This is a genomic window from Clostridium sp. D43t1_170807_H7 (genome assembly GCF_015555905.1).
Lineage (GTDB): Bacteria > Bacillota > Clostridia > Clostridiales > Clostridiaceae > Clostridium.
The window spans coordinates 57,672-115,342 of record NZ_JADNLK010000006.1; the positions used below are offsets into that span (position 1 = coordinate 57,672).

The 57,671-nt window shown below is 24.9% G+C and carries 44 protein-coding genes and 2 pseudogenes (1 of these 46 only partly in view); 45 read left to right on the forward strand and 1 reads right to left on the reverse strand.

Annotation, left to right across the window (positions count from 1 at the left end):
- From I2E98_RS05290 to I2E98_RS05510, 45 genes and pseudogenes are all read left to right on the forward strand, one after another.
- On the forward strand, positions 1-4,030 hold the 3' portion of the coding sequence (locus I2E98_RS05290) for a TIGR02680 family protein (protein WP_195467925.1). 44 nt of this gene lie to the left of the window's left edge; only the last 4,030 of its 4,074 coding nucleotides appear in the window; its start codon lies beyond the left edge, outside the window; its stop codon occupies positions 4,028-4,030.
- Between the two features lie 36 nt (positions 4,031-4,066).
- On the forward strand, positions 4,067-5,347 hold the full coding sequence (locus I2E98_RS05295) for a TIGR02679 domain-containing protein (RefSeq protein WP_195467926.1): 1,281 nt from the start codon (positions 4,067-4,069) through the stop codon (positions 5,345-5,347).
- A 127-nt stretch (positions 5,348-5,474) separates the two neighbouring features.
- The gene (locus I2E98_RS05300) at positions 5,475-7,028 is read left to right on the forward strand and encodes an AAA family ATPase (protein ID WP_195467927.1); all 1,554 of its coding nucleotides are present in this window, start codon (positions 5,475-5,477) and stop codon (positions 7,026-7,028) included.
- A 179-nt stretch (positions 7,029-7,207) separates the two neighbouring features.
- Positions 7,208-7,753: a hypothetical protein gene (locus tag I2E98_RS05305; protein ID WP_195467928.1), complete on the forward strand. Its 546-nt coding sequence runs from the start codon at positions 7,208-7,210 to the stop codon at positions 7,751-7,753.
- 273 nt (positions 7,754-8,026) lie between these two features.
- A complete protein-coding gene (locus I2E98_RS05310) occupies positions 8,027-8,683 on the forward strand; it encodes a hypothetical protein (protein WP_195467929.1) in 657 nt (218 codons plus the stop codon).
- 34 nt (positions 8,684-8,717) lie between these two features.
- Positions 8,718-9,251 (forward strand): hypothetical protein, encoded by a 534-nt coding sequence (locus I2E98_RS05315; RefSeq protein WP_195467930.1) that lies wholly within the window; start codon positions 8,718-8,720, stop codon positions 9,249-9,251.
- A 203-nt stretch (positions 9,252-9,454) separates the two neighbouring features.
- Entirely contained in the window at positions 9,455-10,240 is a 786-nt protein-coding gene (locus I2E98_RS05320) for a Fic family protein (protein WP_195467931.1), read from the forward strand.
- 224 nt (positions 10,241-10,464) lie between these two features.
- Positions 10,465-10,683, forward strand: a complete 219-nt coding sequence (locus tag I2E98_RS05325) for a DUF1659 domain-containing protein (RefSeq protein ID WP_195467932.1) — start codon at positions 10,465-10,467, stop codon at positions 10,681-10,683.
- A 21-nt stretch (positions 10,684-10,704) separates the two neighbouring features.
- Complete coding sequence (locus I2E98_RS05330) at positions 10,705-10,920, forward strand: DUF2922 domain-containing protein (RefSeq protein WP_195467933.1); 216 nt, start codon at positions 10,705-10,707, stop codon at positions 10,918-10,920.
- A 234-nt stretch (positions 10,921-11,154) separates the two neighbouring features.
- A complete protein-coding gene (locus tag I2E98_RS05335; protein ID WP_195467934.1) occupies positions 11,155-11,688 on the forward strand; it encodes a DUF2800 domain-containing protein in 534 nt (177 codons plus the stop codon).
- A 35-nt stretch (positions 11,689-11,723) separates the two neighbouring features.
- Complete coding sequence (locus tag I2E98_RS05340; protein ID WP_195467935.1) at positions 11,724-12,632, forward strand: hypothetical protein; 909 nt, start codon at positions 11,724-11,726, stop codon at positions 12,630-12,632.
- A 66-nt stretch (positions 12,633-12,698) separates the two neighbouring features.
- Positions 12,699-14,030, forward strand: coding sequence for a DnaB-like helicase C-terminal domain-containing protein (locus I2E98_RS05345; RefSeq protein WP_195467936.1), 1,332 nt, complete (start codon positions 12,699-12,701; stop codon positions 14,028-14,030).
- A gap of 128 nt (positions 14,031-14,158) precedes the next feature.
- Entirely contained in the window at positions 14,159-14,929 is a 771-nt protein-coding gene (locus I2E98_RS05350; RefSeq protein WP_195467937.1) for an EFR1 family ferrodoxin, read from the forward strand.
- 267 nt (positions 14,930-15,196) lie between these two features.
- Positions 15,197-16,786 (forward strand): MotA/TolQ/ExbB proton channel family protein, encoded by a 1,590-nt coding sequence (locus I2E98_RS05355; protein ID WP_195467938.1) that lies wholly within the window; start codon positions 15,197-15,199, stop codon positions 16,784-16,786.
- 2 nt (positions 16,787-16,788) lie between these two features.
- A complete protein-coding gene (locus I2E98_RS05360; RefSeq protein WP_195467939.1) occupies positions 16,789-17,526 on the forward strand; it encodes an OmpA family protein in 738 nt (245 codons plus the stop codon).
- A 2-nt stretch (positions 17,527-17,528) separates the two neighbouring features.
- Positions 17,529-18,362 carry an HNH endonuclease signature motif containing protein gene (locus I2E98_RS05365; protein ID WP_195467940.1) on the forward strand — a complete coding sequence of 278 codons (834 nt, stop codon included), beginning with the start codon at positions 17,529-17,531 and terminating at the stop codon, positions 18,360-18,362.
- A 282-nt stretch (positions 18,363-18,644) separates the two neighbouring features.
- Positions 18,645-19,643 (forward strand): hypothetical protein, encoded by a 999-nt coding sequence (locus I2E98_RS05370; RefSeq protein WP_195467941.1) that lies wholly within the window; start codon positions 18,645-18,647, stop codon positions 19,641-19,643.
- 17 nt (positions 19,644-19,660) lie between these two features.
- Positions 19,661-22,243 carry a 3'-5' exonuclease gene (locus I2E98_RS05375; RefSeq protein WP_195467942.1) on the forward strand — a complete coding sequence of 861 codons (2,583 nt, stop codon included), beginning with the start codon at positions 19,661-19,663 and terminating at the stop codon, positions 22,241-22,243.
- A gap of 164 nt (positions 22,244-22,407) precedes the next feature.
- Entirely contained in the window at positions 22,408-22,716 is a 309-nt protein-coding gene (locus I2E98_RS05380) for a hypothetical protein (RefSeq protein WP_195467943.1), read from the forward strand.
- Positions 22,716-23,414, forward strand: coding sequence for a hypothetical protein (locus I2E98_RS05385; RefSeq protein WP_195467944.1), 699 nt, complete (start codon positions 22,716-22,718; stop codon positions 23,412-23,414). The genes I2E98_RS05380 and I2E98_RS05385 overlap by 1 nt, the downstream gene beginning before the upstream one ends.
- 266 nt (positions 23,415-23,680) lie before the next feature.
- Positions 23,681-25,381: an AAA family ATPase gene (locus I2E98_RS05390; protein WP_195467945.1), complete on the forward strand. Its 1,701-nt coding sequence runs from the start codon at positions 23,681-23,683 to the stop codon at positions 25,379-25,381.
- Positions 25,356-27,713 (forward strand): restriction endonuclease-like protein, encoded by a 2,358-nt coding sequence (locus tag I2E98_RS05395; protein WP_195467946.1) that lies wholly within the window; start codon positions 25,356-25,358, stop codon positions 27,711-27,713. Before I2E98_RS05390 ends, I2E98_RS05395 begins: the two co-directional genes overlap by 26 nt.
- A 524-nt stretch (positions 27,714-28,237) precedes the next feature.
- Positions 28,238-29,977, forward strand: coding sequence for a phosphoadenosine phosphosulfate reductase family protein (locus I2E98_RS05400; RefSeq protein WP_195467947.1), 1,740 nt, complete (start codon positions 28,238-28,240; stop codon positions 29,975-29,977).
- Complete coding sequence (locus I2E98_RS05405; RefSeq protein WP_195467948.1) at positions 29,977-30,867, forward strand: DUF4007 family protein; 891 nt, start codon at positions 29,977-29,979, stop codon at positions 30,865-30,867. The genes I2E98_RS05400 and I2E98_RS05405 overlap by 1 nt, the downstream gene beginning before the upstream one ends.
- 14 nt (positions 30,868-30,881) lie before the next feature.
- Positions 30,882-34,448, forward strand: coding sequence for a hypothetical protein (locus I2E98_RS05410; protein ID WP_195467949.1), 3,567 nt, complete (start codon positions 30,882-30,884; stop codon positions 34,446-34,448).
- A 45-nt stretch (positions 34,449-34,493) separates the two neighbouring features.
- Positions 34,494-35,666: an aminotransferase class V-fold PLP-dependent enzyme gene (locus I2E98_RS05415; RefSeq protein WP_195467950.1), complete on the forward strand. Its 1,173-nt coding sequence runs from the start codon at positions 34,494-34,496 to the stop codon at positions 35,664-35,666.
- Between the two features lie 7 nt (positions 35,667-35,673).
- The gene (locus tag I2E98_RS05420) at positions 35,674-35,964 is read left to right on the forward strand and encodes a hypothetical protein (protein WP_195467951.1); all 291 of its coding nucleotides are present in this window, start codon (positions 35,674-35,676) and stop codon (positions 35,962-35,964) included.
- An 8-nt stretch (positions 35,965-35,972) separates the two neighbouring features.
- Positions 35,973-38,099: a DEAD/DEAH box helicase family protein gene (locus I2E98_RS05425; protein ID WP_195467952.1), complete on the forward strand. Its 2,127-nt coding sequence runs from the start codon at positions 35,973-35,975 to the stop codon at positions 38,097-38,099.
- Between the two features lie 10 nt (positions 38,100-38,109).
- Positions 38,110-38,265: a hypothetical protein gene (locus I2E98_RS05430; protein ID WP_195467953.1), complete on the forward strand. Its 156-nt coding sequence runs from the start codon at positions 38,110-38,112 to the stop codon at positions 38,263-38,265.
- Positions 38,255-40,204 carry an AAA family ATPase gene (locus I2E98_RS05435; protein WP_195467954.1) on the forward strand — a complete coding sequence of 650 codons (1,950 nt, stop codon included), beginning with the start codon at positions 38,255-38,257 and terminating at the stop codon, positions 40,202-40,204. Before I2E98_RS05430 ends, I2E98_RS05435 begins: the two co-directional genes overlap by 11 nt.
- Before the next feature lies 1 nt (position 40,205).
- Positions 40,206-40,724 (forward strand): hypothetical protein, encoded by a 519-nt coding sequence (locus I2E98_RS05440; protein WP_195467955.1) that lies wholly within the window; start codon positions 40,206-40,208, stop codon positions 40,722-40,724.
- A gap of 24 nt (positions 40,725-40,748) precedes the next feature.
- Positions 40,749-41,576 (forward strand): hypothetical protein, encoded by an 828-nt coding sequence (locus I2E98_RS05445; RefSeq protein WP_195467956.1) that lies wholly within the window; start codon positions 40,749-40,751, stop codon positions 41,574-41,576.
- A gap of 12 nt (positions 41,577-41,588) precedes the next feature.
- The gene (locus I2E98_RS05450) at positions 41,589-45,839 is read left to right on the forward strand and encodes a hypothetical protein (RefSeq protein WP_195467957.1); all 4,251 of its coding nucleotides are present in this window, start codon (positions 41,589-41,591) and stop codon (positions 45,837-45,839) included.
- Between the two features lie 58 nt (positions 45,840-45,897).
- Positions 45,898-48,408, forward strand: a complete 2,511-nt coding sequence (locus I2E98_RS05455; RefSeq protein WP_195467958.1) for a UvrD-helicase domain-containing protein — start codon at positions 45,898-45,900, stop codon at positions 48,406-48,408.
- Between the two features lie 369 nt (positions 48,409-48,777).
- On the forward strand, positions 48,778-49,830 hold the full coding sequence (locus I2E98_RS05460) for a hypothetical protein (RefSeq protein ID WP_195467959.1): 1,053 nt from the start codon (positions 48,778-48,780) through the stop codon (positions 49,828-49,830).
- Between the two features lie 79 nt (positions 49,831-49,909).
- The gene (locus I2E98_RS05465) at positions 49,910-50,854 is read left to right on the forward strand and encodes a WYL domain-containing transcriptional regulator (RefSeq protein WP_195467960.1); all 945 of its coding nucleotides are present in this window, start codon (positions 49,910-49,912) and stop codon (positions 50,852-50,854) included.
- Positions 50,855-50,993: 139 nt separating this feature from the next.
- Positions 50,994-51,170: a DpnD/PcfM family protein gene (locus I2E98_RS05470; RefSeq protein WP_195467961.1), complete on the forward strand. Its 177-nt coding sequence runs from the start codon at positions 50,994-50,996 to the stop codon at positions 51,168-51,170.
- 88 nt (positions 51,171-51,258) lie between these two features.
- Positions 51,259-51,747 (forward strand): hypothetical protein, encoded by a 489-nt coding sequence (locus I2E98_RS05475; RefSeq protein WP_195467962.1) that lies wholly within the window; start codon positions 51,259-51,261, stop codon positions 51,745-51,747.
- Positions 51,728-51,979: a hypothetical protein gene (locus I2E98_RS05480; protein WP_195467963.1), complete on the forward strand. Its 252-nt coding sequence runs from the start codon at positions 51,728-51,730 to the stop codon at positions 51,977-51,979. The genes I2E98_RS05475 and I2E98_RS05480 overlap by 20 nt, the downstream gene beginning before the upstream one ends.
- A gap of 238 nt (positions 51,980-52,217) precedes the next feature.
- Positions 52,218-52,628, forward strand: a complete 411-nt coding sequence (locus tag I2E98_RS05485) for a hypothetical protein (protein ID WP_195467964.1) — start codon at positions 52,218-52,220, stop codon at positions 52,626-52,628.
- Positions 52,629-52,676: 48 nt separating this feature from the next.
- On the forward strand, positions 52,677-53,120 hold the full coding sequence (locus I2E98_RS05490) for a hypothetical protein (RefSeq protein ID WP_195467965.1): 444 nt from the start codon (positions 52,677-52,679) through the stop codon (positions 53,118-53,120).
- Between the two features lie 44 nt (positions 53,121-53,164).
- Positions 53,165-53,758: a class I SAM-dependent methyltransferase gene (locus I2E98_RS05495; protein WP_195467966.1), complete on the forward strand. Its 594-nt coding sequence runs from the start codon at positions 53,165-53,167 to the stop codon at positions 53,756-53,758.
- A gap of 65 nt (positions 53,759-53,823) precedes the next feature.
- Positions 53,824-55,447, forward strand: a pseudogene (locus I2E98_RS05500) (AAA family ATPase).
- A gap of 143 nt (positions 55,448-55,590) precedes the next feature.
- Complete coding sequence (locus tag I2E98_RS05505) at positions 55,591-56,556, forward strand: hypothetical protein (protein WP_195467968.1); 966 nt, start codon at positions 55,591-55,593, stop codon at positions 56,554-56,556.
- 13 nt (positions 56,557-56,569) lie between these two features.
- Entirely contained in the window at positions 56,570-56,737 is a 168-nt protein-coding gene (locus I2E98_RS05510; protein WP_195467969.1) for a hypothetical protein, read from the forward strand.
- Positions 56,738-57,095: 358 nt separating this feature from the next.
- On the opposite strand, the pseudogene I2E98_RS05515 reads toward I2E98_RS05510, so the two are convergent.
- Positions 57,096-57,605 (reverse strand): annotated as a pseudogene (locus tag I2E98_RS05515) (manganese catalase family protein); the annotation flags it as partial.
- Positions 57,606-57,671 lie beyond the last annotated feature (66 nt).

A 57,671-nucleotide genomic window follows, 5' to 3' on the forward strand; every position in this document is an offset into this window, starting at 1 on the left:
TTGGTATTACGATGAAGAAGAGTTTGAGTTATCAAATGGAAAAATTATTTTTAGAGGAACTAATGGTAGTGGTAAATCAGTAACTACTCAAAGTTTTATTCCATTATTATTAGATGGAGATAAAAGACCAAGTAGATTAGATCCATTTGGATCAAGTGCTAGAAAAATAGAAAATTATTTACTATTAAATGAAGAGGAAAATGATAAGATAGCATATCTTTATATGGAATTTGTAAAACCATCTTCAAATACATACTTAACCATTGGAATAGGATTTAGAGCTAGACGGGGCAAAAAATTAGATTGTTGGCATTTCATATTAAAAGATGGAAGAAGAATTAATAAGGAGCTTAAACTTTATAAAAAAAGAGAAGGAAAGAAGTTTGCCTTAACAGATAAAGAGTTTAAGAATGCTTTAGGAGAAGGAAATATATATACAACAAGTCCTAAAGAATATATGGAAAAGGTTAATGAACATTTATTTGGGTATTCAGATATAGATAGTTATAAGGATTTATTAAATTTATTAATACAAGTAAGAAGTCCTAAATTATCTAAAGATTTTAAACCAACAGTTATATATGAAATATTAAAAAGTTCATTAAGTTTATTATCAGAAGATGATTTAAGAACTATGTCTGAAGCTATGGATAATATGGATAGTCTTAATAATAAGCTTGAAGAATTAAAAAAGAGCAGAGAATCAGCTATAAAAATAAGAGATTCTTTTAATAGATATAATTTAAGTGAGTTATATAATAAAAGTAGAAATTATTATAGTAAAAAAACTCAAGTTAAAAAATTAAATATAGATTTAGAAAATTTAAATTTAGAAAAAGAAGAAATATTAAAAGATATTGAAAAAAATAAAAGTGAGCTTGAGACATATATAAATAAATTAAATGCAGCAAAAATAAAAGAAGAAGTTTTAAAAAATAGTGAAGGATTTAATGCTAGAGATAAGCTATGTAAAGCTGAAGAAGAATTAAAAGAATTAGTAACTGCTCGTGATAAAAATCAAGAAAAATATAATAAGAAAAATGATGATAAAATAAAAAGAGATAAGGAAATAAAAAATTTAGACTTAGAAGTTAGTCATATAATAAATGAAGTAAAGATGTTATTAGATGATGAAGAATACTTTAGAGAAGAAAGTTATATTCAAGAAGATTTTGGTCTTAAAGGTATTTTAAATAATGATAATTTTATTTTTGAAGATATAAGAAGTAGTATTAATGAGTATGATAAATTAGTTAGAGATGCATATAGTTTAATTTTACAGTTTGATAACTCTAAAAAAGAATTTAACACAGTAGAAGAGCAAAGAGATTTCCAAAAGGGAGAAGTTGAATATGCAGAAAATAAGTTAAAGGAATCAATTGAATATTTAACAAATTTAAAAAGTGAATATATAGAAGAAGTTAATGAATATTTAAGAAAAGTTACAGAATTTAATATAGATGAAAAAGAATTAGTAAATTTATTTAAAGAAATTAATGATATTAAAGAAATAGCTAATTGTAGCAATATATTAAATACTATTAAAGAAATTAGTGAGCCTATTAGACATAATATTTTTGAAAATAAAATTACACTAGAAAATAAGAAAAAATCACTACAAGAAGATATTAATAATATAAATAATGAAATTTTATCAATAGAAACCTCTAAAGAATTAATAGAAGATACAGAAGAAATAGTCAATTGTAAAAAGATTTTAAGCAATAATAATATACCATTTGAAAATTTTTATAAATGTATAAACTTTAATGATGAAATATCAGAGGAAAGAAAAATTAATATAGAAGGCAGTTTATTTAATATGGGAATATTAAATAGTCTTATTATACCATTAGAATATAAAGAAAAATCATTAGAATGTTTAAAAGGGCATGAATATAAAATAATATTTGCTGAAAAATCAGAAGAAATATCTAATATTAAAGATGATTTAGTGTTAGAAAATAATCGTTTTGTTGAAAAATATAAAAGTCAAATAGAAGAAATATTAAAAAGTATATCAATAGATAATAACAATAAAAATAATACATTTATTAAAGATGATTTAAGTTTTGGAATAGGAATAATAAATGGTGGTTCTTATAAAAACTATGATTTAAAATATATAGGTTTAGAATCAAGAGAAAATTTTAGAAAACTGAAAATAGAGCAGTTAAATATTAAAAAAGAAGCTATAGAAAATGAGTTAAATAATATAGAAAAATTAATATTATTTACAGAAGAAAAGTTAAATAAACTTCAAGAAGAAATAGATAATTTCCCTAAAATAAATGACATTGAAGTTGGAATTAAAATTATAAATGAAATAAAAAATCAATTAGAAGTTTTAGAAAAAACTTTAAATTCATTAGAAGAAAAATTATTAAAAGTAAAAAGTGAATTAGATCAATTGAATATTAAGGTATTTAATGCAACTGAATATATAAAAATTCCTAAAAATAAGGAAAGCTATGATAATGCTATTAAGAATATTACAGAGTATAGCAAAGTTATAGGAGACTTATCAGAAAAAGTAACAAATTTAAGACATAAAAAATCAGATATAAAGAGAATTAATGAAATTATAGATGAATTAAATGAAGATATGGACTCGATTTATGGGGACTTATTAATAGTAAAAGATAAGATAGATTATAAGAATAATACTATAAATTCATTGCAGGAAACTTTATTAAAGTTAAATTTAGGTGAACTTGAAAAAGAATATGATGAAGTTACAAACATAATTAATTTATATCCAGATAAAATTTCTAATATAAAAGAAAATATTGTAAGATCAGATGAAAAAATAAAAAGCTTAGATAATAACTTTTCAGTTCTTGAAAAGAAAATTACAAGGGAAAATAATATATTAAATGTTTATACTACAGTTTTAGAAAATGAGTTAAATTTAAAATATATAAAAGAATTAGATAACCTTACAGTAGAAGAAGCAGTAGTATATATTATGAAGAATTACGAAAGTTTTAATATATCTCAAAAGGAAAATACATTATCAAAATTATTTGATGTTTATAATAAATTTAAAGGTGATTTAAGTGATTATTCCTTAACTTCAGGAGATATTTTTGATAATTATGATGAAAGTGAAGATGAAGAGATAAATGAGATATTATCAGAGGCAGTAAGAACAGATATAAAAGTTAGATTTAACAGAAAAGTAGTTAGTATATATTCTTTAGTTGAAGAATTAAATGATACTATAGAAGTGCAAAATTTATTAATTAGTGATAAAGAAAGAGAAGTATTTGAAGATACATTAATTAATACATTAAGCACTAAAATAAATGCTAAAATACATTTAGCAACTTCATGGGTTAATCAAATTAATAAGTTAATGGAAGATATGAACACATCAAATAAATTTAAGTTAAGTTTAAAGTGGATACCTAAGAAAGCAAGCAGTGAGGAAGAATTAGATATTAGAGAGCTTACTAAAATATTAGGAACACCAGATTTTATGAGTGATGAACAAAGAGAAAAGGTATCAAATCACTTTAAAGAAACCTTAAAGAAACAAAAAAGAATTGCAGAAGAAAATGGAACTATAAGAAGTTATCAAGGAATAATAAGTGATGTTTTAGATTATAGACAGTGGTTTGATTTTCAATTATGGTATTCAAAATCATCAGAACCTAAAAGGGAATTAACAGATAATGCATTCTTTAGATTATCAGGTGGGGAAAAGGCTATGGCAATGTATATTCCATTATTTGCAGCTGTTAATGCTAGATATAATGGAGCAGATAAGAAGGATTGTCCTAGAATAATAGCGCTAGATGAGGCTTTTGCAGGTGTAGATGATCAAAATATTGGATATATGTTTGAACTTATTGAAAGTCTAAAACTAGATTATGTACTTAACTCACAAGTTCTTTGGGGAACTTATGAAAGTGTTAAGAGTTTAGCTATTTATGAGCTTATTAGACAAGGGGAAGAAGTAGTACTTCCTATAAAATATCACTGGAATGGAAAAGTTAAATCAATGGAAACTAAGATAGAAGTATAATAAAGTTATTTAGATAAAAGAAATAGGAAGATTTATATGAAAGAATCATTAGATTTAATAAATAGTAATAATATTTATAAAAAAATATTTTCAGAAGTATATAGTAAATATAAAAAGTATGGAAAAATTACAGGCAGCTTTAATTTAAAAGCTGCCAATAATGAAGAAAGAAGAATACTATCTAATTTTGACTCAAAAGTATTGACAGAAGGAAAAGCTAAGATAAAGTGTAGTACAGTAAGAGAGTTATTTAATAGAAAATTAAAAGAGTATAGCTTTGAAGAGTTGTTAGTTAAAGTAGTTGGGAAAGAACTAAAGACTAATAAAGAAATTAAAGATGAAGAAAAGAATCAAGAAGAAAAATTTTATGATGATATATTAAAAGCTTGTGATAATGGTATTGGTAGACAATGGTTTCTTGAAGTTTTATATAAGAAAAAATATGGATATAACATTATTATAAGGAAATATAAAAGTGAAAAGGAAATAAATAAATTAGAGGAATTAAATAAAAGAATAATTTTAACAATTAATTCACTAAATAAACTTCCATATTTAAATAATGAATATGAAAATATAGCAGTATTTTCAGCAGTAAATACAAAGGATTCTCATTTTTTTGATATTGATAAATTTACAGGAAGATTATTTATAAAGGCTATATCATTTATTCTTAATAAAGATGAGCCTAAAGATATAAATGAAATTAATGAATTATATTATGAAGTTGGTATATTAAAAGATGAAATATCAAATCATACAACTATTTATGGATTAAATGCTTTTAATAGAGATAATAGTGAAGTTAAGGCAATTAATAGTTTTAATATATGGAAGGAACCATTACAAATATCTATAAGTAATTTATTGAAAATAGATTATTTAGAATCTATAAATAATACAGTTTTTATATTTGAAAATCCAGCAGTTTTTCATAAGATATTAAAGATGAGTGATGACAATATTTCATTAATTTGTACTAGTGGACAACTAAATTTATCTTCATATATAGTACTTAATAAAATTAGAAACTTAAAAAATATATATTATGCAGGAGATTTTGATCCAGAAGGTTTAATGATTGCATATAAGATTAAGAAAAGATATAAAGAGAAGGTTAAGTTTTTAAATTATACTAAGGAAAGTTATTTAAATACCATGTCTAATAATTTTATTGAAGAAAAGAGCATGAGTCAATTAAATAAAATTAATTGTAGTGAGTTAGATGAAGTGATTAATGAATTAAGAATAAATAAAAGGGCAGCGTATCAAGAATTATTGATAGATGAATATTTGGACTTAATAAAAAAGTATTGAATTGAAAATGGTAGAAAGCCTAGATTTACATTATGATTTTTTTATGTATATAAGTAAGGATAATATGTTTTATTAAAATAATAATTAGGGTATAATTATTATATATTAATTGTTTTAGGGGGAAAGTATGGCTATATATTTAAATACAAAGGCACCTTTTGAGAATTATAGTGAACTTGCTCGAGAATATTATTTTGTAGATAAATCAGAGATAATAAAATCCCTTAATAGTAAAGTTTCAACTAAGAGTAAGTATGTTTGTATAACAAGGCCAAGAAGATTTGGTAAATCATCAGTTGCAGATATGCTAGGAGCGTACTACTCAAAGGCAGTAGATTCACATAATATATTTGATAAGTTAAAAATAAGTAAAGATAAAAGTTACAAAGAACATTTAAATAAATATAATGTGCTAAGTATTTCATTTAATCAAGTATCCCATAAGGGTAATACATATGATGATTATATAGGAATGATTAAAGCAAATTTAATAAAGGATATAAGTGATAAGTATCCACAGATTGATCCAAGTGAGTATTTTACAATAAACCATATGTTAAATGCTACAAATGATAAATTTATTTTTATTTTTGATGAGTGGGATTATATTTTTACTAACAATCTTTTTGAAAATAATCAAAATGACTTTTTAGAATTTATAAGACAGTTGTTAAAGGATCAACCTTATGTTGCACTTGCATATATGACAGGAGTACTACCTATTAAGAAATATTCAAGTGGGTCAGCATTAAATATGTTTGATGAGTATACTTTTCTAAAAGATAGAATATATGATGAGTATTTTGGCTTTACAAATGAAGAAGTATTAGCTTTGTGTGAGAAAAATGATGAAATTAAGTTTTCAGAGTTAGAAAGTTGGTATAATGGGTATTTAACTACTAAAGGAAAAAAATTATATAATCCACGTTCAGTAATAAAAGCGCTTCAAAATGGATATTGTGAAAGTTACTGGACAAACACAGGAGCTATGGATGAAGTTACTGATTATTTAAAGTATAATACTTTAGAAATTAGAGAAGATGTTATTGAAATGGTATCAGGTGAAGAAGTAGATATATTTATAGATGAAGAATTTAGAGCAGGTCAGAGAGAACCAAGAACTAAAGAAGAAATTTACTCTGCAATGATTATTTTAGGTTTCTTATCTTACCATGATGGATATTTAAGGATTCCTAATAGAGAGCTAATGAAAGAATTTGAAAAAGCTCTTAAAGATGAATCTTTTGGAGAAGTATCAAGAATTATAGAAAACTCAAGGAAGATGTTAAAAGCTACTGTTAATGGAGATATAAAAACAGTAGAAAAAATACTTCACGACATTCATAATTCAGAGATTCCAATATTGCAATATAATGATGAAAATTCCTTATCGTGTGTATTAACGTTAGCATATCTTTCAGCAAGAGATACTTATCGTGTAGAAAGGGAAGAAAAGACAGGAAAGGGATATGCTGATTTTGCTTTTCACCCTAGAAGAAAAAGGGATATGGCTTTTATAGTAGAACTTAAGAAAGATGAAAATGTAGATGTAGCATTAAAACAAATTAAAGAAAAGGAATATGTGCAAAAGTTTAAAAATGAAAATAATGAAGTACTAGCAGTAGCTATATGTTATGATTCAAAACTTAAAGAACATAAATGTAAAATAGAAAAAATATAATTATGAGAGTTTTTTACTCTCATTTTTTTGTGAGTAAATATGATATGGAAATAAATGTCTGTTCCCCGGAGGAACAGGAAAAAAGAGGGAATAATTATTTAAAAAGAAAATGTATAAAAAGTAGCATTAATAAGAAAAAATGTAATAAGGGGGATATATGATAGTTAGGAGCAAAAATTATGAGTGATAATTTAAAAGAAAAAGTTAAATGTACAATACCAATTAAAGTTGATTCTTATGAAGAGTTATTTAGAGAATTTGATTATAGAGAAGTTAAAGAGCGAAGTATTAATGCTGATTTAGATGGATGGATTCAAGAATATATTTTAAGAGTACCATATAAGTTGAAAGATATTTACGTTGAATTAGAAATAAATATGCCACTACAGGTTAAGGATGAAAATAAAGAGGAAGTATCTAGGATAAGTATAATAAATTCATATAAGGAATTTTTAGATAGAGAAAAAAAGTTAAGTGTTATGGGTATAATAAGAATTGGATATTATATGATTGCTGCAGCAATTCTTTTAACTTTTTGGTATAATATTAAGAATTTTAAAGGTGAATCTTTACTTACATCATTATTGAATTCTGGAGGAACAGTATTATTGTGGGAAGTAATGAGTTTAATTTTTATAGAAAATAAGAATTTTAAATATAAGCTTAGAGTTAATAAGAAGCTAAGTGATATGGATATAGTGTTTAAGTATATAGAAGATATGTAATCTTTAATTATAATGTAATATGTAGTATTGGATGATGAAAGTGATAAAACTCAGTATAAGCTGAGTTTTTTTATTTTATATACTTTTATGAAATTTATGATTTATAAAAATTATAATAATTTCTACAACCTGAACATATTAATAAAGAAAAGGAAATATAGTAACTTTAGATGAAGAGAAAAGTGATAAGAATAATAGGTTAATTTTAGGGTGGAGCAGGATTAGATTATTCTAAAGGAATTTATAATGTAGAAGAAGTTTTAGGAGGGGAAAATGTATTTAGTAGAAGAAATAAAAGATGGATTTATAAAGGATATACTGTCAAGTATAGGATATGGAGTATTTGCATTAGTATTTGCAATACCACTAACATTTGTAGGATTTGCACTAAAGAATGATGAAAATTCACTATTAGCAGGTGTAATATTTGTGTTTGTTGCAGCTGGAGTTATGTATTTATTATTTATAGGTATGGCTATTAGTATAATTAAATCAGTTGTAAATATGATTAAATTCTTTAGGGATAACAAAATAGAATTTTATGATGCAGATTTAATAGAATCTAAAGATAAATCTGTAAAGTTTATATTAGAGCAACTAAAAGATAAACATATTAATTTTAGAGGAAAGAGATTTATATTTATTGAAGACTATTTAATCCTTTTAAAAGATAATCCAGCAATTTGTAATCTTAATTGTATATATGCAGCATATAGAGATATTATGGATAAAAATATATTAATACGAGATAGGTTATTCAGTAAAGCTACAGTTGTTTTTGTAATTAAAGATGGACAAAAATATAAGCATAAAAGCATACAATGTAAAACAATTTCAGAAGCTACGCAATTATTAAATTATTTAGAAAATATTCATATAGATGTTTATGAAGGATATGATTCTTTTAAAGAATATAGTGCCCTTGATTAATATATTATAAAATGAGGGGAAAAGGTGGTTAATTTTGAGAAAAAATATATTTAGTACTTTATTGATTATTATAGTTTTTAGTTTTGTAGCTTGTGGAAATACTCTGCCTAAAGATTTAAAAGATTTTACAGTAGAATTAGATGGAGTGACCTATAAATTACCTGCTGAATTTTCAGAATTTGAAGAAGATGGTTGGGAAGAAGTAGGTGGGATGGTTTTAAATCCAAATGAATATTCTATATTAAGTGAAATGAAAAAAGGGAATGCTGAAATATATGTAAATTTCTTTAACGATAATAATGCTGCAAAAGCAACAAGTGACACAAAATTAGCAGGATTGAGTGTACATGATACATCAGGAGTAGAGTGTAAACTACCAAAAGGTATAACTTTTGGGGCAACTAAAGAAGATATTATAAAAGCCTACGGAGAACCTAATGAAATAGAGAAATATGCAGAAACAATAGAAGATTTGAAATATCAAAAAAATAAAAATATAAAATATGTATTTAGAGTTGAAGAGGATAAGGGATTAATATTAATTAGTATACTAAATGTAGAAAAGTAAGAGGTAATCTGTTAAGTTTGTTTTAACTAAAATATAGAGTGGTGTTAGTATAAAGTAGTAGACACATTAAATTGAACTAAGTAAAATAATATTTAGTTTAAAGAAAAATAATATAAAATACTCTCCATATAATAGTGGAGAGTATTTTATATATATGGTAAAATTAATTATTAATTAGATTAAATGATAGGGTAGGTAGTAAGATGTCAGATGATTTTAAGGCTAGAGATGTTCAGTTTTTTAGTAATTTTAAAAAAGTAAAATTTAAAAGCTATAATGTGAAAAATTGTAGACTTTCACAGAGTGAAATGATTAAAATTATAGAAACATATAGATATAGACCCTTTAATGATAGAATTGCATATTTAGAAGTATATACATCTAATAAGATAGAAGGTAATACTTTAACAAAAGGGCAAACAAAAGCTGTACTTGAAGGAATAGCTCAAGATGCTGATTTAAGATCACAAACTGAAGTAATACAATTAAACAGAGCCATAAGAGATAATTTTTCTATAAATAATGATTTAAGTTTAGAGTTTATTTGCAATATTCATAAGGATATAACTTTCAATACACTAGAAAATAGTACGTGGGAAGGAAAAATTAGAAGTAATCAAGTATATATTTCAAATAGTCTAATTACTCCACCACCAGAAAATGTTATAAATCAATTAAATGAAGCTATAGATAGATTTAACAATAGTGATAGAGAGCTAATAGATATTTTAAAATTCAAATTAGATTTTGTAAGGATACATCCATTCATGGATGGAAATGGTAGGTTATCAAGACTTATTATGAATGGACTCTTAACTGCTAAGGGTTATCCAAGAATAATTATTAGAAATCAAGATAAAGGTTTTTATTATGATGCAATAGAAGCTTCATTAAGAGTAGGAAGATATGATGCATGGCTTAAGTTTATGTTAACTTACATGAAATTTATGTGTGAACTAGAAGATATGTTTTTATTAGATATAGAATAAATAGTGAAAGTAATGCAGTTGCAATATATGAATAGAAAAATAGTAGTTAGTTTTAAATAATAATAAAGCTAACTACTATTTTTTTATGGCAATTATTAATATTTTTATTTTATTTGAAAAAAATAAATAAAATCTGTAAAAACTCCTTTTTCATGTATATATCTTAAGTGTAAGGCAAAAAAATAAAAAAACTTACAAAACAAAATGAAATGGGGGAATTTATTATGGCAAACAAAGCTTTAGAAAGCACAGTATTATCAATTGAAGTTCAATCAGCAATTGACAAGGATGGGAATCCAACCTTTACAAAAAAGAAAATAGGTAACTTAGTAGCAAATGCAGATCTTAATAAAGTTCAATCAGTAGCTGCAATAGTAGCAGATTTACTTAGTGCAAATACTAGAAATTTCTATGTAACTGAATTATCTCAAATTCAAGAATAATAATATGGAGGTGCGTGAATTATGGAATATACATTAACAATGACATTTTTAACTGAAACAGGAGAGAAATCTAACATTTCAATTTCAGATGTTAAGGCTGGTATAACAAATGATGAGGTACAAGCTTTAATGGATAGCTTAATTGAAAATAATATCTTTGAAAATAAAAAGGGAGCTTTAGTATCAAAATATTCAGCTCAAGTAACTGAAAGAGCCGTTACAAAATTTACTGTATAGTAAGTTAATTTAATAAGAAGAGGTAGTAATAAGAATTATGTAAAAATAAGGCTTATTACTGCCTTTAAATCTTATAAAAATTTATTACAAGTTACCAACAAGAAAAAGGTGTGAAATTCTTAATACATATATAAGAATTTTTTAAATTAAGTTAAGAAATTTATTAAAGATATGAAAAAAACATATTGTAATATATTACCAAGATATAAAAATAATTAAAGGGTGGAGGAATTTATGAAGATTAATTGTGTAGCAAATGAATTAAATGAAGAATTTATTAAGGAAATGACTATATTAAAGTTAGAAAAAAATTATGGTTTTATTGAAGGCGAAGAATTTAAAGAAGCAGTAATAGCTTTAGGGTTAAAGTATGGTTTTTCAGATTATGCAGAATTGTTATCATTTACAGCCTTTAAAGTAATAGTTAATAGAATAGATGAAATGCAAAATGAAAATGTAAGAATTTTATTTAATGAAACTGTGGAAGTTCCCGATGGTGATGATTTTATTTCAAAAACTTGTGATGTAATTTTAATAGGAACAGATGTTATAGAGGTAATTACTTTATTTTCAGCAAATGTTAATGTTATATCTGCATACGACAATGAGGAAATTAAGTTTTTAGGAATAGGAGCTATAGATAAATTTTTATCTAGGATGGAGTGCAGCAAAATAAGGCTTATAACAATCCAACCTAATTTAGATTTATGTTCAATATATGAAACTACTATAGAAAAAATGTTACATGAGTACGATTTTGGTCTTTAGGTAGATAAAGTAAAGGTTTAAAAGGAGGAAATATAATGAATACTAATGGTCAAGTTATTACAAATGTTTTTAATGACAAAAATATTAATAAAGATGAAAGATATATGTTTTTAATGTTTATATCAATGATAGAAGAAGTTAAAGATGAGATTGCTATTTCAATTGCAACTTTGATGGATGCATTCCAAACTAAGTGTAAAAAAAAGATCTTAGGGATTTTAAAGTCCTTGGAGAATAAGGGATATATAGAAATAATAAAAAGTGTAGGAAGAACTAATAAATATAGAGTTATTAAAAATTATCTTAATGCAATTGTAAATAACTTTGACCATGATAATAAAGAAAGCCAGTATAGTTGTGAAAATCACTATGCTGGAGATTTTTATAGCAAAAATACTAGTAGCAATGGAGAACCAGGTAATGGTATTACTAGTGGTAATTTAGATACTGGTAGTAATATAACCACTGCTAATAATGATACTGGTAGTTATATTGAACTAGTTAGTAATGAATATGATAAGTATTCTGAACATAAGGTAAATAGCGGGTTTGAGGGTGGTACCTATGCTTCAAATAATAATAAATATAATAATATATATATAAATAAAAATAATAAATTATATATAAATATATTTAATGCTTGGAATGAAACTGGAATAAGTAATGAAAAAATATTATATAAGCCTATTAAATCTGCAATAGAATATGCAATTAATATTTATGGAGAAGAGAATATAATAACTGCTATAAAAAATTATAGTGAAGTTTACCATAGCAGTCATTACTATGACTATAGTTGGACTTTAGCAAGGTTTTTAATAAAAGAAAATGGTGTTAAAAGGTTCTTAAATGATGGTGATATGTGGTGTAATTATAACTTCAAGGTTAAAAAAAAGAATCAAGAAGAGAAGTTTAATATAAATATTGAGGATTATATAGATTAGAAAAAATATCTTTAAATCAAGAATAGAAAACAAATTATTAATTAAAGAATTACAGAGGGGTATTTTATGGTGATATTAAGTAATAATCAAATACAACTAGAACAAGAAGTTTTAGGGGGAATGCTTAAAGATAACAATCTTATTATTATGGCAAAGGATAAGATAAAGCCAGAGATGTTTTTATATTCTAAACATATGAGAATTTATTTAGGTATATTGCAAATGGTTGATGAGAATTTAGAAATAGATCTAATAACTTTTTTAGAATATCATAAAGGAGTTATAGGTGATATGGATGGTGTTAGTTATGTATCAGAAGTATTTACTTGTAGTTCTAGTGAATTAGCTTTTAACACAAAATTAGAGTTATTAATAAATAATTATAAAAAACATCTTTATCTTGAAATGATGGACAAGGTAAATAGTGATATGGGACTTGATGAAATTGAAAGTGAAGTTGAAAGTGTAAAAGTTAAAATTCATAAGTGTAATATAAAAAAGGAAATAGATATAGAAGGGCAATATGATGAATATGTAAATTGGCTTTATGATGAAAATAGAGACAAGGGCATAAAGTCTGGATTAATGTATCTTGATAGATATTTAGGTAATTTTCAAAAGGGAAGGCTTATAACTGTATTTGCTAGAAGTGGTGTAGGTAAGACTACATTTTCTTTGCAGATTGCTTCTAATATGGCACTAAATGGACATAAGATTTTTTATGGTAGTTCAGAAATGAGTAGAAATCAAGTGTTTAGTAAACTAGCAGGTAGCTATTTATCTCTATCTACTAAAAGTATTGATGAGGATACTATATTAGCAGAGGATAAGGATAAAATAGCTAACTTTATGGCTAGATTAATAGGAAGTAAGATTTATGTATCTACAGAAGTTGATTTTGAAAAGTTTGTTAATGAGATAAAGGTGTATAAAATGCAAAATGAGTTGGATGTTGTATTTGTTGACTATATTAATAAGTATATAGATTTTTCTGATAAGGATCTTATGACAAATAGACTTGGGAAGATAAGTGGAGTATTAAAGAAACTTGCTATGGAAGAGAATATTTGTATCGTTTTATTAGCTCAGGCCAATAGGGTAGTTGATAAAAAGGGGGGAGATATGGCTATTGAAAAAATTGATTCTAGTGATATTCAAGATAGTGCTAGGATTGAGCAAGATAGTGATCAGGTTATAGCTCTTTATAGGAATATTAAGCTTGATGACAGAGCTTATAGAGATATGTTATTTAAACAAGGGAAGCTTAAATATAATTCTAAGAATGCAGATGAAAATCCTGAGTGTATGAATGCTGTTGTTATAAAGAATAGACATGGGGGAAGGGGAACTTGTGCTTTGAAGTGGAATGGGATGTATTCTAGGGTTAGTGATTTTTAAGGAGAAAAGTTAATTTTATTTTTATAGATAGTTAATATTACAATGAGTAGAATAAAATAATAGTTTTATTAGTATAAATTTATTAATTAAGAAATAATACTGACGTAATGTTGATTAGAGGGATAGAAATGAAAATAGGAATTTTTTATTTTAGTGCAACAGGAAATACTGCAGATTTAGCAAAGGTAATGAAGTCTACATTAGAAAAGAAGCATCATATAGTTGAACTAAGAAAGCTTGAAGAGGGATGGTTTAAAAATTATAATGATTTTGACTTTTTTATATTTGGAGCTCCAAAACATTGTGAGTATATGCCTTTATTCTTTTTAAATTGGCTAAAACAGAATGTAAGTAAATGCGATAAACCAATTGAGGCTGCTGTATTTATAAATGGTGGTTCAAGTATTAAAGCAGGATTTAAAAAAATAATTAATATTTTGAAACCTAAAAATATTAATGTTAAAGCAAGTAAAACTATAAAAATGACAAATAATTTTTTCTTACCTCCATTTGATAAATTTGATGGGGGAGATGCTACAGTAAATTGTAAAGCTGCTGAAAAAGTTGCAGAAGAATTTGCAATGGATATTAGCAATGGTAAGATGAAATTAGAAAAAGCTAAATTCGCTATGGAGAAAATATGTAGGTATACTAGTTATGTTTACGGTAAAAGTACTAAAAAGATGGCTAGAAAATTTTCTACATCAAGTAAATGTAATAAATGTGGAACTTGTGTTAGGAGTTGCCCTGAAAATAATATAGATATTAAGGGTGGGAATATTGTTTTCGGAGATAATTGTGTAGTATGTGCTAGGTGTCTTAACATATGTCCTATGAATGCTATTCTTTATAAGGGTAAAGAGGTTAAACAATATAGATTGAAAATAAAAGAGATATGATATGATTATGGAAAGCACTTACTTAATGTAGGTGCTTTTAATATTGATTTAAAATACAAGGAAATAAGATATTTTATTTCATAAATTGACATATAATTACTATTGTTTTATTATGGAAATATAGATAAATAGTTATTAATTAAGGGAAAAACAACAATTATGAATAAATATTCCTCTAATTATTGTACTATTAACAATAATTATATTATTAAAATTAATAAAGAGACAAAAAGAATAAAAAATAGAAAAAGGGGAGAATGAGTAAAAATGGAAATGAGTAAAATTATAGATTTAGGCTGTTATGGTGGAATAATATTCACAATAGTTATGTTTTTTAAAGAAAACAAAAAAGTTAATAAATGGGGAGGGGTAGCATCAACAATTGGTGTACTAGGAACATTTGGAGGAATAGCAATAGGATTAATGGACTTTGATCCTCATAATATAAGCGATAGTGTTCCTAAATTACTAATAGGAATGAAGACTGCATTTAGGACTTCTATAGTAGGTATGCTAGCATCGCTAGGTATGAAGATAATACAAAATTTTTTAGTTGGAAAAGAAGAGGAAAATATAGATAGTATAGAAGATTTATTTAAGCAAATGCTCGCAGAGAACAAAAAAACAAATGAAACATTAATAAAAAATCAACAAGAAATGATAGATCAATTTAATAAACAAGATAGTAATTGGGAGAGAAGTCAAGAAGCTTTAGCAGAAGAAATAAGTAATTTAAATGGTAGTTTAACAAGCAAACAGGATGAATTAATTCAAGAGTTCAAAGAATTTGGCAAGGAAATGGCAAGGAATAATACAGATGCTCTTATTGATGCACTAAATGATGTAATTAAAGATTTTAATAATAAAATTACAGAGCAATTTGGTGATAACTTTAAAGAGTTAAATAAAGCAGTTGGTGATTTATTAGTATGGCAAGAAAATTATAAAGAGGTTATTGAAACAACTCAAAATAATTTAAAACTTGTCTTTGAAGCTATATCTAAGGTGGAAGATGATATTAGTAGCATAGCAGCTAGTTCAATAATAATTAAGGATAATAATGAAAAGTTATTAATGATATTAGATTCTATAGATAATCAACAAGATTCAATTGAAAATGGATTAAAAACTTTATCAGATGCTTCAAAAAATGCTATAGAGTTAATCCCTAATCTAGATAGGTATTTTAATAGTAGTAAAGAGCATATAGTAAAATCTATTGATAATTTCCAAGGATGTTTAGAGGAAAATGCTAATAAACTTAATGTACATATAGATAGTGTTGTTTCAGATACTGAACAAGCAACAGCAGTTATTTTTGATAAAACTAAAGAATGTTTAGAGAAAAATAATGATCTATTTAGAAAAGAAGTAACTAAATATATAGAAGAATTTAATACTCTAGTAGAAAAATTAAGTGATGTAATTCCAGATTTAAGAAAGAGTATAGAAGATGCAAACTTAAGATTTAATAATGATTTAACTAAATTTACAACCGAAATAAATAATGTTACAGAATTACAAAAAAACTCTATACAAAGCCAATGTGTAACTATAGAAAATACAACTAATAGTATGAATAATAGTATTGATACTATTATTGTTGAGTCTAATAAGAGGTTAGAGGAAGTAACAATTAATACTTCTCAACAAATAAAAGATATTGTAGAAGAGGTAGAAAAGGTATTTACAAATAAGGTGGATCAGTTAGATAAATTATTAGAGACTGAATTAACAAATTCATTAAATTCTTTAGGTAGACAATTAGTAACTATATCTGAAAGATTTACAGATGATTACGGAAGGCTAGCTGATAAACTAGCTGAGGTTACTAAGATACCAGAAGGAGTTTATTAATAATGAGTAAATTAAATAAATTCAGAAAGAGTACAGAAGAAGAATCAGTTTGGTTATCTATATCGGATTTAATGTCTGGTTTAATGATAGTATTTTTATTTATTGCTGTTGCATTTATGAGTAGAGTAGCAGATGAGAATATAGAAATGAAAGAACAAAAAGCCACAATAGAAAAAGTAGTACAAACTTATGAAGAAACTAAAGGTAATATTTATTATGACTTATATGAAGAGTTTAAAAATGAAGTAGAATTGTGGAGCATGAGAATTGATAAAGATGGAACTATTAGTTTTATTGAGCCAGAAGTTTTATTTGATGCAGGAAAGGATGAAATAAAACCACAGTTTAAAGAAATATTAAATTCATTTTTCCCAAGGTACATAAATTTAGTTTTTAATAAGTATAAAGACAACGTATCTGAGATTAGAATAGAGGGACATACATCTAGTGAATGGAGTGGTGGAAATACAGAGCTAGATTCTTATTTTGCTAATATGAAATTATCACAAGATAGAACAAGAAATGTATTGATGCATTTAATTAACTTAAATGAAAGTCAACAATATAAAGATTGGTTAATAAGCAAAATAACAGCTAATGGAATGTCATATAGCCAGATTATACTTGATGAGCAAGGAAATGAAGATAAGGAAAAGTCTAGAAGGGTAGAGTTTAGAATTATTACTAATTCAGATGAGATTATAAATGAAATTATAAATGAATATGAGGAAGAGGAGTAAACATGAAGCTACCAAATTATATAAAAAATAATATGTTTACAAGGATTAGAAGGAAATTGAATATACCCAAAGGATATGTTACAGAGCTAGAGTGTGATTTAAATCATGTAAGTCTAAATTTAAAACAAGCTAATTTCACTCAATTAGAAAGAGGAAGAGGTATAGATATAGACTTAAATCAATTAGAGGTAGGTATTGATAATACTTTGGTTTACGAAAATAAGAATGTTATTTTATATATAAGGGATCAGTACTCATATAAATCTGAATATAAATATCATATATCTTGGTGTAAAACTCTAAAGGAAATGAGAGGTAATCATAAATTAAATAGATATGTTATAAGTAGAAGAACTGATGGAACTTTTTTTGTTAATATTTTTGATAGTAGTACTCATAAATTAGTTAGTGAAAATGAAGTTCGTAGGCTAGGAGTATGTAAAAACTGCCTTTCTGAAATTAATTATAATGAATATAGCTATTCTAATTATCAAAATAAAAATAATATTTATTTAAATTTTTCTATAAATGAATTCTTAAAAAAATATGATACTAAATTTCATCAGCTTCCTAAGTATACTGAAAATAACTTGCCAATTAATCAATATCCTAGTAATTGGAGTGAAATATCACTTAAGTTTAGAGAATATAAGAGCTGGAAATGTGATGAATGTGGAAAGGATTGTTCAGATAATAGAGGTGAACTTGATGTTCATCATTTAGATAGTAATAAGTTTAATGTTGATTATTCAAATTTAAGAGCTTTATGTAAGAGTTGTCATGGAAATCAGCCAGGTCATAGTGGATATAAAAGAATTAATAGATATTATAGATAATAAAAAAACAATACATATTATAAAAAAGTGAAAATTATATCAGTATAGTTAAATATTTAAGCAGTTACAAAGTTTAATTCTGTAGCTGCTTTTTTAATGTATAGGAAAGTATAAAATTTTTAAGACTTAAAAGCTAGTTATATCAAGGGTTTTAGAGTTTAAAATTGCAAAATTGTTACCACGAAGTGGGCGTGGCGAAGCCACTTTGTTCTTATTTTAGTGGACATAAATAAATATCCATCTATAATTAAATAATAACATTTAATAATAGGGGGAATTAGTATGTATAAATATTTAGAATCAGTAGAGCATGGAGAAGTTTATTTTGATAAGGAAGATGATAAAGGAGCTATTAATTTAATAATCAAAGAAGAAGATAATAGTTTAGAAGCTTTAAAACAGATATCAAATATAGAAGTAAGATATATACCATTTAAAATGAAGAGTGCAGAAATATTAGTTCTGATGTATAGATTTAATAATAGTGATGATTTAATTTATGTTCAGTATTTTGACTATTCAAATAATTGGTGTAGAAAAAGGATAGAGCGGTTTGCCATTGCTGAAAATATTATAATAACTATATTAAATAATAATAATGAAGCTTATCATAAAACTCAAATTAAAAATGATGCTAGATTTATTGTAAGAGATTTTTGTAATTATTCAAAGAAGAACGGGTATTTAAATAATCAACACTTTAAAACCGTAAAGAGAAGAATGAATATTGGTTATTCTAAGAGAATAAAGTTATTTAATATTGATAAAATTGAGTATCATAACCTATTCTTAGGTTTTATAGAACTTTTAGGGTTAGTAATTAAATTAGAAGACAATAAAATTATAATTACTCTAGAAGGTTTAGCAAAAGGTGATTTTGCGAATGAGGTAATTTCAGATGCATTAAAAGGTTGTGAGTGCTCGGAGTTATGTGAAAAATTATATAAAGATATTATGGATATTTTAGAGTTGGATAGAAACTTAAAAGTTTATGATGATTTATTTAGTTTATTAAATAATAATAAAAATAAAATTAAAATTGCTACTCTTCTTTACTTAGATAGAGAAGATGAAGAAGATTATGATAAAAAGTATGAATTAGTAATTGATGAAGGAGTAAAGGAATTAGATAAATATAATAAAAATATTTATTTACTTAATTATTTCTCAGAAAATATGAAAGAGATAACAGAGATAGGAAGTTTTGTAACAAAAGCTATACTTGAGTATCTATCTAATTTAAATAAAACCTCAGAAAGTAATGAAAATAATAATATTTAATTGAGGGGGACAAGTTAATGGAGTTAAATGAAAAACAGAAACAAGTTGTATCAGAATTAAAGAATAATATTATTTTATTAGCATCAGCTGGAACTGGAAAAACAGATGCTATGTCTAGAAGAATAGCTAATATTATTAAAGAAAAAATGGCAAAGCCATCAGAAATACTTTGTATTACATTTACAAATAAGGCTTGCAAGGAAATGAGTGAAAGAATTGAAGCAATAGTGGGGGCAGATGCTAGAGGAATTAGTATAAGAACTTTTCATAGCTTTTGTTTTGATATAATCAAGCAGCAAGCTAAAAAAAGAACTGATATATTTACTGATTTTATAGTGTTTGATGAAGAAGATTGTAAAGAGCTTATTAGTACTTGTAATTATTATGATTATCCTATTAAGGGATTAAAAGAGTTTGTTGATTTAGTAAAGACTGAAAGATTAAGACTAAATATTTATACAGATGATAACAAGGAAGATATTAATAAGATAATTAAATCTATATTTGAAGATAAAGAAGATAAAATAGATAAAATGTGCTTTATAGATAGAAGTTTGGATACAGATATGAAAGATTATCTTAAATATAATGGAGCAAAGTTAGTTATTACTTATAACTCATTACTTAATAATAATCATGGACTAGATTTTAATGACTTAATAGAACATGCTTATAAATTATTTAATGAAGAAGAGGTAGTAAATTCTCTTTCTAAAAAGTATAAGTTTATAAATATAGATGAAATGCAAGATACTAGTACATTAGAGTATTCAATAATTGAGAAAATATTTAAAGATAATAATATATTACTTTGTGGTGACATATTTCAATCAATATATCAATGGAGAGGGGCTAATCCAGATATAATATTTGAAAAGTTTATTTCTAAGTATAATCCTAAAAAGATTATATTTGATAAAAATTATAGAGCTACAAAGAACTTAACAAATACGTCATTAGATTTTCTTAAGAATTCATTTGGTGAGAAAATAAGTGAAATGTATAAAGATGGGATAGAGTCTTCATCTAGTATCGAAGGTGACAAAATAATATTTTCAACTAAGTATGGAATTAGAAATGAAGGAAGATTTATTGTAGAAGAGATAGATAAGCTAATACAAGAAGGAATAGATATATCTAAAACTTGTGTTTTAACAAGAGATAATAAATATAATATTGAGTTAAGTAAGGCTTTAAGTAGCGCAGGACGTAATAATTATAGATTTATATTAGTAGATCAATATAAGTTTTTCAGAAGACAAGAAATTAAAGATATGATAGCATTTTTAAAAGTAATTGCTAATAAAAATGATTCTATAAGTTTATCTAGAATACTAGATAGGTTACCAACAGGAATAGGTAATGCAACTTTAAGTGATATAAATTCTGATAAATATAAACAAATAGGGATTACACTAGCTGATTATATTAATCCAGATTCAGTAAACTATGGAGAGAAATATTCTTTACTAATTAATGAACTTGAAAATAACAATATTATAGTTTTTGATGTAGAAAGTACAGGTGTTGATGTAACAGAAGATGAAATAATTCAAATAGCAGCTATAAAGATTGATAAAAATGGTAATGTTATAGATACATTTGAAAGGTTTGTTAAAAATAAAAAATCAGTTGGAACATCTGAATTTGTACATGGATTTTCAGATAAATTCCTAAAAGAAAATGGTGAAGAAAAAGAAATTGTATTTAAAGATTTCTTAAAGTTTAGTGAAGATGCTGTTATTGTAGGACATAATGTTCAATATGATGTAAACATATTAACAAGTGAATTAGAAAAGCTTAATTTAGGTAAGCATAAATTTAAAGGAATATTTGATACATTAGATATTTATAGAAGATTTTATCCTAATGCAAGAAATCATAAATTAGAAACACTTAGTTCAATATTTGCTACAAATCATAAGCCTACTCATAATGCAATGGATGATATTTTAGCAACAGGACAATTACTAATTTATGCAGTTAATGAGTATTTAAAACCAACTACTATGGAAAGAATGGCTTTAATGAGTAAATACTTAAAAAGTTTTAAAGATATAAGAGATAAATTAAATGATTTATTTATAGCTTCTGAAAATATGAGAGCATATGAAATAGTAGAGTATGTAATGAATACTGTAGGATTAAAAAATATATATAAGGGTGAAGAAAGTAAAGCTAGGTTAGAACGTTTAAGAGACTTCTATGCCTTATTAAGAGATATGGATATCTCTGAAAAGAGTAATAGAGATTCATTACTAGATGTAATTAAAATTACAGGTTTATCAAATGGAGAATTAGAAGAGCTAATGGTAAGAAGAGGTGGCATAACAAGAATACCAATAATAACCGTTCATCAAGCAAAGGGCTTAGAGTTTGATAATGTATTTTTAGCTGGTATTCAAGAAGAAACATTCCCATCATTTATATCTGTAATAAATAATAATATGGAAGAAGAAAAGAAAATATTCTATGTTGCAATTACAAGAGCTAAGAAAAAACTATATATAACTTCAAATACTAGAGGGTTATATGGACATAGTAAAGATGTTAGTAGATTTATGAAATTAATTCCACAGAAGTATTTAGAGATTAGATAAAAATAAATATAAAAAATATTAGATTAAAGCAGTTATAAAAGTAAGTTTTGTAAATGAAAATTTATCGTTTAATTAACCACTATGAGAGATTTGTTTTTAAAGGAATTTAGTTTGATTTATAGAAAAGTATAGTATAAGAAGTAATATGGTAGGGGGATAATGAGGTGAGATTAAAAAATTTTATTAATAATATTAATCCTGATAATGTAGAAAATTTAAAGCTTATTGGTGGATTTATATTTACAATAATTAGTGGAGTTTATTTTGTTGTTAATTATTTCTATAATCAAATGTATAAGCAAAAAAATCAATCTTATTATGGGATACCGAGTAAGTATTTTCAAGGAAGTATAGAGGATAAAATATTTTATTTAATCTTAATAATTGTTTTAATTTCTATAATTTTTAGTTCATTATTATTAGTATATAAAAATTTTATAAAAATAGAACTGCTAAAAATACTGATAAACTAATGGCATGGCTTGTTACTTTTGCTATGGGAGTTACTTTTTCAATTTTAAATATAAAAAATTTATTTGATATTATGGATATTATAGAGAATAATAGGTTTGCAATATTTGTTAATAATCATATATTTGGAGTGTCAATCCTAATTGCATTGTTTTCAATTGTTGAAATTATATGTATTACATATAATGATGAAATAGGAAGCAAACTTAATGAAAAGCAGAAAAAGTACTTTAATATGTTTACTGATGTAATATTTGTTCTAGTACTTATTATGTTAATAGTAGCACTTGGCGTAAAGTTTTCTGTTAATAATAATAGACTTAAATTATCAATAGTAATTACGATACTTTCAGTAATTAGTATTATAGGTATTATGTATAATAATGAAAAGTTGAAAAAGTACTTTAATATGTTTGCTGGGGTAATATTTGGTCTATCTTTTATTATGTTAATAGTACCACTTTTTGTAAGGTTTTCTTATAATCCAGAAAGTAAGACAATATACGAAACAACAATTTATGAAGATAAAAATATGGCTATTTTATCTGATCTAGATGATAAAGTTTTAATAGCTGAATATGAAATAAATGAAAATAAAGAAACTATATTAAAGACATATAACTATATAATTGTAGATAAAGAAAACTTAGTTATATCATATAAAGATTTAGGTGAAAAAATAATTGTTGTAAAAGAATAGTATGTTTAAAAATATAAAACAGTGTATGCTGAAAAATATTATTAATTACAAAAGAACCATGAAGTTATTTAAAAATAAAAGAGATATGATATTTATATAGGAAGCACTTACTTAATGTAGGTGCTTTTAATAATTTTATATGATTTATAAGTAAAGATAATATGGATTGAAGAATATTTTATTGTAAAAAATATTGTATAATAAAATTAAAGTAGTAGAATAAATTTTTTGCGTAAACTTATAAAATAAAAGGAGATTTTTTAGATATGATAAAACTATCCAGAACATGGATTAGAAAAGATAATAAAGATAATAGATATATAGCAACTAAAAGAGTTGATTCTTCAACTTTTGGACATGGTACAGTGATACCACAAGCTTTACATAATGAATTTTTAGATAATTTATCAGTGAAGCTATCTAAAGGACAGAAACAGTTAGTGACAGTTATTTGTAATGGAAAAAGATACAAAAGTAAAATTGATTGGGTAAATAATAATGAAAATAGAAGAAGTGATGATGTCATAAGAATAATGTTTAATGATAAAAGTTTAAAAACATTATTAACAGAAGTATTAGAGATATCATACGACTATATTGTAAAGTATATTAATCAAAATGGTAAAAATCCTAATGAGTTACCAGAAGATTATGAAGAATATATAGATTTCTATAAAGGTAATGAAAAAGACACTTTTATTATCAAATTAATATCAAAAAAAGATGAAGAAAAAAATGATTTAGAAGATAATTTAGAAGATGAAGATATAATTGAAGACAATACAAATGAAGACTTAGAAAATGAATTTTGGAATATAGCTAATATAAATGATGAGATAAGCTATATTCATAGATACATATCTAGCAAAGGATTTCATTATAGTGAAGAATTAATTAAAAACTTTTATTTATCTCTTAAAACTAAACCTTTCGTAATATTAAGTGGTATTTCAGGAACAGGTAAAAGTAAAATAGTTGAGCTTTTTGCAGAAGCTATTGGTGCCAATTATAAGAATAAAAGATTTACTCTAATTCCAGTAAGACCAGATTGGTCTGATGCAACAGAGCTTTTAGGATATAGAAATATTGAAAGTAAATTTACTCCGGGAATAATAACAAGTGTTGCATATGAAGCAATGAAACATCCAGATAAACCTTATTTTATATGTTTAGATGAAATGAATTTAGCTAGGGTAGAATATTATTTTAGTGATATTTTATCTTTAATGGAAACTAGAAAATTAAATGATGATGGTGAAATTATAACTGAAAATTTACTTAAAGAAGTTCAGTTCGGAAAAGGAGATATAGAAGCTATAGATAAATATGGAGATGTATACATCCCAGAAAATCTTTATATAGTAGGAACTGTTAATATGGATGAAACTACATTTCCGTTTAGTAAAAAGGTTTTAGATAGAGCAAACACTATAGAATTTAATAAAGTAAACTTAAAATATAATTTTCACATAGATTTAGATGAAGTTGAATTTAAAGAAAGAATTTATAGTAATGAATTTTTAAAGTCTAACTATTTAAAGATTTCACAGTGTAAAGATAATAAAGATATAGCAATTAAGGTTATAGATGAATTAATAAAAATAAATGATATCTTAGAAAAATACAATCAACACTTTGGATTTAGAGTAAGAGATGAAATAGTATTTTATATGATATATGCAGTAAAAAATAATATTTTTGATTTTGATAAGGCTATGGACTATTGTATAACTCAAAAAATATTACCTAAAATACATGGAAGTAATTCAGACATTTTAGAAATATTAGTTAAGATATTTAATATTTTAAATGATTCTAAATTTAATGCTGAAGATTACTTAGATGAAAATACTTTAAAAGAGATGGCTAAGATAAGTAAAGAAAGCAATTATAAATTAAGTAGTGAAAAGCTTCTTTATATGATAAGGAGGTTTGTAAGGGATGGATTCACAACCTTCTGGCAATAATAAAGAGCTGATTTTTATAGAAACTGATGAAATATATTTTGTTATAAAGGGAAATGAAAATGCAGTAGGATATTCAGAAGAAAAAAGCTTAGATGTAAGATTTAATTGTAATATTATTAATTCTGAGTTTGATGAGAATATTCATTTTAAAGAATACAAAAATTATGAAATAGTAATTGAGGCAAAAAATAAAGTTAAAATAGATTTTTATCATGATAATACTAATATTAGAAATAAAGTAACTCCAACAGGTAGAAGTGGTAAAATGCTAAGTGGAATTATTAACTTCAGAGGAGATGTAGGATATTCCGATTTATATGTTTTTGTAAATGGTAATGAGCATTTAAAGGTTACAGTAGAGATATTCCCAAGCAAGATAGATTATAAAGATGATTATAAAGAATTACTTAGAGATGTTAATGAAGAAATTTATAATTTAGCTTATGGATTTTTAAGTAGTACTTATTTAGGTGCTGAGTTAGCAAATAAGAGTGGTAATACTTATACAGAATTTTATAGTATTTTAAATTATATTTATGAGAAGTTAATTAAGGCTATTAATATTGTAATTTATAATCCACATCATGGTTTAGTTAAGGATAGTAGAATTTGCAAATATCATTCTTTAAGAAATACTACTAATGAAACTATTAAGTGGCTTGAAAAAAGACCTCATGTTGTGAAAAATATTGAAGGAAGATATATTCCAAATGAGGCTTTACAGATAAGTAAAAGAGTCACTTATGATACAAATGAAAATAGATTTCTTAAGTTTATTCTTTTAAGAATAGTAAAGAAAATTGATATGTTTATTAGTAAGTATAACAAATCATATTGGAATAAAGATGAGGAAGTTATTAATAAGCTGATTTTGATGAAAAAACAGATTATGAAAATAGTTAATACTTCTTTTTTAAAGGAAGTATCAAATATGCATCAAAATATTTCTGTATCTTTAGTGTTTAGTATGGCTAGTGGATATAGAGAAATTTATAAATATTATTTGATGTTACAAAAGGGGTTAAATATTAATAGTAATATATTTGCTATATCTATGAAGGACTTGCCATTATTATATGAGTATTGGTGCTTTATAAAAATAAATTCTTTATTAAGAAAAAAATATAAACTAATTAGTTCTGATTTTATTAAAGTAAATAATGAAGGTATAGTAGTGGCTCTTCGTAAGGGGAAGAGTTCTACCCTTGTATATGAAAATCCTAGAACTAAGGAAAAGTTTAGAGTGTTATATAATACTAATACTTTATCAGGGACTATTAATCAAAAGCCAGATAATATTCTTTCTATTGATAAGGGAAAAAGCACTATGGCTTATGAATTTATATTTGATGCTAAATATAAGATAGAAAATAGTAAGGATTATAAAAATAGGTATGGAGGAATAGGGCCTAAAGAAGAGGATATTAATACAATGCACAGATATAGAGATGCTATTGTGTATAAAAATAAAGATAACAGCAAATATGAAAATTGTATTTTTGGAGCATTTGTACTGTTTCCACATAAGGATGAAGAGGAATTTAAAAAGCATAGTTTTTATAAGAGTATAAATGAAGTTAATATTGGGGCAATTCCTTTTTTACCTTCTAGTACCAAGCTCATGGAAGAGTTTTTAGATGAATTAATTAATGAATCATCTTATTCTACTTTTGAGAGATCGTTAGGTCAAATTGGTAATGATGAATATTTAAGAGATGAGTATTTTAATAATAGAAATGTTTTAATTGGTCCAGTTAAAGATGAGAAGCAATTTGATATAGTAATGGAAAATAATTTTTATCATGTTCCTAAGAAAAGTGTTGATTTTGTTAAGAATAAGGTTGAATATGTGGCATTATCACAACCAATAAATAAGTTTAAAAATGAAGCAGGAATTTCTTATTATGGAAAGGTTATTGAGATAAAAGAAGTTGAGAGAAGAAAAATTAGTGAGTTACCTAAGGATTCTAATGAAATTTATTATTATATTAAAGTTGAAAAGTGGATTAAGTTACCTAAAAAGATTGAAGTAATGGGATATGCTGTTAGAAGATGTCTTTATAGTAGTGAGTATTTATTAAAAAATGCCACTATGATTGCTGAACTTTTGATTAAGAGTAAAGAAGAATATAGGGCTTGGTGTGAATTAAAGAGGTTTGGAGAGAATGCTGTTTTAAATGAAGATGATAATAAGGTAATGCATATGGAATGTGGTAATGGAAAGTTAGTTATTTTTAATAAGCATGAGGTTAATGTGTATAGTAAAGGGAATATTGAGAGGTTTAGTATTAGTGAATTTAGTAGGAATATACGAAGAGTAATTCAAAGGTGATACAAAGAAAATTTGTGTTATTAGCATACCTAAGTTTTATAACAAATAGATAGAATATTTTATTTCAATAATATATTATGAATAACGGCAACAATATTCGACATAGAAGTTATGCATATTAAAGCATAATTAGAATTGAATAAAGTCTAATATTAAGACTTTCTAATAGTGTAATATTTTAATTTTAAATATTTAAATATAAAATAAAAATTTAAGCGTGTTTATTAAAAATGTTTAATAAAATTTAAAATAAAAGCGCTGAAAATATATATTTAAGGAATTAGATGGAAAAAATAATTTTAAAATAAAATATATTACCATAAATAGTATTAATATGCATAATATACACATGTTTCTAATATAAAATTCGACAAAATTAATTTATCTATTATTGTATAATAAAATTAAAGAACTTTAGGTAAAAATTGTGAGAGTATAATTTATATTAAATACTGATTTTTTAGTATAAAAAATAAAATATTATTAATTTGTATATAAAGAATATAACCAATGAGGGAGATGACATGATTAGATATTTTTGTGAAACATGTAATATTGAAGGGGATTTAAGCACATGTTCGATATGTGGTGAAAGAACCCAGATTAAATCAAAATTATATTGGTGTAAGGAATGTAATATACCAATATATGATGAGTATTGTTCTTTATGTGGAAATAAGGGGAAAGAAAGCACAACTGATATAAGACCAGTATTTCCAGAAGAAAGGTTACTTTTAGAAGTTTTAATTGGAGAGCCTTTTAAGTTTTTAAAATCATCTGTGTGGAATGGTTCAGGTAATAGGTACATAGTTGATGGAAGTGCATTAAAGGTATCTATTTCTGACTTAATGAAAATGGATTCGAAGGAAGTTATCAAAAAGTTAAATGATTTAAAAGATCAAAATACATATAAATACTTCAATGAATATATCGAGAAATTTAAAAAGGCTAACATAGGAAGATTTAATTCTATAGTATCAGAAGCAACTCAATTTATAATTGAGGAAAAAAGAAATTATGGAGATGATGAAACTTTTGTATCTTTTTCAGGTGGAAAGGATAGTACAGTTGTAAGTGATTTAGTTATAAGGGCACTAGGGAATCCAGGTATTATACATATATTTGGAGATACAACATTAGAATTTCCAATGACTGAAGAGTATGCAAAGAGGTTTAAATTAAATCATAGAAAAACACCATTTTTATCTGCTAGAAATAAAGAAAAGAATTTTTATGATATGTGTGATGTTGTTGGTCCGCCGAGCAGGGTTATGAGATGGTGTTGTATTGTATTTAAGACAGGGGCAATTACTAAGAAAATAAATGCTACATTTAAAAGTAAAAAGAAGATATTAACTTTTTATGGAATTAGAAGAAATGAATCGGTAAGTAGAAGTAAATATGATAGATCAGTAGATAGTCCTAAAATTACAAAACAAAAAGTATCTTCACCTATAATAGATTGGTGTGACTTTGATATATGGTTATATCTTTTAACTACTAATATAGATTTCAATGATGCATATAGACTGGGATATTCTAGAGTAGGGTGTTGGTGTTGTCCTAATAATAGTTCATGGGCACAATATTTAGCTAAAATTTATATGCCAGAGCAAGCAGATGCTTGGAGAAATCAATTAGTTAAGTTTGCTAAAAGGATAGGAAAACCAGATCCAGAAGTATACGTTGATGAAGGTAGTTGGAAGGCTAGACAAGGTGGAAATGGTGTTGAATATAGTAGTAATATATTTGTTTCATTTAAACCATGTGCAAATGAAAATGAAAGCTTTAACTATGAATTAAACAAGCCTATTACTGAAGAATTATATGAATTTTTCAAACCTTTTGGTTGGATAAATAAAGAAATGGGAAATGAAAGATTAGGACAAGTTTATGTAGTTGATAGGATAGGAAATCCTATTATTAGGCTACAGGGGAAAATTGGAAGCAGGCAGTTGAAGATAACAGCTTTAAAAGTTCCACTAGGAAAAGCGAGAAGTCTAAAAGAAGTTAAAATGAAAATAGATTGTCAATTAACTAAATATCAAATGTGCTTGGGATGTTTAGGATGTGAAAGTGCATGTAAACATGATGCTATTATTGTTAAAAAACCAGCACATAAAAATGAATTAATATTAAATAAAGTTAATGACACATATAGGATAATAGATGAAAAATGTGTGAGATGTGGAGAGTGTATAAATCATTTTGATGGTGGTTGTTACATGAGGAAGGTTCTTATAACAAAAAGAGGTGACAGTTAATGAGTAATACTAAAATTAAGATAAGAGGACATGAAAGTTTTTATATTAGAGAAGGGTGGTTAAGAAAAGGAACAATTGCAATTAAGGAAGATCCGTATCTTCTTTCAAATTTACAAGTCGCTATAGACAAGCTAGGAGTAGGATCAGCAATGGTAAAGTCAATTAGGTATTGGCTACAAGCTATTGGATTAACAATTGAAAAAAGGGGAGATAAAGGAAAGAGATATCAAGTTTTATCTAAAGATTTTGGAGATATATTAGTTAAAAGAGACCCTTATTTTGAAGATTTAGGTACATTATATTTATTACATTATAAATTAATTACAAATAAAGAATTAGCAACTATATGGAATTTGTTTTTTAATAAAATAAAATCTACGGAAATGAGTAAGCATCAAATGGAAGAGGCAATAAAGCAATTAATATTAAATATAGATCCAGAACATGCTATTTCTTCAAGATCATTAAGTGATGATTGTAATTGTATAATTAAAACTTATTTTGCAGAGAAGAATGATTTTAAAAATCCAGAAGATAATTTAATTTGTCCTTTTTCAGATTTAGGATTGATAAAAAAGGTAAACGTAAGAGGAAAAGAAGAGGTAATATATAAAATAAAACCAGATAAGAATAAGTTAGATAGATTAATTGTACTATATGTAATTATGGATAATTTAGGATTAGAAACAGCCACTTCTATCAAAAATTTAATAGAAGATGAAAATAATATAGGAAAAGTTTTTAATTTAGATAAAAATTCTATAAACAGTTATGTAGATAAATTAGAAGATGAAGGATATATAAGAGTAAATAGAACAGCAGGACTTAATACTATCTATCCTACAGATCTAGCAGTAAATATTTTAAATAAATATTATTCAGAAGTTTAGGAGAGTGTAACTAGATGAAATATGCTGATTTTATTAAAGGAAATGAAGGATTTCAGTATTCAATTAATATTCAATACGATTTAATGAATATTAATAAAATAAAAGGATATATTCCAACGAGGAAATCTGTAGAAATTTTAAAAGAATATTTATTAAATAATGTTGTTGATGGTAGAGATAAAGCTACAGTTTTAATTGGACCTTATGGGAAGGGTAAAAGTCATTTACTATTAGTGTTATTAGGATTAATGTGTGGAGATAATGAGATAAAAGAATTAGAAGTTTTAGTTGATAAGGTAAAAGCTATAGATAACACTTGCTCAGAACTTGCAATGAATGTACTAAAGAATAAAAAGTATTTACCTATAGTTATTAACTTTAATTCAGGAGATTTAAATCAAGCTTTTTTAATTGCACTAAATCAATCTCTTAAAAATCAAGGTATTGAAGATGTACTTCCAAATACATATTTTGATTCAGCTTTAAGTGTGTTAGAAGGATGGGAAAAATACGATCAAACAATAAACGTAGTTAAAGAATTAATTAAAGCTAAATCTAATGTAACTTTGGAGGCTTTTAAAAGAAAATTAAAATCATTTAGTACTGATTCATATGAAATATTTAAAGATATATTTAAAGAAATAACTTCAGGTATAGAGTTTAATCCACTTATAAATACAGATGTTGTTAAGCTGTATGAAGAAACAAATCATATATTAAAAGAGAAATATGGATTTGATGGAATAATTATAGTCTTTGATGAGTTTAGTAAATTTATTGAAGCTAGCGCAGGTATAAATAGCGCTATGAATTTAAAAATATTACAAGACTTTGCTGAATTAAGTAATAGATCTAAAGATCCTCAAATGCATTTAGTATGTGTTACTCATAAAACAATAAATGAATATATAAGTAAGATTCCACAAGAGAAAATAGATGCATGGAGAGCTATTGAAGGTAGATTTAAAGAAGTATTATTTAATACAAGTGCACAACAAAATTATGAATTAATAGCAAATGCAATAGTCAAAGATATAAATAAGGTTAAAGCTATTTTAAAGGATAAAGAATTTATTTCGGATAAGAATATTTGGAGTGCTCAAAGTTTATTTAGCTATGATAACGAAGAATATATGAAATATATTCTTGAAGGATGCTTCCCTTTAAATCCATATTCAACATATGCATTACCTATTATAAGTGAAAAAGTTGCTCAAAATGAAAGAACTTTATTTACTTATTTAAGTAAATATGAGCCAAATTCATTAATCGACTTAGTTAATAATGAAGAGGATTTTGATTTAGTAACAATAGATAAAATTTATGATTATTTCGAACCTTTATTTAGAAAAGAGACATTTAATGAAGCAATTCATGATATATGGGTAAAGGCTGATACAGCATTAAAAATTGTATATTCAGAAGAAGCAAAGAAAATTATTAAAGCTTTAGGAATAATTTATATAGTAAATGATTTTACATCATTGCCTCCAACAGAACAAGTTTTATGTAATGTTTTAAATATAGAAAAGAAAAAGTTAATAGAGGAAATTGAAAGTTTAAGAAATACAAATGTTTTAGTTCTAAGAAAAAGTAGTGATACATTAGATTTTATACCTTTATCATCAGTTGATATAAATACTAAGATAACAAATTTAGTTGAAACTAAGTTTAAATCACCTAATATAGCTGATATATATAATGAAATAGTAAATTTAAAATATGTATTACCTAAAAGATATAATGATGAATATAAAATGACTAGATTCTTTAAGCGTATTTTTATGACTTTAAATCAAGTTACAGCTTACTTAAGTGCTGAAAAAATACTTAATGATTATAATGCAGATGGATTAATAATAGATTTAATAAATGAAGAAAAAGAAGACAATCAAAAAGCTATAGAATGGATTAATAGCATAAATGATAACAGAATAATATTAGTTTTACCTAAAGAAGTTATAAATATAAAGCATGATATTTCAGAATATAAGGCAATAGAATTTTTAAAAGCAGATAGTGAATTTTTAAAAGAGGATTCTGCAATTGAAAGTCAGTTAGATATTTTATTTGATGATATAGTTGAAAAGATAACAACTTATATTAATACAACTTATGATATTTCGTATAAAAATAATATAGTTTATATAAATAATAAAAAATATAGTGGATTAAAGCCAAATAAGTTGTCTGCACTTTTATCAGATATATGTAAGGAAAATTTTGAGAGAACTCCTATAATAAATAATGAACTTATAAATAAAAAGGAAATATCATTACCTATAAAAAAAGCAAGACATAATATTATAGAAATGATATTAGATAACTCTTATTTAGAATTTGATTATAATAAAAATTCTGCAGAAAGTACGTTATTTAGATCTATGTTAGTGAATAAAGGATTACTTAAAACTAAAGATGATTATAGTGATGATATACAATTAGTATTAAATGAAATTAAAAAGTTTATTTTAAAATCATCTAATAAAGAAGCTTCATTTAATGAACTATATACTTTATTAACTACTAATGAAAATAAAATAGGAATAAGAAAAGGTGTTTTACCTGTTTATTTAGCATTTATATTAAAAGATTATAAAGAAGAAGCTGTAATTTATTTAAGAAGTGGTAAGAGTAAAAAAGAACTGATTTTAGATTCTTCAATAATAGAAAATATAAATGAAACACCTACGGAGTATTTAATAAAGTTAGAAGAAGGAACTATAGAAAAAGATATTTATATAAATAATCTATTTGATATGTTTAACAGTTATTTAAATAAACAATCAAATAATAAGTATGTTGATATTATGAATGGGCTGAAAGGATGGATGCAATCCTTAAGTTTATATTCTCAAAACCATAAAATCAATATTAAATTAGATGAAGAGATAAGTGATGAAATAGTAAAGTTAAGAAGGGAATTAGTAAAATACGACATTAATTATAGAAGCTTTATATTTAACAACATACCTAAATATTTAAATGTAGATTCTTATGAAGAGTGTATTGAAAAATTAAAGGAAATTAAAAAATATTTAGATGAACATGATGATACAGTTAGAAAATACTTAATATCAGAAACCAATAATATGATTGATGATAAGTATACGGGAACATTATCAGGAAACTTAAATAAGTGGTATAGAGGATTATCAGAAGAACAAAAATGCCATTTATATGATTCTGAAACTAATGAGTTTTTAAGATTAATAGAAAAAACTACTAATAATGATATTGATATAATAAATAATTTAGCATATATTTTCTCTAATTTATCAATAGAAGATTGGAATGATAATTGTGTAGATATTTATTTAAAAGGCATTAAAAATAGTAAAGAAACTATAGAAAATTATGAAGTATCATCTGATATAGATGATACTGATGGAGTAATAAAAATAGTTTTTGAAAATAATGATTCGGAATTAGTAGAGAAAACATTTAATAAGACAGAAATATCACCAATAGGAAGCACTTTATTTAATGCAATAGAAGAAGTTGTAGATGAATACGGAAGTTCTATAGATGATAATGAAAAAAGAAATATTTTAATGGAAATTTTGTCAAAGTATATTTAGAAAAGAAGAGGGGGTTAACCCCTCTTTGGCGCAAAGGGAGTAATAATGAACAAACAAATATATTTAGATAATGCAGCAACAACATTTCCAAAGCCAGAAGTTGTTTATAAGGCAGTGGATAAATTTTTAAGAGAAGAGTGTGTTAATGCAGGAAGAGGATCTTATAAATTAGCTCAAAATGCAACTAACTTAATAGATGAAACGAGAAGACTATTATTAGAACTAATAAATTCAAAGAAAAATGATAAAGTGATATTTACACCATCAGCTACTATAGCAATTAATCAAATTTTGAGAGGATTAAATTGGAATGAAATAAAGAATGTTTATGTTTCTCCATTTGAACATAATGCAATAATGAGAACATTACATTCATTACAAAAGTTAAATGATTTTAATATAAATATAATACCATTTGATAATATAACTTTTGCTTTAAATGAAGAAGAACTTAGAATAATGTATTCTAAAAAAAATCCAGATTTAGTAATTATGTCACATGTTAGCAATGTTACAGGATATATATTACCAATAAAAATATGTCATGAATTAGGAAAGAAATATAATCCTATAAATATTGTTGATTGTGCTCAATCTTTAGGAATAGTAAATGTAAATATTGAAGAAGATTTTTCAGAATGTGATTTTATAGTTTTTGCAGGTCATAAGTCATTATATGGAGTATTTGGCTTAGGCGGATTTATTGAATTAAATGATAAGATTAAATTAACTGAAGTAATAACAGGAGGAACAGGATCAGATTCTACTAATTTAGATATGCCTACTGAAAATGAAATGTTTTTTGAGGCTGGTAGTTATAATATGTATTCTATAGCTGGATTAAATGCAGCATTAAAATGGATTAAAGAAACTGGATGTGATGAAGTATATTCTCATGAAAAGAAATTAACAACTGAATTAATTTCTAAATTAGAAGAAATTGAAGGAATAGAAATTTATATACCTGAAAATCTTGATAATCATATAGGAGTTGTTTCGTTTAATTTAAGTGATTATTTGCCTGAAGATGTGGGGAGAATTTTAGGAGATGAATATGATATAGCTGTGAGAACAGGATATCATTGTGCTCCATTAATAGGAGAGTTTTTAGATGGTAATGCCATTAATGGAACAGTAAGATTGAGTGTTGGATATTTTAATAATATAGATGAAATTAAAGAAGCTGTAAAAGCGATAGAAGAAATTATGGAGGGATAATTAGTTTATGAGTTTAGAAAAATTAATTGAAGATGCATTAGATAATAAGGAGGTTGTAAATAAAAATACTGTTAAGGCTCAAGAAGTAAAATATGAGATAGTAAAAGAATTAGTAAAAATTGAGGTTAGTAAAAACTGGGATATTGTTATGGGATTAGTAAAATGGGGTGATAAAGATCCTAAGTATGAAATTAGAAGATGGAAAAAAGATGGAACAGCTGGGAAGGGAGTAACTTTTACAGAGAATCAACTTAAGGAGTTTATAAAAATTATAAAAGAAACAGATTTTAATTTATAGGAGGGAATATGTCTTTAAGTGATTGTAGTTTTGATATTCAATATCGTTCAGATAATATAAATAAAATGATTAATGAATTTTATAATCCAGCATTATCACAAGCAATAGAATATAAAAGAGCAGTTGGTTTTTTTTCGAGTACATCATTAGCAATCATTGCAACAGGATTATCTAATCTTATATGTAATGAAGGTAGTATGAAATTAATTATATCTCAAAGGCTTAGCAAGGAAGATGCAGAAGCAATAGAAAAGGGATATAAAAGTCGTAATAATATTATAGAAGAAAAGCTGATTGAAGAATTTAATTATAAAAAAAGTGATTTAGAAAAAGAAAGATACAATTACTTAGCACATTTAATTGCAAATAATAAGTTAGATATTAAGGTAGCTATAATTGAGGATTATAAAGATATTGCAATATATCATGAAAAAATAGGAATTATTAAAGATAAATTTAATAATAGCCTTGCATTTTCAGGATCACTAAATGAATCAGGAACTGCATATTCATTAAATTTTGAATCTATAGATGTATATTGTTCATGGGTAAATGAAATTGATAAGAAACGAACTATGCAGAAAGAAAAAGATTTTGATGAAATGTGGGAAAATAGAACTAAAAGATTAAAAATATATGATTTTCCAAGTGCAGTAAAAGAAAAGATATTAGAATATAAAAAGGATGAAATAATTCCAGAGGAACGATTTAATAATACTAATAAAATTAAGGAAGAAGATAATGAATCACCACAAATTCCTAAATGGCTAAGCTTAAGAGAATATCAAAAAGAAGCAATTAAATCCTGGAGAGAAAATGGTTTTAAAGGGCTTTTTAATATGGCAACAGGAACAGGAAAAACCTTAACTGCTTTAGCATCAATAGTAGAATTAACTAAATGCAAATGTTATGAAAATATATTGATAATTATTGTTTGTCCATATACTCATTTAGTAGAGCAATGGAAAGAAGATATAGTAGAATTTAATATCAATCCTATAATTGCTTATTCAGATTATAGATATAAATATTGGGATGATGAATTAGATAAATTAATAAGGAGATTAAAGTTAGGTATAGTAAAAACAGGTTGTGTAGTAACTACAAATACAACATATAAGAGTAGTAAGTTTCAAAATGAAATATTAAAAATGGGTGATAATGTATTAATTGTAATAGATGAGGCACATAATGCGGGAGCTGAACAATTTTCTAAGTATTTATGCGAAAATTTTAAATATAGATTAGCATTATCAGCTACACCAGAAAGACATAATGATGATGTAGGTACAAATAGTATATTCAAGTATTTTGAAAAGGAGGTTTTTACATTTCCATTAGAAAAAGCAATAAGGGAAGGGTATTTAACAAGATATTTTTATTATCCACAAATTATTTATTTAACAGAGGAAGAGAGAAATGAGTATTTAAAAATAAGTAAACAAATAGCTAAATTTATTGATAGTAATGGAAATATGAAAAGTAGTAAAATACTTGAAATGTTATTAATTAAAAGAGCACGTATTATAGCTGGTGCAGAAAATAAAATTGTAATGCTTAAAGAACTGATGAAAGATAAAACAAATAGCAATTATAACTTAATATATTGTGGAGCTACAGAAACTAAAGATAGTGAAAGTGATGAATTATCAAAACAAATTACTACAGTCACAAAATTGTTAGGAAATGATTTAAATATGAAGGTTGCAAAGTTTACTGCTGAAGAGACTATGGATGAGAGGAAAGATATTATTAATAAATTTTCTAATGGTATAGATTTGCAAGCAATTGTAGCTATTAAATGTTTAGATGAAGGGGTTAATATTCCTGCTATAAGAAATGCATTTATTTTAGCAAGTACAAGTAATCCTAGGGAGTTTATACAACGAAGAGGTAGGGTGTTAAGAAAGTATAAGGGAAAGGATTTTGCATATATTTATGACTTTATAACATTACCAAGAAAAGAAAACGAAATATATTCTGCATCTGATAATGAGCTGAAAAATGATTTAACTTTAATAAAAAGGGAACTTATTAGGGCTAAGGAATTTGCCAGCTTAGCGGAAAATAAATATAGATCAATGAAAAAGATAGATGAAATTTTAAATTATTATAATAATTTGGTTTTAGATTAGGGGGTAAGGTATGGGTAATATAAATAAAGATGTTATAAAAAATTTAATTGTTAAAGTTATTACAAAAGAAAAAGAATTTTTAAATGAAAAGGGTATGACTGAGACTCAAAAGGTAAAATGTTTAAAAGATATTATTGAAGAAGAGGTTAATGAATATGATAATTAAAAGTTTACAACTTAATAACTTTAGGCAATACAAGGGATTACAAAAAATAATATTTTCAACGGATAAAGAAAAAAATGTTACGGTAATTAAGGGTGAAAATGGTTCAGGTAAAACAACATTATTAGAAGCGTTTATATGGTGCTTTTATGGTAAATTAACATTACCAAATGCAGATAGAATATTAACAGCTGATATAAGTAATTCAATGAAAAACTTAGATAAGGAAGAAGTTTATGTAGAGATCAACTTCATTCATAACGAAAAGGAATATTTTGTGAGGAGGAGTACATCATTTCAAAAAAATAATTTAAATGAAATAAGAAGAAGTTCCAATGAAGCAATATTACAAATAAAAAATGATGATGGGACCTTAAAAACGTTAAGAATAGAAGAACTATATAGAATAATACCAGAAGATTTATCAACATATTTTTTCTTTGATGGAGAAAGAATTGAAAATATGTCTAAATCAAATAGAGAAGGAAAACGAGATTTAAATTTAGCAATAAGAAATATATTAGGGCTGGATGTGGTATCAAATGCAAAAAAACATTTAGTTAGGGTAAAAACAGAACTAGAAAAAGAATTTAGCAATTCTGCTGATGAAAAGATAAAGGAAATAAAAATTAATTTAGATAATAAGAGAGAGTTAATAGTAGATAAAAAAAATACCTTACAAGAATATAATTTAGAGTTGGATGAAATAGAAAATAACTTAAAATCTATAAGTGATCAATTAAAATCTTATGATGAATTAAGAGAATTAGAAATGAAGCGTATTGAAAAAGATGGGAAATTAAATTCCTTAAAGGTAGAGGTTGAAAAACTAGAAGGTAGTATAAAGCAAATTAATAAGAGAGGTTTACCTGAATATTTAGTTAATAAACTTTTAGTATTATATAAGGACAAGATAGATTTATCATCCTTAGAGAATAAGGGAGTAATAGGAATTGATGGAGCTGCTATAGATTATATTATAAATCGTGGAGAATGTATATGTGGACAGGAAATAAAGGCTGGAAATATATATTTTGATAATTTAATAAAGCAAAAAGAATATCAGCCACCAGCAAATTTAGGAATAATAATAAATCAATTTGCCGAAAAGACGGATGAAGTAAGCAAGGTGGGAAAAGAGTATAGTAATGAAATAAATCATTGTTATATAGAACTAGAAAATAAAAGACGTGATATAGAATCATTAGATGATGAGCTAGAAGAGTTAAGTAAAAAATTAATAGGTATTGATACAGCAAATAACTTAGAAGAAAAAAGAAAAGAGTTAATTAGAGATAAAAGATTAATAGAAGAGAAAATAGAACATTTAGATGTAGATATAAATTCATTAAATAATGATATAAATAATTTAGAAGGGGATCTTCAAGCATCTGCATTAAAAGATAAGAACAATAAAATTACAGGTATAAGAATAGAGTATGTAAAAGAATTAATTAAAGAAGTTAATGATTTTTATATAAAAAGGGATAAGAATATTAGAAATGCACTTAATGAAAAGGTAACTAGTATTTTTTCAGAATTATTATGTACAAGGCATACTATAGTAATAGATGACGATTATAGTTTTGTAGTTAAAGATATAGATGGTGAAGAATCAACATCACAAGGACAAGATGTTATAACTAGTTTTGCATTTATAGCTGGAATTATAGCACTTGCAAGAGAAAAACATAAAGATATAGAAGTAAATGAACCATATCCTCTTATAATGGATGCCCCATTTGCTAAACTTTCAAAATCTCATAGAAAAAATGTAGCTAAATTATTACCCAATATAACGGAGCAATTTATATTGATTACAGTTGATAGTCAATACGAAGGGGATATTGAAAATACATTAAGGGATAAAATTGGATTAGAGTATGAATTACTAATGCATACTGATAATGAAAAATACACTGAAATTGTAGGGGGGAATTAATATGTTTACTAATGAGATTGCAATATATGGCGATTATGGGGTCATGGCAGATAGATTAAAGGAAATAGGACTTTTTGAAAGAATATTAGATGTTTATATTTGTGGTGCTGTGGTAGGTATGATTATGGGGCGCAAGGGTGAAAAAAGGAAAGATAAAAATTCAGTTAAGATTTTTGCAGGACAATTAAACAATGAAATAGTTAGATTGAGATATTTAGCTAGTGTAGCATATATGATTGATAATTCAGATAAGAAAAATACTGAAGAAGGAGAAGACGAATTACTTAGAAATACTTTTGGTGATTGGTTTGGAGTAGGAGACGAAAAAAGTAAGGAAAAATATAATTTATTATATGAATATGCACTAGGTGGAATTGAAATTATATTTAATAAAGTTGATGCAGAAAAAAATGACACTGAGAAACATTTTAATAAGTTTAAAGATTTTATAGATGAAATTGCAATGATAGAAATAGAAAATGACATAGATAGAGTATTTGCAGGGGCATTAAATTTGTAAGAAATTATGAAGGTGGATTAGATTATGAAGATAGATACAACAAAGATGAATTTTCATTCAACATTTAAACCACAGCTAATTTATGTATCAAGATTATTAAAATTAGCGGGACAAATGTATTCAGGAGATGAAAGAAGTATTAGTGATATAACAGGAATACCAACAGGAGAAAGCTCAGGAAAGGTAGTTCCACATTTATATTATGCAAAATTTATGGGCCTTATAGACTTTGTTTTAAAGGATAAAGTATACAATTTAAGCTTAACTAATTTTGGGAAAATAGTATTACAAGAAGATCCTAATATTATTGAAGATATAACTAAGGTAATTCTTAATTATAATATAGCTGATATTAGTGAAGGTGCTCCTCATTGGAGTTATTTATATAGGGTTTTTAATTGGAATTATAATCAAGAGTATAATATTAAAAATATTCAAAGAGACTTAGAAGAATATACAGGAAAGAATAATTGTAAAATGACTGTTGTAAAAAAGTCTTATGAAAGTGAATGTTTTGAAAATTTAAGGATAATTAATATAATTGACAAAGATACAATAATGTTTAATGAGGTATTTCCAAGGATAGAACTATATAATGCATATGCATATACGTTAATAAAGGATATGGAAAAATATTATCCTGATTTAAATGAAATTACTATTGATGAAATTATTGATGAGATGAAATGGAACAAGCCATTAGGGTTAAGTTTTGAAGATGCTTTAGAAGTATTAGATGAATTATCAGACTTAGGGTATATAAAATTAAATAAACAATTAACTCCAATGACAATTATAAGATTAACAACATCAGAAGAGTTATTAGAAAGAATTTATGGTTTTTTACTATAATGGAGGATAATTATGGCTAAGATAGGACAATTAATTCAATTTAATAAAGAAGCATTTTTTGATGGAGCTATACAATCAGATTGGTTTTATAATATAGAAAAAAGAGAAAGTGTTGCTGAAAGTTATATATTTCATGGACCTAAATACTTTGGATTAAATGATAAAGATGTTTCTAGTAGTAAACATAAATTAATAGATACTATATCATTTGTAAATAAAATAGCAGAAAAAATATCATATGATTCTGAAAGTAGTAGATTTGTATTAAGTATAGCTGGATATGGAGCTGGTAAATCACATCTAAGTGTTACCATGGGAGCATTATTTTCAGGAGATAATAAAGGGTTACAAGCAAAGATAATAAATAAAATAGAAAATATAGACAAGTCATTAGCAAATTCAATAAAAGGTGCAATTATAAAGCCTAATTTGGTAATTGTATTAAATGGAATGAAGGATTTTAATTTAAATTATGAGATATTAAAAAATTTACGTTTAGCGCTTCAACTTCATAATGTTAATGATGATTTCCTTAAGGAAATGACTCAAGCATATAATATAGCACAAGTATTTATTGAGAATACATTTTCTGCCTTTGGAGATTTGTATATCAAGTATTCTAAAAATTATAAAAAATATGCAATTTATAATGGTATTGAATTAAAAAATAAACTTATTGCAAATTTAGAAAATGATATAGATGCATTTAATATAATTAATGAAGTTTATAACAATATTAATGGTTCATATATAAGATGGGACAATGGATTAACTGCAGGCGATATATTGGAAAAAGCAAGTGAAGTTTTATGTGATAAGCTTGGAATATTCAATAAAATAGTAGTTTTATTTGATGAATTTGGTAGATATATAGAGTATACATCTTCACATCCTCAACAAGCTGGAGAATCAGCATTACAACAAATATTTGAAGCTGTGCAAAATGCAAATAAAAATATTATATTCGTAGGATTTATTCAATCGGATTTAAGTGCATATTTAAAGAGAGTACAAAATGCTAATGTAAAACGATATGTTGGTAGATTTGATGGAAGTGATAAGTACTATTTATCTTCAAATATGGAAACAATATTAGCTAATTTATTAAAGAAAAAGGATGAAAATAAATTTGAAAATATTATAAATGAATTGGTTATAACTAGGAATAATAATTATAATAATACACTATTTAATAATATTAGTAGGTGGATAAAGGAAAGTAGTACTAGGGGTGTTTGGAGCGATAAAAATTTATATAATAATGTAATACTTAAAGGGACATATCCAATACATCCTATTACAGTTTGGATTATGTCTAATTTATCAACATGGATGCAACAAAGATCAACTCTTACTTTTATTGGAGATATATTTAATAGAATAAGTGAAGCTGAAATTATGGATGAAAAACTATTCTATGTATATCCCACAGATATAATTGAATCCAAATTATTTAATGAATTGTTGAGTGCTGAAGAAAAGGGAATGCAACAAAGTCAAAATTGTATTTTATATAATAATATTATTATAAAATATGAAGGAAAAATAGAGGGAAATAAGTTAAAGGTATTACAAGGAATATTAATATCTAATATAAGTAAGTTTACTCCTTATGATAAAGAAGATATGATCTCACTATTAAAATATTGTACTGGTATTGAAGAGGATAATATAAAAAAAGAAATAAAAGATTTAGAAGAGAATTTTGGAGTAATAAGATTTGATGATACGATTAAAAGGTTTGAGTTATTAGCTGATGGAAATGGGAAAAATGAATTTAACAGAAAATTAGTTAATAATAAAATGAGAGCTGCAAAAGGAAATTTTCTAAGCTATATAGATGATCAATTAAGACAGGATTTAACAATTGCAAGAGATGAAGAAACTACATTTGCTATTGATAATAGTATTAGCTCTATAGAATGGAAGTTTTCAAAGAGGTTTGTTCACTCAACTGATATAGATGAAGATTATATAAATAAGGCATTAAAATTATTGAAAAGTGCTCCAGCATTAGAGACAAATAGGGGATTAATGCTATTTGTATATGTAGAGAGTGAATCGCTTAATGAAATTGATAGAATTAATAAAATAATAAAAGATAAAGATTTAAAAAATAAAGATATTATATTTATACTTATTGAAGATTTTGAAGATAAGATAAGAGATGGATTAATAGAATATAAAGCCTTAAGTGAATTTAATAATCAAGATTATCAAACTTATAGTAAATTTATTTTAGCTAATAAAAAAATTGTGGTAAATAAAATAGTTAGAACATTTTATGAATTAGCTCAACGTAGAAAAATATTAAATGGTGATGGCATAGAAGAAGTTAACAAAAGGTTAACTGTTTATTGTAATGATATATTTAGAAAGAATCACAGTAAAGTTGTTCCTTTTATTTTTGATGGATTTGAAAAGAAGTTAACTGGAAATATAAAAAACTATTATTTGACGATATGCAGAGGATTAATAACTAATAGTATAACTAATAAGCAATCTTTACAAGGATTAGATCCTAAGATTAATAATAGACTTAAATCATCATTAAGTGTAGAAAATCCAAATTCATGGAAAGTTTTATCAAAGACAGGAGCATTAATAGAACCACAGGCAGGGATTATTAAGGAAATTTATGATGAAATAGATAATTCATTAAAACTTAATGAAATTAAAACCATTGAAAGTGTGTTTAATAAGTATTTATATAGCCCATATTCAATGAATGAGTATTCATTAGGATTATTGATATCTTACTATATAGGATTAAATTCAAGCAATTTAAATATATATAGCACAAAAATGAAAGTAAAAAAATCAGAATTTGCGAATCAAATATTTAGTGATAAAAAGATAGAGTTTGATAAATTAAAGAAGTATAGTATTCAAAAAATAGAGGGCACTAAAGAGGATGAAATAAATAAGATAATAGATAAAATATCAAACATAATATATGTTGAAAATTGTGCAGAAGCATTAATAGAACTTAAATCATTAGAAAATGAAGAGATAAGTAATGAATGTTTAGCAACAGTAGAATTATTAAAGGAAAAGGTCTATAGAGGATTAGATAAGAAAAAGAAGATATATGAGCAATTAAATGCTTTTAAGGATTATGTAGAAAAATATTTTGTATTAGGATTCAATATAAGAGCTTTAGGAAAATTATATAAACCACTATTTGTAGGTAATTTTATTGGGAAAATTGAAGATAGTGAATTTGAATATAGCAAAGAATATAGATATGAAGTAGTTAAATTAAGAGAAACTATTATAATGAATATTGAGAATAAATTACCTGAGTACTTAAATAAATCATATAAGTTTGGATATGTAGATTTAAAGGAAGAAGGCAAAAATGTAAATTTAATTTGTCAAGTATTAAATAAAATAGGGCTAGAAAAAGAAGCTATATTACTAGAAAGCACTTATAAATCTAAAAAGCAAGAAATAATAGAAAATCAAAAATATATAGCTATTTTTAATGAGTTTAATAGTTTTATAAATTCTAATAGTTTACTTAATACAAAAAATTATAATGATTTAGAACAGCTAAAGGAATCTATAATTAATTGGAATGAAAGAATTCAAAATTTAGATATATCAACTGTTAAAAGAAAACAAATGATAGAACAATCTATTCAGCTTCAAGAAAAGATAAACTCTAGACGTGAAACTCTAGATGAATATAAAATTAAAATATTTAATAGTTTAAAGAATGTTGGTTCAATAGATGAGCTTAGACAAATAGAATCAAGCATTAATACTTACTTAATATATCTACCAATCCAAGAAGATGAGATTGAATTAAAAAGCATATTAGATAAAATAAACAATGTATCCAATAAGTTAAAACAGTTAGAGTTAGCAAGAGATAATAGAGCTAAATTTGAAAGTATAGCAAGAGAGTTTAAATATGAAACCAATAATGAATTTACAGAAAAGTTGTTAGATAAAGCAATTATAGAAGGTATTAACTATATGGATGCTGCTGATGCTAAGTGGGTACAAAATAATATTTCTTATGTAAAGGAAAATATTTCAAAGTTGTCAATCGAAGAGTGTGAAACTTGGAAAATAAAAAATAGAGATATACCACTATATCTTAAAGATGAGTCAATATTATTATTAAAGAATATAAATACTATAATAAATGATAAAATTAAAAATAGTAGAGTAGAAGGAATAATATCTATATTTAAAGAATTAGATGAAGATGAAAAAGAAAGATGTTTAAGATTGTTACATCAATATGTGTAGTAAAAATAAGCTAGAAGTATACTTCTAGCTTATTTATAATAAAAAGGGTGGAATTGATATGGATAATAAAGAGATGCATAAAGAAGAATATTTACATTTAGATTTAGTTAATAATTGTATAGAAAAAAAGTTAAGTACTTTAGAAAATGATATAAAAAAATATAAAAATAATATTAGTAATGGTAAAGAAAATACTAGTGATGTAGAATTAATATCATATGAAAAAACAAGAGAAAAATATAATGATATAAATGATGCGCAGAATGTTCCATATTTTGCAAGAATGGATTTTAAGTTTGAAGGAGAGGATGAGCCAGAAACAATATATATTGGAAAAGTTGGAATGGACTTTGATAATGAAGAAGCTAATATAACTGACTGGAGAACCCCTTTAGGAAATATATATTATAAGGGAAGCTTAGGAGAATGTAATGAGGTATTTGTAGATAATAAAGGAAATATAAATACTATTTCGGGAAATAAGTTATTAAAAAGAAGTATAGAAATAAAGAATAAAGAAATTGTAAGAATTCAAGATTTAGAAACTCTTGCTGAAACTAAAGCAAAAGAACAAGAAATGGCAGATAAGTATTTAATTGAGGTATTAGAAGCTAGTTCAAGTAGTAAGTTAAAAGATATAATTGCTACAATTCAAGAAGTTCAAAATAATATAATTAGACAGGAATTAAATAAAATAGTATATATTCAGGGATGTGCAGGGAGTGGTAAAAGTACAATTGCATTGCATAGAATTGCATATTTATTATATCAATATAATGAAAAATTAAAGGATGAAGACATATTAGTAATTGCACCAAATAAACTTTTTGTAGAATATATAGGGAGATTATTACCTGATTTGGGTGTAATTAATATAATGCAAAATACTTTTTCAAATTTTGTGGAAACCATTATTGGAAAAAAGATAGATTTTATTAAGAATAATATTGATAATCAAGAGATGAAAATAAATAAATTCGATAAGGGAAGTCTTGCATATAAAAATGTAATTGATAATTACATAAACGATATAATTAAAAGTATAGTACCTAAAAGCGATTTGACATTATATTCAAATGTAATACTTTCAAGAGATGAGTTTAAAAAGATATTTTTAGAGGATTTTAGTAGTTATAAATTAAATGAAAGAATATTAAAAACTAAGAGTTATATAGAGAAGATTTATAATGAAAAGATCGGAGATTATGTAAGATTAAAAGAAAATGAATATAATTTGTTAATTGAAGATTTAAAAAGTGAGGCTGTAGCATATCCTAAATTACAAAAAGAAGTTTCGGAGATAGTAAATGAAAAAGAAATTGTAATTAAAAGAATATTAAGACAAGCTAAAGTAATATTAAATGAATATTTAAATCAGTTAAAGGAGATAAACTCATTAGATAAATATTTAGAGTTAGTTACAAATAGAGCTATTTTAGGATATAACTCAATTAATATTATTAGTAAAGATGATGTTAATAGTATTTTAGAGCGTGGTAAGCAAGGATTATTTGAGGATGATTTAGCAGCAATATTATATCTTCATTCCAAAATTAATTTAATTAATAGATATTATTTTAAACATATAGTAATAGATGAAAGTCAAGATTTAAGTCCATTTGAAATTTATTCATTAAGGAGCTATGTATATAATAATTCCTTTACAATAGTTGGTGATATAAATCAAAGAATCATTCCTAATAAGCTTAGTTATGACGAAGAGTTAATTAATTATATATTTGAAGATAAAGTAAATTTAAAAACTTATAAGCTAAGTAAAAGCTATAGAAGTTCATATGAAATTATGATGTTTGCTAAAGAAATTCTTAAGTTTAATTCAGTTAATAAAGATTATTTACCAGAACCAATAGAGAGACATGGTAGTAAGCCAATGATTATAGGTAAAGGATCAGATGAAGAGATAATAAGTGAAATAAAAGAATTAGTTGATAATAGGGATAAACGATATTTAAATGTTGCAATTGTGTTTAGAAATATTCAAAATTGTAAAAAATATTATAATTTAATAAAAGATAAATTAGATATAAATTTAATTACGGAAGAGAAAAACTATAATGGGGGGATATGTATATTCCCAGCATATTTAACGAAGGGATTAGAGTTTGATATGGTAATAATAGGAGATTGTGATAATAAAAATTATAGAAACAATCAATTAGAAACAAATTTACTATATGTTCAGAGTTCAAGAGCAATGCATAGCTTAACAATTATGTATTCAGGAGCTATGTCTCCTTTATTAACAAAAATAGGAAAAGAATTTTATGATGAGAAAGAAACTGATAGAGAGAAGCTAATTAAAATTAAAGCGCTTAAAGATTCTCTTTTAACAATATTAACTTGTAAATTCGGATCAGTTAATGAAAAATTTGAAGAGATAATAAAAGAGGAATTTGATTATAATGAAATACAACAATTAATAATGAAAGCATCTATAGTTAATAATATTAACGAAATATTTGCAGATAAAAATGTATCAAAATTAAAAGAAGTAGAAGTTATAGATGAGAGTGTTGATAATTTAATAGAGGGATTATTAGATGATTGAAAGGGAGAGGGGGATAATAAATATTATCCTATTACGGCTTTTTCATGGACTGTATTATCAAGTGAGATTGCAATAAAGAAAATTGATAAATCGTTTTTAGAATATAATGAAACTGGAATTCCAAAAGGAATATATACGTATTTTGATATTACTAATATTAATTTAAAAGAAAAAATAAATATTACTATTAAGCATAATAATGAAAGTTTTATAGCTACAATTACAACTGATAAAACTTGCAGAGCTAAACTTTCTTGGGGAAATGACTTAAAAGTAGACTTATTTAAAAATATTAATTTAAATAATTTTACTAATAATACGGATTTAAAAGCCAAATTTGTAAAAAGAGGCAAAAAAGAATATGAAATAATGTTAATAATAGAGACAACAGATAAGAATTATAATAAAAATAAACAGAAAATAAAAGAAACTACATTTACAAATGGTGAGAATAAAATTTTAAAATATCATTCTGAAGAAAATAGAGATTATTATATTTCAAACGATAATGAAAAAGTTGAGTGCCAAAGCATTATAGAAATAAAACAAAAGATTATAAGGAATAAAAAAAACTTATCTACGAAACAAATGTTAGTTGCAGAATATATTATTAATAATATTGATACGATTCCAGATATAGAAAGTGCAGCAGAGTTGGGGAAAAGTTTAGGGGTAAACGTAGTAGTCGTAAAAGTAACATTAAGTATGCTAGAATTAGGAGATTTTTTAACTTTTAAAGAAATTATTAAAAGAAGTATAAAAGAAAATAGTATAATAAAAAGTGACGACATAAAGGAAAGTTCAGAAGATATTTCTATAAAAAATGAAGAGGTAGATTTTGATAAGCTAATATCAAATATATTAGGTCAAGATAGTATATCAAAAGAGGAAGAAAAATTTAATATTAGTAATATTAAAAATGTACTAGAATCAAAATCTATTAATATAGAAGTTGATACTTCAGATGAATTAGCTATTGATAGTGTATTTAAGGAAGAACGCTTTAATGAATTTAAGGAGTTTTGTTGCTATAATAAAATAAAAAGGATAACAGATATAACATATGATGATATTATGGATTTTAAGTTTGAAAAAAATATAAGTAGAGAGATACTGAGTGAGATAGCACGGGTAATAAACCAATACGATTATGAGTATAGTAAAAGTTATATTAATTTAGAGTTAGAAGAGTTAAGAGAAGAAATATCCTGTAGATTATGTAATTTGAAGCCTGAACAAAAGGTAATAGGCGAGTATATTGTTAAAAATTTAGATAAAATACATGAGATAGGGAATCTTAGAGAGCTTGCTGATAGCATAGGAGTTAGTCAATTTAAGATACCAGCGGTTTTAACCAAATTAAACTTAGGTACTTTTACCGCATTTAAAAAGAAGTTAAAAATGATACTTATAATTAAGTAGGTTATAAATTAAAACTTAGGGATAAGTAAGCTTATCCCTATACTTTTATATCAAATAATATTTAGGAATAGATTTATAAATGGGAAAAGTAAATAATGCACTTAGAATGTTAGCAATTCTTAGAAGTAGAAAAAAAGTTACAAGAAAAGAATTAGCAGAAGAGCTAGAAGTAGATATTAGACAAATAACAAGATATAAAGAAGATTTAGAATATGCTGGAGTTACAATTACAGAAATAAAAGGTAGATACGGTGGATATATTTTAGAAAACAAAGATTACTTATTAAACTTAGAGTTAAGTGATAATGAGAGTTTATCATTATCTAAGACAAAAGATTTTCTAAAGGGACAAGGCTTACATTTCTATAATGATTTAAGTTCAGCAGTAGAAAAAATAAAGGCTATAAATCCAAAAGATGATATGTATAACTCAGAAAATATATATAATAAAGGAATTAAAATAAAAGCCAATCAGCAAGAAGAAAGTAAAAAATGGCTTACTATTAATGATGGAATTATAAATAATAGAAAAATAAAAATTAAATATATGGATTCTAACGGAAATATAACAGAAAGAAAAATTCATCCTTATGGATTATATACTTATTATGGATCTAATTACTTTATAGGAAAATGTGAAGAAAGAAATGCATTAAGACAATTTAAACTAGTTAGAATAAAAGATATTGAATTATTAAAAGAGAAGTTTGAGAAAGATAATTTTGATTTATCAAATCATCTAAAAAATACACTTGGAATTTTTAAAGATAAAAGTTATGAAGTAAAACTAAAAATAACATATCCATATGCTATGGGCTTTAAAGAGTATTCATGGACTGAAGATGAAAAAATAGAAGATTATATTGAAGAAGGATATATAATTTATAAGGCAACAGTAGAAGGTAAAACGGAAATTATTCCATGGATAATGGGAATGGGAACAGCTTGTACTGTTTTAGAACCATTAGAATTAAAAAAAGATATTATAAAAGCATATAAAGATGTGCTTAACAATTATAAATAGTATTTAATGAAGCTATAAATGAAGCTATATAAGAATTAAACATAGAATTCTTATATAGCTTTTATTATTGATCTAAATATAATAATTGATCTATAATTTCTTGTTAAATTAATTATTTTATAATAAGGAGTTAGGTAACATGAATAAATATAAATTTAATATAGAAGAAATACTGAACAAGGAAGTAATAGTTGAAGCTGAAAACTTTGAGGAAGCTATGAAAACAATTAATAAATTATATAGAGATGAAGAAATTATCTTAGATTATGATGATTTTGTAGGATATACAATAAATTATATTAATGAAGAAAAATAAATTTAAAAAATATTTCAAAAGGACAATATAAGTCACTATTAAGATTTATTATATAGGCATAGAATAAATTATTTAAGAGGTGGCAGAAATGATAAAAATAAAACATAATTTAGATGCAAATAAATTCAAATGGTTATGGTGTAAATATGTACAAGCAGGAAATGACGAAAAGCATTGTACAAATTCTTTAAAAGGAAAGTATAGCAAAAAGTTTAGTAAACATAATGAAAACTTTAATAATGAAACAACAATAATATTTGATGAGCAACCAGAAGATACTTTCAAGGCTATTTATATATGTGGAGTTATTAGTAAAGGATATAGTGCAAAAAAGAATTATCCACATAATGTTCATTTAGCAATTGTTCCAAAGAAAGGTGCTAGATGTTTATATCAATTTGAAGAGTGGACTATAGAAATTGAAGATGGAATGATTTCTATGATTCCTGAGATTGAAGAGCTTCCAGCAAAGTATCAAGATTTACCAGAGCAATATGTAACTTGTAGAATATTCAGATGGGCTATTGGATATTTCTTTAATGAGGAGGATAATGGTAATGAAAGTATATGTAGTTAATCATACATTATTTATATTTTCTCCTCATGAAATTGAGGTGACTAATAAAGTATTTACTAAAAAAGAAGATGCTTATAAATGTTTTAATGATCTTATAAGTGAAGCAAGAATAGCAGCCTATGAATTTGATAATGGGCAAGGGGAATTAAGAAATGATGAATGTTTTGAAATGCTAGTTGATGAAATGGATTATGAAGTTCAAATAACAATTGAAGTTGTAAATTTAGAATAACTTAAAATAGCTTAAATGGAGAAAGGGAATTTATGATAGAAAAAATAAAAATTATAACTATAGGTTTAATAAAAATAATAGGATTTATTATAAGTCTTTATATAGTGCAACTTATAGGATTTAACATAGGTATTAGGTTGTAAAGAAATGATAAAATACTTTTATTAATTAGAGAATATATAATGGATGAACGTATTATTTAATCATTATACTATTATAAATTATAAGAGGTAATAAAATGAGTAAATTAGAGAAAAGAATGAAGTTAGCTAATGAAGCTATAGAATTAATTAAAGAATTTAGAGAAGAAGCTGGAATATTAGGAAATAATCCTTTAAAATCAGTGTCAATAAAGGAAGATGGAGAAATAATTGAAGTAGATGATGAGTTTGACGGAATAATCGAATATTCACTTATAGAAATAAGTTCAATATTTTTAACAGAAATGAGGGGATGGGGACCATGCTCAGCTGGATTTTATGAAGCTATGGATTTAGCACTAGATGATTTAGAAGATGATTTTAACAAATATTCTAAAGAAGAATTTAAGGAGTATGCTGGAAGCTTAAAATATGCTGAATATAGATGTGAGCAAATATATAAAAGATTAGAAGAAATAGGAGAAGAAGCATCAAGGTTAGATAATTAATTTATTAAATAATATTATAAATATATAAAGATAAAATGGGAGGTAAAAGTGGAAAGTGTTATATTAGAAGAGGTAATTGAAGAAATAATAGATGAGGAAAGTGTAAGAAAAGCATATTTAAATATAATATTATTAAGAGGTAACATAAAAACTAAAGAAGATTGCTTTAAATTTTTAGCTAGTGTAAATTTATTAAATTCTTATGTTAAAAAAGATTATGCACTAGAAGAGATAAAGAAAAGTTACATATTTAAGAATTTTATATCAGATGTAATTGAAGATATTATATTAAATAAAATCAGTGGTGTTGATATATATTATACAAAAGAAGTAGTTTATATAAATATAAATGGATATCAATTTAGTTTTCATTATGTAAAAGAAACAGATATAATTAGGGAGTATAAAAATAGTGCAAGAAATATAAAGCAAGAGTGGAAAGGCATAAGATTGCAACCAATAGCCTTGTCTATATTTAATAAAGTATCCTAAGCAATATAATAAAAAATTAATTTAGTTTAAAGGAAATGAAACAAATGATAAACAGAACATTAGATTTTTACAACAACAATTCAAAATCATATATAGAAAGTACATTATCAGTAGATATGAGCCATCTATATAAGGATTTCCTAAAACACATACCTAAAGGTGGACATATACTTGATTTAGGATGTGGATCAGGAAGAGATAGTCTTGAATTTATAAAACAAGGATACAATGTTACAGCAGTTGATGGGTCAAAAGAATTATCAATTGCTGCAAGTAAACTTATTGAACAAGAAGTAATTTGTAGTAAATTTGAAGAACTACAATTAACAGAAAAATTTCATGGTATATGGGCATGTGCCTCATTGCTTCATATAAATAAAAGAGACCTAATTCAGGTAATAAAAAATATATCATCTAATTTAGAACATAATGGAGTATTTTATATGTCATTTAAATATGGAGAAAATGAGTATATTGATGAGAAGGGTAGATATTTTAATTATTATACAGAAGAAACATTTAAAGAAATGCTATCACAAGTACCAAACCTAAAGATAAAAACTATATATAAGTCAGGAGACACTCTTGGTGGTAGAAATAATTTAGTATGGCTAAATATAATATTGGAGATAAGATAATCTGTTTAAATATTAAGTAATATGGGCTATAATAAAGATATAGTGATTAAAATAGGAGGGTAGTTATGGCAGTATATTTAAACACAAAAAGACAACTTGAAAATTATAAAGCATTATCATAGAAAAAAGTACTTTGTAGATAAATCATTAATTATCGAAAAATTAAATGAATTAATATGTACTGATGATAGATATGTATGTATTACTAGACCAAGAAGGTTTGGTAAATCTAGTGTTATAAATATGCTTGGAGCCTACTATACAAATGCCTTCAATTCTAATGATATATTTGATAATTTAGAAATAAGTAAATGTGAAACTTATGAAGATAATTTAAATAAATATAATGTAATTAGCATATCATTCAATAAAATCCCTGAACATAGCAATACTTTTAAAGATTATATGTCTATGATAAAAGAGTCACTAATAATGGATATAAAAGAAGCATATCCCAATATAAAGGTTGAAAATTATTTTACAATAAGTGATATGTTAATGGATACTGGAGACAAGTTTATATTTATTTTTGATGAATGGGATTATATTTTTAATAATGATTTATTTGAAGAAAATCAGAATGAATTTTTGGAGTTTTTGAGAAATCTTCTTAAGGACCAGCCATATGTAGCACTTGCATATATGACAGGAGTACTCCCAATAAAGAAGTATTCTAGTGGATCAGCACTTAATATGTTTGATGAGTATACATTTTTAAAGGATAGAATATATGATGAATACTTTGGTTTTACAGATGATGAAGTTAATGAATTATGTAATAAGAATAAACTAATTGATTTTAAATATTTAGAGAAATGGTATAATGGATACTTAACTGCTAAAGGAACTAGAATTTATAATCCACGCTCTGTAGTTAAAGCTCTTCAAAATGGATATTGTGAAAGTTATTGGACTAATACTGGAGCAATGGAAGAGGTAAAGGAGTATTTAAAATATAATACTTTAGACATAAGAGAAGATGTAATTGCAATGGTAGCTGGTGAAGAAGTTGATATTACTATAAATGAAGAATTTAGAGCAGGTCAAGGGCAACCTAAAACTAAAAAAGAAATATATTCTGCAATGATAATATTAGGTTTTTTATCTTATCATGATGGATATATTAAGATACCTAATAAAGAGCTTATGTATGAATTTGAAAAAGCAATTAAGGATGAGTCATTTGGGGAAGTATCAGAAATAATAGAGAAATCAAGAAATATGTTAAAAGCTACTGTAAATAGAGATACTGAAGTTGTGAAGAAAATATTACATGATATTCATAATTCAGAAATTCCAATACTTCAATATAATGATGAAAATTCATTAGCCTGTGTGTTAACTTTAGCATATTTATGTGCTAGAGATACTTATAGAGTTGAACGTGAAGAGGCATTGGCTCACTTAATGAATTCGAAGAATGAATTTAGTGAACAAGCCCATCCTACTGTAGTAGGATGTTCCAATAAAATATATGCTGATTTCACTTTTCATCCAAGAAGAAAAAATGATATAGCATTTATTGTAGAGTTAAAAAAGGATGAAAATGTAGATGTAGCATTAAATCAAATTAAAGAAAAAGAATATATTCAAAAGTTTAAAAAGGAAAATAATGAAGTTTTAGCAGTTGCTATTTGTTATGATTCTAAAAGAAAAGAACATAGTTGTAAAATAGAAAAAATAAATTAAGATATTTAAATTAAGATATTTAAATAACAAAAAGATCTGGTATTATGCTAGGTCTTTTAATTTTGAAATATTGTTAAAAATTTCTAAAAAGAATATAATAAAGATATATATTTGTAAAATTTGGGGTTTGAGAGGTTATTTTAGTGGGGAATAATAAGTGGAAAAGAAAATTGATAAACTTTACAAAATCAACATTATTCATTATTATATTAAGCTTATTAGGATTTTTATTTGGAATTACAATAGGAAAAAGTAATAATTTCTTATCAGAAAGTATATTAGTTATTATATCTATAATAATAGTAATAGGGTTATTAATTTATATTTATATAAAAGTCAATATATTTAACTCTTTAATATCATCTGCTACAAAGAAAAAGTTTAAAAAATATCTTTATTTTACAATGGTATTATTATCTTTTGTAATGTATTATTTATATAATAAAGAAACTTTTTTAAAAACATATAAGCTAAATAATTTTGGAATAAATCAAGGTCAGTATATATTTATTGTAAATTTTATTGGATTTTTTGCAATAGCATTTATTCTTTATAATTTAATTTTAAAAGAATATTCACTTAAAAAATTGAGTAAAAATGAAATAGAGTTATCTGAAGAATTGGATATAGCTGATAAACAAAGTAGCTTAATAAACAAATATGAAGAGATAATAAAAAAATATTCTCAAATAATTTGTAAGATTGATAGGACAATGAATTATTTAGATACTGAAGGTCTTATTAGGGATGATTATGAAATAAATGAATATATTATAATCATAGAAGAATTTATTAAAGAGTTTACCTTAGCCATTAATGATATTAGTATAATAGTAAAATCAAGTGATTCTTTTGAAAGTTTTGCAAAAGATGAACTAGGATGTAATTCTTTTAATATTAAAAAGATAAAAGCTAATATTGAAGAGAATAGAGTTTATGTACATAATAATAGGATATATATTATGTATGGATCTAGTATAATAAATGATAGTATGGTATTGATTATTGATATGGACAATGCTTATCCAGGAGAATTAGGATTATTAGTTTATAGTTATTTGTTTTCAGTAGAAACAAGTTATTCAAAATATTTAATTGATGTAATGTGAGGTGTATTTTATTATGGAAACTAATTTAGAAAAATTAAAAGTTATAGCAGATAAAAAATCAGAAGGTAAAAGTCAAAGAAATAGACCCATTGTAATAGATATATCAACACCAACTAAATCAGGAGTTGATATTAAGGATAAGGTAGAAAAACTATATAAAAGTCTTTTAGTAAAGGCTTAATGTTATTTGTAATATTTTTTAGCTATATTGAGTATTGTATATTATGAAATAATAGGGAAAAGGTATGCAAGAATGTTGACTTCAAGTTTAGAGCAATTAAAGGAACTGAATAAAAATAAGGATGAGTGTAAGAAGTGTACTAAGAGTTATATTATTATTAATCCAGTAATTCCTATAAAATCAGGAAACGATATTACTAAAAAAGTTAAAAGTATATATAATAACTTTTGTTGTAAATTAAATTAAAAAATTAGGCTATGTTAGTTTGATTTGTGAGAATATGAGTACAAAAATAACCATACCAAGTGTTTTTAATAACTGGGTATGGTTTTTTGTAGTATTTTTTTAATAAGTATTTTTATTTATTAGGATTATCAAATGAAGGTGGAGTTGGATTTGGAGCTTCGTGAGAAGGACCAGGAGTTGATAAATCAAAGTATAACTTAGAATCTTCAGTTACCCCAAAATCTTTATTTGATCCAGTATTTTGAACTTTATTTAAAGCCTCTCTAAATAATGCATTATGAGCCTCTTCTCTATTAAGTAAAAAGTCTATTGTTGCTCTAACTTCCTTATCTTCAATTTGTCTATAAAGATATTCATAAACAACTTTAGCTCTTTGCTCAGAAGCTATATTAGATAATAAATCTGCAACTAAGTCACCAGTAACTGTTACATAATCAGCATTCCAAGGATGACCTGAAGAATTAATAAGTACTGGAGATAATCCGCACTGAACATGAGTTTGAATTTCACCATTATCAACTTCAGTATTATCAACATCATGGCCATTTAATAAATTTATAGTTTGAGCTACCATTTCCATATGGCTTAATTCTTCTGCTGCAATATCTAAAAATAAGTCTTTATATTCTAAGAGATATTTATATTTTATTGTTGTCATATTATAAAATGTAAATTCAATAAGAGATTT

Coding starts and splice junctions, on each gene's coding strand:
- I2E98_RS05295 (WP_195467926.1), top strand. CDS start 4,067: ATGAAAGAATCATTAGATTTAATAAATAGTAATAATATTTATAAAAAA.
- I2E98_RS05300 (WP_195467927.1), top strand. CDS start 5,475: ATGGCTATATATTTAAATACAAAGGCACCTTTTGAGAATTATAGTGAA.
- I2E98_RS05305 (WP_195467928.1), top strand. CDS start 7,208: ATGAGTGATAATTTAAAAGAAAAAGTTAAATGTACAATACCAATTAAA.
- I2E98_RS05310 (WP_195467929.1), top strand. CDS start 8,027: ATGTATTTAGTAGAAGAAATAAAAGATGGATTTATAAAGGATATACTG.
- I2E98_RS05320 (WP_195467931.1), top strand. CDS start 9,455: ATGTCAGATGATTTTAAGGCTAGAGATGTTCAGTTTTTTAGTAATTTT.
- I2E98_RS05325 (WP_195467932.1), top strand. CDS start 10,465: ATGGCAAACAAAGCTTTAGAAAGCACAGTATTATCAATTGAAGTTCAA.
- I2E98_RS05330 (WP_195467933.1), top strand. CDS start 10,705: ATGGAATATACATTAACAATGACATTTTTAACTGAAACAGGAGAGAAA.
- I2E98_RS05335 (WP_195467934.1), top strand. CDS start 11,155: ATGAAGATTAATTGTGTAGCAAATGAATTAAATGAAGAATTTATTAAG.
- I2E98_RS05340 (WP_195467935.1), top strand. CDS start 11,724: ATGAATACTAATGGTCAAGTTATTACAAATGTTTTTAATGACAAAAAT.
- I2E98_RS05345 (WP_195467936.1), top strand. CDS start 12,699: ATGGTGATATTAAGTAATAATCAAATACAACTAGAACAAGAAGTTTTA.
- I2E98_RS05350 (WP_195467937.1), top strand. CDS start 14,159: ATGAAAATAGGAATTTTTTATTTTAGTGCAACAGGAAATACTGCAGAT.
- I2E98_RS05355 (WP_195467938.1), top strand. CDS start 15,197: ATGGAAATGAGTAAAATTATAGATTTAGGCTGTTATGGTGGAATAATA.
- I2E98_RS05360 (WP_195467939.1), top strand. CDS start 16,789: ATGAGTAAATTAAATAAATTCAGAAAGAGTACAGAAGAAGAATCAGTT.
- I2E98_RS05365 (WP_195467940.1), top strand. CDS start 17,529: ATGAAGCTACCAAATTATATAAAAAATAATATGTTTACAAGGATTAGA.
- I2E98_RS05370 (WP_195467941.1), top strand. CDS start 18,645: ATGTATAAATATTTAGAATCAGTAGAGCATGGAGAAGTTTATTTTGAT.
- I2E98_RS05375 (WP_195467942.1), top strand. CDS start 19,661: ATGGAGTTAAATGAAAAACAGAAACAAGTTGTATCAGAATTAAAGAAT.
- I2E98_RS05385 (WP_195467944.1), top strand. CDS start 22,716: ATGGCATGGCTTGTTACTTTTGCTATGGGAGTTACTTTTTCAATTTTA.
- I2E98_RS05390 (WP_195467945.1), top strand. CDS start 23,681: ATGATAAAACTATCCAGAACATGGATTAGAAAAGATAATAAAGATAAT.
- I2E98_RS05395 (WP_195467946.1), top strand. CDS start 25,356: ATGGATTCACAACCTTCTGGCAATAATAAAGAGCTGATTTTTATAGAA.
- I2E98_RS05400 (WP_195467947.1), top strand. CDS start 28,238: ATGATTAGATATTTTTGTGAAACATGTAATATTGAAGGGGATTTAAGC.
- I2E98_RS05405 (WP_195467948.1), top strand. CDS start 29,977: ATGAGTAATACTAAAATTAAGATAAGAGGACATGAAAGTTTTTATATT.
- I2E98_RS05410 (WP_195467949.1), top strand. CDS start 30,882: ATGAAATATGCTGATTTTATTAAAGGAAATGAAGGATTTCAGTATTCA.
- I2E98_RS05415 (WP_195467950.1), top strand. CDS start 34,494: ATGAACAAACAAATATATTTAGATAATGCAGCAACAACATTTCCAAAG.
- I2E98_RS05420 (WP_195467951.1), top strand. CDS start 35,674: ATGAGTTTAGAAAAATTAATTGAAGATGCATTAGATAATAAGGAGGTT.
- I2E98_RS05425 (WP_195467952.1), top strand. CDS start 35,973: ATGTCTTTAAGTGATTGTAGTTTTGATATTCAATATCGTTCAGATAAT.
- I2E98_RS05430 (WP_195467953.1), top strand. CDS start 38,110: ATGGGTAATATAAATAAAGATGTTATAAAAAATTTAATTGTTAAAGTT.
- I2E98_RS05435 (WP_195467954.1), top strand. CDS start 38,255: ATGATAATTAAAAGTTTACAACTTAATAACTTTAGGCAATACAAGGGA.
- I2E98_RS05440 (WP_195467955.1), top strand. CDS start 40,206: ATGTTTACTAATGAGATTGCAATATATGGCGATTATGGGGTCATGGCA.
- I2E98_RS05445 (WP_195467956.1), top strand. CDS start 40,749: ATGAAGATAGATACAACAAAGATGAATTTTCATTCAACATTTAAACCA.
- I2E98_RS05450 (WP_195467957.1), top strand. CDS start 41,589: ATGGCTAAGATAGGACAATTAATTCAATTTAATAAAGAAGCATTTTTT.
- I2E98_RS05455 (WP_195467958.1), top strand. CDS start 45,898: ATGGATAATAAAGAGATGCATAAAGAAGAATATTTACATTTAGATTTA.
- I2E98_RS05460 (WP_195467959.1), top strand. CDS start 48,778: ATGTTAATAATAGAGACAACAGATAAGAATTATAATAAAAATAAACAG.
- I2E98_RS05465 (WP_195467960.1), top strand. CDS start 49,910: ATGGGAAAAGTAAATAATGCACTTAGAATGTTAGCAATTCTTAGAAGT.
- I2E98_RS05470 (WP_195467961.1), top strand. CDS start 50,994: ATGAATAAATATAAATTTAATATAGAAGAAATACTGAACAAGGAAGTA.
- I2E98_RS05475 (WP_195467962.1), top strand. CDS start 51,259: ATGATAAAAATAAAACATAATTTAGATGCAAATAAATTCAAATGGTTA.
- I2E98_RS05480 (WP_195467963.1), top strand. CDS start 51,728: ATGAAAGTATATGTAGTTAATCATACATTATTTATATTTTCTCCTCAT.
- I2E98_RS05485 (WP_195467964.1), top strand. CDS start 52,218: ATGAGTAAATTAGAGAAAAGAATGAAGTTAGCTAATGAAGCTATAGAA.
- I2E98_RS05495 (WP_195467966.1), top strand. CDS start 53,165: ATGATAAACAGAACATTAGATTTTTACAACAACAATTCAAAATCATAT.
- I2E98_RS05510 (WP_195467969.1), top strand. CDS start 56,570: ATGGAAACTAATTTAGAAAAATTAAAAGTTATAGCAGATAAAAAATCA.